The sequence below is a fragment of the Pseudoalteromonas sp. APAL1 genome (genome assembly GCF_021532475.1).
Lineage (GTDB): Bacteria > Pseudomonadota > Gammaproteobacteria > Enterobacterales > Alteromonadaceae > Pseudoalteromonas > Pseudoalteromonas lipolytica_C.
Window position 1 is genome coordinate 173,015 of the sequence record NZ_JAKGAW010000001.1, and the last position, 57,671, is coordinate 230,685.

The window sequence follows — 57,671 nt, forward strand, 5'->3', positions numbered from 1 at the left end:
ATCCACTAAGGCGCGCATTTGCTATCATGAACCGGATAATTAGACAATCAAATAAACGCCTTATGCGACCAATAAAACCCGCTTCTATAAACGAATTAATGCAACGTGTTGATGCTATTGCCGGCCTTACCCTAGGGCAATTAGCTGAGCAATACCAATTTAAAACACCTGACGATTTACTGCGTGAAAAAGGCTGGACAGGGCAACTTATCGAATATGTGCTTGGCGCAACAGCAGGCTCAAAACCAACACCTGATTTTGAAGAGTTAGGAATTGAATTAAAAACACTGCCTATTTCGTTTAAAGGTAAGCCACTCGAAACAACATTTGTGTCAGTTACACCGCTACTAAATGTTACAGGGATGACTTGGCAGCAAAGTACTGTGCGTAAAAAGTTGAATCATGTTTTATGGTTACCTATTTTAGGCGAGCGCGAGATACTGCCTTTTCACCGCACTATAGGCAGTGGCTTTTTGTGGCAGCCAAGTGCAGAGCAAGATGCCCTTTTACAAAGGGACTGGGAAGAACAAATGGAGCTAATAGCCCTTGGTCGCGTTGATGAAATTTCGGGGCACTTAGGCGATGTTATGCAAATAAGGCCAAAAGCAGCCAATAGCAAAGCACTTACTGATGCAATTGGCCCCAATGGCCAAATAATACAAACCCTACCTCGCGGCTTTTATTTAAAAACCAGCTTTACTGGCGAGATCTTAAAACAGCAATTTCAGCTATAAAAAAACCTCCCGCAGGAGGTTTTTAAAGTCTCAATGAGCTAAGCCAAATTACTGACCTTTAACTTCTTTAAGACCATTGTAAGGTGCTTTTTCACCTAGTACTTCTTCAATGCGAAGTAATTGGTTGTACTTAGCAATACGGTCAGAACGGCTTAATGAACCCGTTTTGATTTGACCTGCCGCAGTACCTACTGCTAAATCAGCAATTGTTGCATCTTCTGTTTCACCTGAACGGTGTGAGATAACAGCTGTGAAGCCAGCATCTTTAGCCATCTTGATAGCAGCAAGCGTTTCAGTTAATGAACCGATTTGGTTGAACTTGATAAGGATTGAGTTAGCAATACCGTTATCAATACCACGCTTTAAGATCTTCGTGTTAGTTACGAAAAGGTCATCACCAACTAATTGTACTTTGTCGCCAATTAGTTTTGTTTGGTGAGCAAAACCATCCCAATCAGACTCGTCTAAGCCATCTTCAATTGAAACAATTGGGTATTGCTCTGTCAGATCTTTAAGGAAGTGGTTAAACTCTTCAGAAGTGAATTTTTTACCTTCGCCTTTAAGGTCATAGATATTAGCTTCTTTGTCGTAGAACTCAGATGCCGCACAGTCTAATGCTAGCGTGATGTCTTTACCAAGCTCGTAACCTGCATTTGCAACAGCGACTTTAATTGCTGCAAGTGCCGCTTCGTTTGACTCAAGGTTAGGAGCAAAACCACCTTCGTCACCAACTGATGTAGAGTGACCTTCAGCTTTAAGTACTTTTGCTAAGCTGTGGAATACTTCAGCGCCCATACGTAATGCTTCACGGAAGTTTTTAGCGCCAACTGGCTGGATCATGAATTCTTGAATATCAACAGAGTTATCAGCGTGCTCACCACCATTGATGATGTTCATCATAGGTAATGGCATAGAGTAAACACCTGGTGTGCCGTTAAGGTCTGCAATGTGCTCATAAAGCTCAACGCCTTTTGAGTTTGCAGCCGCTTTAGCTGTTGCTAAAGACACAGCTAAGATAGCGTTAGCACCTAGTTTTTCTTTGTTTTCAGTACCATCTAAGTCAAGCATTACTTGGTCAACCGCTTTTTGATCAACTGCGTTTTGACCTTTAAGCGCTTCAGCGATTTCGTTGTTGATATAGCCTACTGCTTTTAAAACACCTTTACCTAGGTAACGTGCTTTATCACCATCACGTAATTCAAGCGCTTCGCGAGTACCTGTTGATGCACCAGATGGTGCTGCAGCACGGCCCCATGAACCATCAGCTAAATGTACATCAGCTTCAACAGTTGGGTTACCACGCGAGTCCATGATTTCGCGACCAATCACTTTTACGATTTCTGACATCTTGATTCCTCTTTTCCCGAAAATGGTGAGTTAGTGCCAATTTTATTAATTATCCTTAATGCCATTGGCTTATTAAAACAAATAAGCCGTGCATAAAGCACGGCCTATTAAAATTACGATGACGCTTTTTGGTGAGTGTGTGCAGCTGCGACAAACCCTTCAAATAGCGGGTGACCATCACGTGGTGTTGACGTGAATTCCGGGTGGAATTGCGCGGCAATAAACCAAGGGTGATCTTTATTCTCGATAATTTCGACTAATTTCTTATCTTCAGATAAACCAGTGAAACTTAAGCCTGCTTTTTCAAGCTGCTCTACGTAGTGATTATTCACTTCGTAACGGTGACGGTGACGCTCTACAATCTCGTCGCTACCGTACACTTCGCTTACTTTAGAGCCTGGTGTTAAATGACACTTCTGTGCGCCTAAACGCATAGTACCACCTAAGTCAGATTGCTCATCACGCACTTCAACGTTACCGTCAGCATCTTGCCACTCAGTGATTAGACCAACCACAGGATGTGCTGATTTAGCGTTAAACTCGGTTGAGTTTGCATCTTCAAGGCCTGCAACGTTACGCGCATATTCAATAAGCGCTACTTGCATACCTAAACAAATGCCTAAGTAAGGAACTTTGTTTTCACGTGCATATTTAGCCGCTAAGATCTTACCTTCAACACCACGACCGCCGAAGCCACCTGGTACTAAGATAGCGTCAAGGTGAGAAAGTAACTCAGTACCTTTGCTTTCTAAGTCTTGTGAATCAACGTATTCGATGTTCACGGTTAAACGGTTTTTCAGACCTGCATGCTTTAATGCTTCGTTTACTGATTTATACGCATCTGGTAGTTCGATGTATTTACCAACCATACCAATTGTCACTTCACCTGTTGGGTTAGACTCTTGATATAACACTTGTTCCCACTCAGATAAATCTGCTTCTGGGCACTCAAGATAGAAACGACGACATACGAAGTTATCTAATTCTTGTGACTTAAGTAACGCAGGGATCTTATAGATGCTTTCTACGTCTGGTAATGAAATAACAGCTTTCTCTTCAACGTTAGTGAAAAGTGCGATTTTCGCGCGCTCGTTATTTGGTAGTTTGCGATCAGAACGACAGATTAAGATATCTGGTTGGATACCAATCGAACGTAATTCTTTTACAGAATGTTGTGTTGGCTTAGTTTTAACTTCACCTGCAGGGCCTAAGAATGGCACAAGCGTTAGGTGGATAAACAACGCGCGCTCACGGCCAATTTCAGTGCCAAGCTGACGAATTGCTTCTAAGAATGGTTGTGACTCGATGTCACCAACTGTACCGCCAATTTCAACGATTGCTACATCGCGACCTTCAGCACCGTCGTATACACGTTGCTTAATGTCGTTTGTGATGTGTGGAATAACCTGAATTGTTGCACCAAGGTACTCACCACGACGCTCACGTCGTAATACATCTTCATAAACACGACCTTGTGTGAAGTTGTTGCGGCTAGTCATCTTGGTACGGATGAAACGCTCATAGTGACCTAAGTCAAGGTCAGTTTCTGCACCGTCTTCAGTTACAAATACTTCACCGTGCTGAATTGGGCTCATAGTGCCTGGGTCAACGTTAATGTAAGGATCCAGCTTTAAAATAGTCACATTAAGACCACGTGCTTCTAAAATAGCGGCTAATGACGCTGCTGCAATACCCTTACCCAACGAAGAAACAACCCCGCCAGTTACGAAGATAAATTTTGTACTCATGCGAACCCTAGAATATCAGGAATTAAAAGGAATAATATAGAATCAAGACGGGGCGATATTGTAGCAAAGGCACTGCTATCAATCCAGATAAAATTAGCAAATAAGTGCACAAAAAACGAGCTTAACCATACTGTACCCAACCTGTTCTACAACACACTCATTTTAACTGCTTTTTAATGGCTTCCCATGCGTTGTCCATTTCTTCAAGACTAGCCGTTTCTAAACTTTGGCCACGCTCCTGTAAATAAGCGGCTACTTTTTCAAAGCGTGACGCGAACTTAGCATTGGCACTTCGTAATAATTGCTCTGGATCGCGCTTGATATGACGCGCTACATTCACTGTTGCAAACAGTAAATCACCAATTTCTTCGGCGCTGTGCTCAGAATGTGGATCATGAGCTAGCGCTTCTTTTACTTCGTCTACTTCTTCCGCAACTTTATCAAGTGCCCCATGATAGCTTGGCCAATCAAACCCTAGGCTTGCCACACGCTGTTGAATCTTCTTCGCTTTTGACAGTCCCGGCATCGCATCAGGTATATCTTGCCAAAGGCTCATTTGTGGTGAGGCTGATTTTTCTGCTCGCTCTTGTGCTTTTATAGCCTGCCACTGCGCAGAAAGTTCAGCATCCGATAGATCACTTTGCTCTGCAAATACATGGGGATGACGACGCACTAATTTATCATTAAGCGTATTAGCCACATCGGCAAAATCAAATAACCCTTGTTCTTTAGCAAGCTGAGCATAAAAAATAACTTGAAACAGTAAATCGCCAAGCTCACTTTTAAGCTCAGTAAGCTCACCTTTTTCAATGCAGTCTGCTACTTCGTAAGCTTCTTCAAGGGTGTGCGGCACAATCGATTTAAAATCTTGTTTTAAATCCCACGGGCACCCAGATTCTGGGTCCCGTAGTTTGGCCATAATCGCTAACGACTGCTCAATGGCATGTTTATCACTCATTACGAATGACCACGCTTTGCTTCATGGACACCTTCAATTTGGTGTAACTTCGACAATAAGCGGTTGGTGCTTGATAAGTCATGAACTTCAACCTGCATTGAAAACAGTGCAAGTTGCTTATCTTCAACCGTGTTAACGTTCATGTTCAGCACATTTACTTTTTCGTTTGCAAGTACTGAGCTGATATCTCGAATTAGCCCAGAACGATCGGTGGCTTCAACTTTAATAGTTAATGAGTACGAGCCATTTACATCGTCTGACCAGCTTACTGATATCACTCGCTCTGGGTGTTTATCACGTAGTTTTTCGAACGAATCACAATCTTCACGGTGAACCGCAATCCCTCGGCCTTGGGTGATATAACCAATAATTTCATCGCCTGGCACAGGTCGGCAGCATTTTGCTACGTGGCTCATTAAACTACCTACCCCATCAACAACGATACCGTTTTTATCGCCGGTTACACTTTTCGGCTTTTTAAACTTAATTTGTGGCTCGTCATCATCACGGTCACTAATAAAGTTTAATAACTGATTTAAACGAACATCCCCAGCACCAACAGCCACCATTAAATCTTCAAGGCCACGCAAATTAAAGCGCTCAATTGCTGGCGCCAGATCTTTAGTTGTTAGGTCTAACTTTTGTAGCTCAGTCTCTAAAATTTCTTTACCCGCGCTTAAATTTTTATCTCGGTCTAGTTGCTTAAACCAATGATGTATTTTAGAGCGTGCACGCGACGACTTGATATAACCTAGTGATGGGTTTAACCAATCACGACTTGGGTTGGCCTGCTTTTGAGTTAAAATTTCAACCTGATCCCCGGTACTTAACTGGTAAGTGAAAGGCACAATCTTGCCAAACACTTTTGCACCAATACAGCGGTGACCTACATTTGAGTGAATGTAATAGGCAAAATCAAGCGGTGTCGCACCCAGTGGTAAATCATAAATATCTCCTTTGGGTGTGAACACATAAACGCGGTCTTCTACTACTTGGTTTTTAAGCTCTTCGGCTAAGTCACTGCCATCAACAACTTCTTCTTGCCATTGCAGTAGTTTGCGTAACCAGCTAATTTTTTGTTCATAGCCCGAACCTCGACCTGGTAGCGCTCCCTCTTTATACATCCAGTGCGCAGCTACACCTAACTCTGCATCTTGATGCATTTCGCTAGTACGAATTTGAATTTCGACGGTTTTACCTTCAGGGCCAAAAACCACGGTATGAATTGACTGATAGCCGTTTTGCTTCGGTGTTGCGATGTAATCATCAAATTCTTTATTCAAATGACGCCAGTTGGTATGCACAATACCTAATGCGGCATAACAATCTTGCAAGCGTTCCACCACAATGCGCATAGCACGAATATCAAAAAGCTGATCAAACTCGTAGTTTTTCTGCGCCATTTTTTTATAAATGCTGTAGATATGCTTAGGACGGCCATAGACTTCACCTTCAATGCCTGCTTCAGCTAGTTTTGACTTTACTAAAGCAACCATATTTTCCATGTAAGCTTCACGAGCAAGGCGCTTATCATCAAGCTGTTTTGCAATGTTTTTATAGGTATCTGGGTGCAAATAACGGAACGATAAGTCTTCAAGCTCCCACTTAAGTTGACCAATCCCTAAACGATTAGCCAGCGGAGCAAAAATATCACGTGTTTCTTTGGCGGCAATAACGCGCTCTTCTTCACTTGCGTCTTTAACATCACGCAAGTGACATACTTGTTCTGCGAGTTTAATCACCACGGCGCGCACATCTTCAACCATGGCTAATAGCATACGGCGGATATTATCGATTTGTACTGTACCTTTACCTTGATGGGCTAAGGTACTAATAGTGGCCATTTGGCTGACGCCGGTTAGTAATAACGCAACGTGATTACCTAACTTTTCGGTGACTGTCTCAATTGAGATTTTTTCGGCTAAAAAGTAAGGGGTCAAAAATGCGGTTGCCAGCGAATCAGCGTCTAAGTTCAGCTCGGCTAAAATTTCCACCATTTCGATTGCGGTATTTTCACGTTTTGCATCGTCACAATGCTGGCACAAATCATGAGCCTGCTTTAATAGGATTTGTTTATCTTCTGTTAGCGCTAACAGCTCGATACGGCTGGCAAAATCACTCGGCTTTGTAAGCTGATGTGACTGTCTAGTGGCTACCATAGTGCGCTTTACCTCCTGTGAAATAACGCCATCGTTTCAATATGCCCGGTATGCGGGAACATATTCATTAGCCCTATTTTCTTAATGCTAAAGCCTGCTTGTAAAATAATCGCACTGTCACGGGCTAAAGTAACAGGATCACAAGAGACGTATAAAATCGTTTTAAACTGGGTTAGTGGTAACTGCTCTAAAATGGCCATCGCCCCAGTGCGTGACGGGTCAAGGACTAACACATCAAAATCATCACTAAACCAAGCTGCTGATTTCATTGGCTGTGTTAAATCAAAACAGTAAAAATCGGTATTCGACAAAGAGTTAGTTTGCGCATTTTGTTTGGCTAATGCAACCGCAGAATCAACACCTTCAACACCAATAACATATTTAGCATACTTTGCCATTAATAATGAAAAGTTACCAATACCACAAAACAAATCCAATACCTGCTCATGACCTTGTAAATCAAGCCACTGTTTTGCTTGATGCAGCATAGCTTGGTTCACTTGCGGGTTAACTTGAATAAAGTTCTCAAGGCCAAACTCAAAACGTAAATCATAAGCTGGTATCTGGTAGTACGGCATTGGATGGTCACTGTGATCAATTTCACCACTTTGTGATTGCCACACAACACGCCAGCTATATTCATCACACGCCGCTACAACAATGGCTTTTAACTCTGCATTAATAGCTTTGGTATGCCTAATAACCACAAAAGCCGCGTTATCAGCTTCGCATAATTGTAAGTGGCTAATACTATCTAGACCTGAATGACTGTTGATAAGAACATCAAAGACCGAAAAAACATCTCTAAAAGTGCCAGTAAGTACATCACAGTTCTCAATGCTAACCAGTTGCTTAGAGCCTTGAGCTCGATATCCTACGCGCATTTTTTTGGCGGCTTTGTCGTGCATTACGGCAATACGCGCAGAGCGACGATAATGATGCTCATCACTCAGTAAAGGCGCTTGCCAGTTTAAATTATCAGCTTTGGCAAATTTACTAAACAACTGACTTACCGCTGCTTGCTTTTCTACGAGCTGTTGTTTTGCATCGAGGTGTTGTAACTGACAACCACCGCATACCTGATAATGTTGGCAAAAAGGAGTAACCCTATGCTCTGAGGCTGATAGCACTTTTTTACAATCAGCACTGGCAAAACGTGCCTTATCTTCTATCAACAGTGCTTTTACTTCTTCGCCCGGCAAAGCACCATTAACAAAACAAACTTTACTCCCTTGTTTAGCAACGCCTCGACCTTGATGATCCATAGCGGTGACAGACAGGGTTAGCATTTTTTGTGAAACGGATTTCTTTTTGGCTTTGAAAATCTGTGCCATTGGGCAACACCTTAATTATTGATAAAGCGGAAGTAAGTATATACTCTTAAACAACGATAATAATGATAACAACATTCTTTATGACTAAATTTGGCTTACGTGACTCAGTCTTAACTCTCACTTTAATACCGACTGTGATCATAGGCTTGTTGCTGGGCGGTTATTTTACAATAAATCGTTACATTGAGCTCGATGAAATTTTATATCAACAAGGTGTGACAATAATTGAGCCGCTGGCTATAGCGGTTGAACAACCCTTGCTCAAGCGTGATAAACCGCTATTAACACGCCTAGTTAGTCATACCCATAACAAGCACTCCCCTGCTATTCAATCAATTGCTATTTTTGATGAGAACAATGAGCTTGTCATTTTTAGTAAATATCAAAGTGAGTTCAAAGAGTTTATAACCGATAACTCAGCGTCACTAGACGGTATTATTGTCAAAAATTCAGAGCACTACTTAACGTTTAAAACTGCCATTGTTAATCATAGTCGCCAAGATTCGATTTGGAACCACCATAGTTACCAAGCTTCATTGGGGACTGTGGTTATCATGCTCAACAAACAACAGGCTATCATTGGTCAGCAACGCGCACTGCTTATAAGTGGCATTGTCATTATTTTAGCGTTAGTACTGGCGACTATTTTGGCATTTAGACTTACCCGTATGTTTGTTCAACCACTTAATAAGTTAGTACTTGCTACCGACAGATTAATAGAAGGTAAAGTAGATACCGGTCTTGATAAAAAAATGTTTGGAGAGTTTGAGTTACTCAGAGAAGGCCTTAATACGATTTCGCAAACCATGGTCATGCAACGTGACGAAATGCAAAAACACATTGACCAAGCAACCTCTGATTACCGCGAAACACTCGAACAGTACGAAACCCAAAATATCCAGTTAAGTATCGCCAAAAAAGACGCGCAAGATGCTAACCGAGTAAAATCAGACTTTTTAGCTAAAATGAGTCATGAATTACGTACGCCTTTAAATGGTGTAATTGGTTTTACACGCCAGCTTTATAAAACCCCGCTAAATAAGCATCAAAAAGATTATCTTGATACCATTGAGCTGTCGGCCAACAGTTTATTGACCATTATTAGTGATATTTTGGACTTTTCTAAATTAGAAGCCGGTGCCATGGAGCTAGAATCAATGCAATTCCAGCTGCGTGACAATATCAATGAAGTTTTAACTTTATTGGCACCGAGCGCTCATGAAAAGCAACTTGAGCTATCAATTTTTATTCATCCACAAGTGCCTGATAACCTGACCGGTGACCCGACTCGCTTTAAACAAATCTTAATTAACCTGTTGAGTAACGCGATTAAATTCACTGAAAAAGGGTCGATTAAAGTGGATGTTGGCTACCGCTTGCTCGATGAAGAGCGCGCCTCAATTTTGGTCTCAGTGACTGATACAGGTGTAGGTATTCCTATGGATAAACAAGATGCGTTATTCACACCATTTGGCCAAGCAGACTCAAGTATTACCCGAAAATTTGGTGGTACTGGGCTTGGTTTAATCATCACTAAACATATTGTTGAAGCGATGAACGGTCGCATAACGCTTAACTCAGCTCCTGGCAATGGCACCTGCTTTACATTCAATGCGGTATTTAGAACGCCAAGTAATATAATTACCAGCGACTTACCTACTCAATCCTTAATTAATAAACGCGTGCTTTATTTAGAGCCGCATGAACACTCTCATCAAGCAACATTGTCGTTATTGAATGAATGGCAAATGCGGGTGACTGCGTGCACAGATGAAGAAAGTTTCTTAAACGAGATCAATAAAGATTTCAGCTATGACATCTGTATTATTGGTCATACTGCCACAATAGATGATATGCAGCAGCTGAAAAGCTACGTGAAAGCAGTTCGCCCTGCGACTGATTATTTATATATTATGCTCAATACTGTGTCACATAATATGCGTGAGGCATTTATTGGTAGTGGTGCTGATGCATGCCTTAGCAAGCCGCTTAACCACCGTAAACTGTGTGAAATATTGGCTGCACCTTATCGCCTTGATCACCCAGTACATAATATTGAACAGGGTGACGAAAAGCTTTTACCACTTAAAGTGTTGGTCGTTGATGACAATGACGCTAACTTAAAGCTTATTTGTACCCTTCTGGAAGAACAAATTGAGTTAATTGATACCGCCCATAATGGTTCTCAAGCCTATAGCTTAAGCAAAAGCCATAAATACGATTTAATATTTATGGATATTCAAATGCCAATCATGGATGGTATTACCGCTTGTAAGCTTATTCGCGAATCATCACTCAATGAAGATACCCCTATCATTGCAGTTACAGCGCACGCACTGGCGGGTGAAAAAGAGCAACTTCTTAAAGATGGCTTTAAAGGTTACTTAACCAAGCCTATCGATGAAGATATGCTAAAACAAATCATCAGCGATCATAGCCCGCAATCACCTATTAATCGTGAGCGAAGTAAAGCAGCTGCCGTTCATTCGGAGCCACCATTTGAAAGCGCTCGTCTTGATTGGCAATTAGCACTACAACGCGCAGGCGGTAAAGAAGAACTAGCACTTGAAATGCTTAACATGCTATTACTGAGCGTGCCGGAGACCTTGCGCCTGCTCAATGAAGCTATAGAAAAAGAAGATTGCGAACATGTACTTAGCATAGTACACAAGTTCCATGGCGCATGTTGTTATACCGGCGTACCAAAACTAAAATCACTTGCCGAAACTCTCGAAACAGCATTAAAAGGCGATTGCGATTTAAATTACATTGAGCCTGAACTGTTTGAGTTAATTGATGAGCTTAATAATTTGTTAAGCGATGCAGGTATGGAAGAGCAATAAAAGTTAGAAAGAATCTCAAGGAAGATAAATGTTTTTTATTTCATTTTTTGTTTTTGTATCGCTATCGTTCGTATGGTGCATAGTTTGTCATAAAAGGCTTGGTGTGATGGCAAACGATTACGTAAAGAACAATTACGCTGAACAGTGGCAAACATACGAAAGCCAAGCCCAATTAATGAAGGTAAAACCTAACTCGATGGTTATTCATTCAATTAAGAAAGGTAACTTGTCGGCAATAGATGATGGTGTTTTAAAAAGCTTTAAGAAAAAACATCAATATTTAGTGGCCCTACTCTGTCTTTCGCCTTGGCTTTCTTCATTACTTGCACAATTTATTGTTTATCTGAGTAAATAAAAACGCGGTGGATATCACATCCACCGCGCTCAGTATTCAAACTTGCCAGCGCCTATAAAAGGGCGGCAGTTTAAAGCTTATACCAATTCGCTTAATTAAGTAGTCTATTTTGAGGCAATAAAACCTCGTAGATAGCGACAGGTTTAATCCCTCAAAATGATTAATATTATTGCGGATTAGTATTAAAGCCTTGCTTCAATCATTAGGCGTTTCATATCGCTTACTGCTTTTTCTAAACCATCGATCGCTGCACGGGCAATAATTGCATGACCAATGTTTAACTCATAAATTTCTGGCATTGCCGCAATTGGTTTTACATTGTGATAATGAAGACCATGGCCGGCATTAACGATTAAACCTAGGCTATCAGCATATTGTACGCCGCTACGAATACGTTCAAGCTCCGTGTGTAGCTCTTCGTCATTCTCAGCATCGGCATAAGCACCTGTGTGAATTTCAACGTAAGGAGCATTACACGCTTTTGCAGCATCAAGTTGCGCGTTGTCGGCATCAATAAATAACGAAACCTTAATTCCTGCTGCTGTCAGCTTTTCTGTTGCAGCTTTTACTTTTTCAAAGTTACCTACAACATCAAGGCCACCTTCTGTGGTGAGTTCTTCACGTTTTTCAGGCACTAAACACACATAAGCAGGTTTCACTTCAAGGGCGATGTTGATCATTTCATCGGTGACTGCAATCTCAAGATTCATTCGTGTTTGAATTGTTTTTGCCATCACATATACGTCACGATCTTGAATATGACGACGGTCTTCACGCAAATGAATGGTGATACCATCTGCACCAGCATGCTCTGCAACAGCAGCGGCATGCGCAGGATCTGGGTAACTCGTGCCACGCGCTTGGCGTAAAGTGGCAATGTGATCAACGTTTACACCAAGAAGAATATCTTTCATTTTTTTACCTGTTTAAAACAACGATTCAAGGCTGAGTATCAGCCTACTTAATAAATAACTCACGGCTTTTTAATGGCTTTTTACCAAGTAAAGGCTTGAGTAGGTATCGACTTAATTGCTTAGCCATATATAACACATCAGGGGCGCTAAAGTCATGAGCCGCAATGGCATTTAATTGCTTTCCTGAAAAGCCACTATGGGGGTCGTCATGCAACAAAAAACCGTATTCAGCAAAATACTGATAATTTGCTGCATCGTTTATTTCATCCCCTTGCGCATCAACGCTAAAATCAACACCGTATCCTAGCATCTCTAGCAGTTGAAACTCATAGGAGCGCAGCACCGCTTGCAGGCTTTTAGTGGTCGACAACTCGTGTAAATGCTGTTTATAAAGATGATAAACACTTTCCATCGGCTCGTTGATTGGTACGATACGATTGGTTAATTCGTTCAAATAAAAACCACAATATAACTGGGTGCCAGTTAACATACTTTGCCCGCCATGGGGCTCAAAACGAGTGATGTATTTTAAATCAGACTTACCGCTGTATTGTACAAGCAGAGATTGGAAAGGTTGCAGTTGAGCTTTATGTTTAGTGGCCTGGCGACCACTAATACGAGCCAACATTCTCAGTTGACCAACGCCTTCTACCAGCATATCAAGCATAACTTGCGAGTCACTAAAAGGACGTCGATGCAGCAAGTATGCTGTGTAGAATTCGCTATCCATGGCGTGTAAGCTTTACTTAGTCTTCACCATAGCCAAGGCTACGTAGCGCACGTTCATCGTCAGCCCAACCAGATTTGACTTTTACCCAAAGTTCTAAAAATACTTTGTTATCAAGCATTTCTTCAAGGTCTTTACGCGCTTCACGACCGATAACTTTTAGCTTTTCGCCCTTGTTACCGATCACCATACGTTTTTGTGTTTCGCGCTCAACCAAGATAAGGCCATTGATTTGCCAAACACCATTATCGAGCCATTTAAACTGTTCTATTTCTACCGTGACAGAATAAGGTAACTCATCACCCATAAAACGCATCAGCTTTTCACGGATAACTTCTGCCGACATGAATCGCATAGAGCGATCTGTCACGTAGTCCTCAGGAAAATAAAATTCGCAAAGAGGAAGACGCTTAGTTACTTCAGCTTTGATTAGTTCAATATTTTTACCCTGCTTAGCAGAAACAGGAATAATACCAACAAAATCAAACTTTTCGCCCAAGAACTGCATGTGTGGCAGCACAAGATCGCGATCTTTTACTTGGTCGATTTTATTCATTACCAATAACACCGGACGACCACTTTGGCGTACTTTGTTAAGTACCATCTCATCGTCTTCGTTCCAGTGTGTTCCTTCAACCACAAAAATGATCAGTTCTACATCACCAATTGAACTTGATGCTGCTCTGTTCATTAAACGGTTAATGGCACGCTTTTCTTCTACGTGTAAACCCGGAGTGTCAACGTACACAGCTTGGTATTTACCTTCGGTATGAATACCCATAATACGGTGACGTGTAGTTTGCGGTTTACGCGAAGTAATCGACACCTTTTGCTCAACAATGTAGTTAAGTAAGGTCGATTTGCCCACATTTGGACGGCCTACAATGGCAATCATCCCGCAGTGTGTATCTAGCTCTGCAGGTGATTTAGAGATTAAATCATCAAGATTCATTTTTAAGTATCTTTAAGGCTTTTTCAGCGGCTTTTTGCTCTGCTTTACGACGCGAGCTACCCACTGAGATAATGCTATCCATCCCTTCAACAATACATTCAACCGTGAATGTTTGATTGTGCGCTTGGCCCTTTGTATCAATAACAGTGTAGCCTGGTAACGATAGTTTGCGCGCTTGTAAGTATTCTTGAAGTAATGTTTTCGGGTCTTTTTGGTTCAAACCTGGCGAAATTGCATCAAGGCGAGACTCATACCAGCTTAAAATAAGCTCTCCACATTGTTCAATGTTTGAGTCTAAGAACACCGCGCCAATAATCGCTTCAACAGCATCAGCAAGGGTTGATTCGCGGCGAAAACCGCCACTTTTCAATTCACCTGGGCCTAAGCGTAAGTAATCGCCCAAGCCAAATTCTAGGCCAAATTCAGCCAAGGTTTGTCCACGCACTAAGGTAGAGCGCATACGGCTTAAATCACCTTCACGTGCTTTTGGAAATTTATTATAAAGCGCATTAGCAATCACAAAACTCAAAATTGAATCGCCCAAAAACTCTAAGCGTTCATTATGTTGACCTTTATGACTGCGATGCGTCATTGCCTGCTCAAGCAACGCTTGATCAGTAAATGTATAACCTATTTTATTGTATAACTCTGTTACGTTTTTTTTCATCGTTACTGAATATTACCTAGGCGTTCAAAACGAACACCAGTTGGAACCCAGCTTGGTAAAAAGTCATCTGGGCCATTTTCAAATTCAAAACTCATCCATATAAAGACGGCTTTACCAACCAAGTTTTCTTTTGGTACAAAGCCCCAAAAGCGACTGTCTTGGCTATTATCACGGTTATCACCCATCATAAAATAATGATCGGCAGGAACCACCCACTCATCTGAGCGAGTACCCGGCTGCTGATAATAACGGCCTTTCATTTCAGGCGCTTGCGGGTTAATCAAGATATTATGATTGACTGTGCTTAGACCTTCTTCTAAACGCACCAAATTCATTGAACCTTGTTTGAACTCATCGCTATTGAGGATTTCCATATCAATTTTATTGTATTCATTACACAGCAACTCACCCTGTTGCGTAGCACCTTCTTCACATTTTGGCTGAATATAAAGGTGCTTGTTGCGATAAACAATCTTATCGCCAGGTAGACCTATTGCTCGTTTAATGTAATCAACACGCTCATCAAGTGGGTATTTAAATACAACAATATCACCACGCTCAGGCTCGTTTACATCAACTAGCTGACTGCGCCAAACTGGGTCTTTAATGCCATATGAGTACTTTTGAACAAGAATAAAGTCACCCACAAGTAAAGTTGGCATCATCGAACCAGATGGAATTTGAAACGGTTCAAAAATAAATGAGCGGAAGATGGTGATTGCCGCAATCATCGGAAAAATTGATTTAGCCGTTTCAGTAATACTTGGCTCAGGCGCAATTAATGCAGCGGTTTCTTCATCTAAATCACCACCTGCGGCATTTTGAGCAAGGGCAATTCGCTGTTGACGCTTAGGCGCAAACATAAAGTGGTCAATTAACCAAATTAAACCTGAGCCAAGTGTTAACAACACTAAGAAAATTGAAAAATAACCCGCCATGCATTAATTCCTATATCTACTTCTTATTATTTACCAACTTTAAGGATAGCTAAGAATGCATCTTGAGGAACTTCAACGTTACCTAATTGCTTCATTCGCTTTTTACCTTCTTTTTGCTTCTGTAGTAGCTTTTTCTTACGGCTCACGTCACCACCGTAACATTTTGCGATTACGTTTTTGCGTAATTGCTTAACTGTTGTACGTGCAATCACATGCTGACCAATCGCTGCTTGAATCGCAATATCAAACTGCTGACGTGGGATCAGATCTTTTAGCGCTTCCGCTAACTGGCGACCACGTGACTGCGCAATATCACGGTGCACAATAATAGCAAGTGCATCAACACGCTCACCATTAATTAGTACATCAACACGCACCATGTCTGAAGCTTGGAAATGCTTAAAGTTATAATCAAGTGATGCAAAACCACGACTTGTTGATTTTAACTTATCAAAGAAGTCCATTACTACTTCAGCCATCGGTAATTCGTACGTCACCGCAACTTGCTTACCATGGTAGCTCATTTTAGTTTGCATACCACGCTTTTCAACACAAAGTGTAATTACGTTACCCAAAAACTCTTGCGGAACTAAGATGTTAGCTTCAACAATTGGCTCACGGATTTCAATAATATTGTTTACCGGTGGTAGGTCAGACGGGTTATCTATTTGTTTAGTTCCGTCTTTTGTTTCTACTTCGTAGATTACTGTTGGCGCAGTAGTAATAAGATCAATGTCGTACTCTCGCTCAAGACGTTCTTGAATGATTTCCATGTGTAGCATACCTAAGAAACCACAACGGAAACCAAAACCAAGTGCTGTTGAGTTTTCTGGTTCGAAGAATAGCGACGCATCGTTCAAGCTTAGTTTATCAAGCGCATCACGGAATGATTCATAATCATCTGATGAGATTGGGAACATACCAGCATAAACCTGCGGTTTAATGCGTTGGAAGCCAGGTAAACGCTCAGGGGCAGAATTACGTTGAAGCGTAATAGTATCACCAACTGGTGCACCGTGGATTTCTTTAATACCCGCAATAACAAAACCTACTTCACCGGTTTTTAAGATACCCGTGTTGGTTTGTTTTGGAGTGAAAATACCCACTTTATCTGCGATATGAACTTGCTCATTCGACATGATCTTAATTTTATCGCCAGAGCGTAATTCACCGTGTTTGATACGTACTAATGATACAACGCCTTGATATGGGTCAAACCATGAGTCAATGATAAGCGCTTGTAGTGGCTTATCTTTGTCACCTACCGGTGGCGGAATATCTTTAACAATAACTTCTAATACTTCTTCAATACCAATACCTGTTTTAGCACTACATTGCACTGCATCTAGAGCATCGATACCGATAATATCTTCAATTTCTTCAGCTACACGAAGAGGGTCGGCTTGCGGTAAGTCGATTTTATTTAGAACTGGGATAACTTCTAAGTCCATTTCGATTGCTGTGTAGCAGTTTGCCAATGTTTGTGCTTCAACACCTTGGCCCGCATCTACAACCAATAATGCACCTTCACAGGCTGCAAGTGAACGCGATACTTCGTATGTAAAGTCAACGTGTCCTGGGGTATCGATGAAGTTTAACTGGTATGTTTCGCCGTCTTTAGCTTTATAATTTAGTGTTACACTTTGCGCTTTGATGGTAATACCACGCTCACGCTCAATGTCCATTGAGTCTAACACCTGCTGCTGCATTTCACGGTCTGTTAAACCACCACAAACTTGGATAAGACGGTCTGAGAGAGTCGATTTACCATGGTCAATATGGGCGATGATCGAAAAATTACGGATATGCTTCATAAACTGGATTCTAAACTTCTATATAAATGGACTAAGTGTATAAAGCGACAATTTTACATTTAATTGGCTTTAATCACCATCTATTTGAGTGAAAGGAATAGTAATTGGGTGAATTTTTATTACTTTTATATCGTGCTTGAGGCTCTTAACCCTTGATTTTGCTATTGCATAGCCCGTTAAGCCACCAATCACGGCTGCTAAAATTTGCCAGCCCTCAGGTAATGAAAAAGCGGCAAAAGCGATTAAAGCAAATCCCAAACTAAGTAAAAGTGGCAACATATACACAGCCATCGCATGTTTAACTAGATGACTATCATCAAGTGCTAAGGTCACTTTTTGACCGACTTTTAACTCGGAATCAAAGGTATAGGGGAAAGTTTTTTTGGCTGTTCCAAACAGTTTAGCGAATACTTGCGAGCCACATCGACCATTACAGCCGGCACAGGCCTGTTTTTGCTCTGCTTCTAAGTTCGCTGTCGTGCCTTTAACCGACACGACAGTGAGTGTTTGTTCAATCATAATTTAAAGAGGTCGCGCTACCGACTCAGCTATAGCTTTGGCTGTCATAGCAGGAATATTACCAACAACCGATACATCAAAGCCACCGCCATTGTGAACATAAACCGTCGTTGCACCCGATGATAGTGCACCACTGGCTCGTTTGCCTGGTAAAGGTCTTTGAATAAACACAGATACTTCCACAAAACCATCAGAGTATAAGTAATAGTCTGTTAGTTCATTATTTAAGTCTAATTTGTGGCGATCTGACTTTAACAATTTGAATCCATCTGGCAACCAGCCAATATTCCAATTATTGCCAGCACCTTCAGATGCATTTTCAATCTCAGTGGTTGGCATAGCAGCAGGAAAACTACGGTTTTGCATTTCAAGTAGCATTGGCGCTGGCTGCTCGGTCACACTTATGTGAGTTAACTGTAATTGCTCCAACATTTCGCCTTTATGATCAACATAAGCAGACTTAAGTAGAAGCGATGATTCGGTATCAATCCAAATCCAGTAGTTAAATTTATGCTCATCTTTTGATTCAATACGCACTAACTGCGCTGAGCGACCTGCAATACGTCCTTTACCACCTAGCACAAAATCATAATGTGCACTTACGCGTTCAATATCTTTAAAAAGTACTTCAGGAATAGGCCCGGCAATAGTGTCGGTTTTGATAGTATAAGGCTGTGAGTGAGGCTCAAAATAAGTAACTTGTCCGTTAACTCTTGCCATCTCAAGCCCTGCACCATTAAGCAAGCTCAAATGTTCAAGCTCAATATCACCTTGTTTAGCATGCAACCAACGATAAGGTTCCATGGTTTGGCCTTTAACGACGACAAAAGATGCATCAAAGTTGCGGGTATGAACGGCATCAGCCATATTAAGTAATAATGCTTTGGCGGGGTTTTCATCACTGGCAAAAGCCGGAGCCATTAATGCCAGTGACAAAATAAAAGTAAACACTTTCATTTAATTAGTTTTTTTCCTCTTCTGCGTTTTCTGCAGTTTGTGAACTTTCCAGAGAATAGGCAACACGTGCTTGACGCTGATGCTCAAGAACTAATGCCCCTATACGCTGCTGTTGTAATTCACGTAAACCTTGCTCTGCGTTTTCAAGTGCAGGCTGTTCTGATGAATAGCTAACAGGTGACGCAACCCCCGTTAAAGGTGTTGTTTGTAAAAGTGGAATGTCACTTTCTGGTGATTCGGTGTTCTGCGGCAATGTTTGTACGCCCACAATCGCAAACATAGCAACACTTGCAGCAATTGCCACTTGGGCAAATGGACGACGCCAATTAAATGCTACAACGTTATCTGTGCCTGTTGCCGCCACGATTTCTTCGCTTTTTGGTGCTGTTGTTTTATTCGCGAAATCAGCGTAAACAGGTTCTTGCTCAAGTGATTCTGCCACTGCGTCTGCAATGTCGAAATTAAAAGCGTTATTATTTGCCTCAGCACGCATTACGTCACCGATCATCGCGTAACGACCAAATGTTGCTACATCGTCGTTAGTGATCGCTTGATCAGTTAACTGCTGCTCGCCGTCAAGTAACGCGGACAACTGCTCATTATCCAACTTGTTAACGTCTGCTTTTGTCATACTAAGACTCACCTATTAATGGATTCAATTTATTATCAATCGCCTCACGGGCACGAAATATACGCGAGCGTACCGTTCCCACAGGGCAATCCATAACCACGGCTATTTCTTCATAGCTCATCCCTTCAATTTCACGAAGGGTTATCGCGGTCTTCAGATCTTCAGGCAAACTATCAATCGTATTAAAAATTACAGCACGTACTTCGTCACTTAATAACAGGTTTTCAGGTGATGCGTTAGAACGCATAGCATCTGCACTGTCATAAAATTCGGCTTCTTCAGCATCAACATCGTTTGCGGGGGGCTTTCGGCCCTGCGCAACCAAGTAATTTTTAGCACAATTTACGGCGATACGGTATAACCAAGTATAAAAGGCGCTATCACCTCTAAAGTTAGGTAGAGCTCGATACGCTTTAATAAACGCCTCTTGCGCGACATCAGCGACATCACCTTGGTTCGACACATAACGTGAAATCAAACCCGCAATTTTGTTCTGATATTTTCTAACTAATAGGTTGAAGGCGTTTTTATCTCCTTGCTGGACCCTTTTAACTAACGCTAAATCCAAATCCTGCTCGCTCATTCGAGCCGGTACTCCTCTGTTTGATTCTTGCTTGCTATTCATATACTCGCCATTGTTTACACAAACTCTGACTGCAGCATGAATATAAAAGTTCAGTTTAAAATGATTTTTTTATAAAATAGCATGCAAATAAATTGAGTCATACCGATCTTATTACACAATAAGTTCAAATACTGCTGTTAAATCAACGGGTACATAAGTTCACTGTGAATTAAATAAATTTAAACAAACAGCCTAAAGTAGACTGTTTATGTGACCTAAAACCTAATAAGATTGGTATAACATATTAAAATGACTAATAGTGTTACTGCAAATATGGTACATATACGTATACCACATAAAAAAATATTTGCTCAAACTTTTGGCACTACTAGCCGAGCATTGTAACCGCAAAGACCACAGACATGAACCAAAATAAACATCACATTACTGATGTCGCTATCATTGGCAGCGGCGCCGCTGGCCTTTCTCTTGCTTTATCTCTTGCTAACCATTGCAAGGTCACTGTACTAAGTAAAGGTGCATTGACTGAAGGGTCAACCTTATATGCACAAGGTGGCATTGCCGCGGTATTTGATAAAAAGAATGACAGCATTGAATCTCATGTTGAAGATACACTCGATGCGGGTGGTGGTTTATGTGACCGAGATGCGGTGCATTACACTGCAAGCAATGCTAAGACGTGTTTAAAATGGCTAATCGAACAAGGTGTGCCTTTTGATATGGAGTTTGACTCAAAAGGTAAAGAGCGCTTTCATTTAACTCGTGAGGGTGGCCACAGTCATCGCCGTATTTTACACGCTGCAGATGCCACTGGTCGCGCAGTGCAAACAACTTTAATTAGCCAAGTACAAGCCCATCAAAACATTACCTTGCTAGAAAACTATAATGCGATTGATTTAATCAGTGATAAGAGCCTAGGTAAAAAGGGCAAACATATTCATGGTTTATATGTATGGAACTGTGAAGAGAAAAAAGTCGAAACAATTTCAGCCAAATTCGTTGCACTTGCCACTGGTGGAGCCAGCAAAGTTTATCTATATACTTCTAATCCTGATGTATCAAGTGGCGATGGTATTGCCATGGCATGGCGTGCGGGGTGTCGGGTTGCCAATATGGAATTTAACCAATTCCACCCAACTAGTTTATATCACCCAGAGCTACAAAACTTTTTGATTACCGAAGCAATGCGTGGTGAAGGTGCATATTTAAAACGCCCCGATGGCACCCGTTTTATGAAAGATTTTGATGAGCGTGAAGAGCTTGCTCCTCGCGATATCGTGGCTCGTGCTATCGATTTTGAAATGAAGCGCCTTGGTGCGAACTGTGTCTATCTTGATATTAGCCACAAAGACAAAGACTTTATCATTGAGCACTTCCCTACCATCTATGCAAAATGTTTAAGTGTAGGCTTAGATATTACTAAAGAAGCCATTCCAGTGGTTCCGGCTGCACACTATACCTGTGGTGGGGTGATGACTGACTTTAATGGCCGCACAGATTTAGACAACCTTTATGCTGTTGGCGAAGTTGCTTACACAGGCTTACATGGTGCTAATCGCATGGCGAGTAACTCGTTACTTGAGTGTATTGTGTTTGCCCATGCCGCAGCGAAAGACATCTTAAGTAAAATCGATGAAAGCCCAGCCCTTGAAGCCCTCCCACTATGGGATGAAAGCCGCGTCACTAATTCAGATGAAGAAATCGTCATCACTCATAACTGGCATGAACTAAGATTATTTATGTGGGATTACGTGGGGATTGTACGCTCAACTAAACGCTTAGAGCGTGCCCTTCACCGTGTGGAGTTACTACAACAAGAAATTCACGACTACTACGCTAACTTCAGAGTGTCTAATAACTTATTAGAGCTTAGAAATCTCGTGCAAGTAGCTGAGCTGATAATTCGCAGTGCCCTTGAGCGTAAAGAAAGCCGTGGTTTACACTACACTATTGATTACCCAGAGCAAAACGACAATCCAACACCAACAATACTGACCCCTAAGTCGGTTGCTGCACTGCAATAACAGCACGTTTCAAACGCGAAAAATACACGTCTTCTACACTGGCTGCTGAAATAATCAGCCAGTGTGACTGATAAAACCCCTCAAGCCTGAGCACTACGTAGTTTGCAAAGATATAACTTTTCGGACTTATCTCGCCTTGCAATTGAATGTTGTCACTCACAAATCTTAACTGTGAGTATTCTAAAATAACTGTGCCGTTTTCAGGATGTGCTTGTTTTGCTTTTTTAAAACTAATAATTCCTGCAATTAGGCTAGATGAAATAGCAAATATTTGTGTTATCAAGGAGTGGGCGGTAAGAAAGAACGCTATAGCAAGAAAACAAAAAAAGACCACAAATGGTTTGTGGTCTAGTTTATTATTTTTAACGACAAACCTATACACGAACTCGGTCTAAAATTAACGAGACCATAGTGTTTAGTTCTGGATCTTTACACTCTTCATGCCCCATGAACCATGCGAACAAATCAGGATCATCGCTCTCAAGTAAGCGTTGAAATACAGCTTGCTGCTCTTTGCTAAGTGAGTCAAACGCTTCTTCAACGAATGGCATGAATAAAACATCAAGTTCCAACATACCGCGACGGCATGCCCAACGAATACGTTCTTTACTGTGAATTTCAGTCATTTTAAACCTCGTACTTATTTGTCTGCAGTTTAACAAATTGCCATCGAATAAACAGCTATTTAAATTGCCACCCTAACTAAGTTATCATTACCTCTCATTCATATCGTAAAGAAGGTTTTTATGTCGACTGTTTACGCATGTCCTTTATCTTATTCGCTTATCAGCCTAACTGGCAAAGATAAGCTGTCTTACCTTCACGGACAAATTACACAAGATATCAATAAGCTCAACAAAGATAACTTTTTATGGGCTGGACACTGTAATGCCAAAGGCAAACTTTGGGGTGTGTTTAGACTTTTTGAGCATCAAGATAGCTACTACCTTGTGGGCACAAAACCTGAAGTTGAGCAGTCACTGGTAGAGTTAAAAAAATATGCGGTATTTTCCCAAGTAGACATTCAGCAAAGTGAAAAACCGCTTATTGGCCTAATTGGTGATGACCTTAATAATACACTTAAATCACTCAACATTGAGTTTGATGAGGAACACAGTGCCGTTGACTTTGCTGGCGGTAAAGCATTAAAACTTGCTGATAACCGTGTTCTACTGATGGTCAATAACGACTTTTGTTTACCAGACGAAGTCACGGCCCTTGATGATGATGCACGTTGGCAACAAGCTGCAATTGCAGCTGGTGAGCCATCTTTAAATAGCGATGCCATTGGCGAGTACGTACCACAAATGGTGAACCTACAAGCACTAGGCGGTATCAGCTTTAGAAAAGGTTGTTATACCGGCCAAGAAACAGTCGCTCGCATGAAATATCTGGGCAAAAATAAACGCGCTATGTATATCGTTGCAGGCACAGCCGAAGGTCAACTTGATGAGCTTGAGCTCGAAACCAAGATGGGCGAGAATTGGCGTCGTGCAGGCAAGCTAATTAGCCAAAGTTATAATCAAGATACGCAAACATTAATGGGCCTTGTTGTGCTGCCAAACGACAATATGGCAGGCCAAGTGTTGCGTGCTAAACACCTCCCTCAGGTTGAGCTATCAATTCAAGCTCTGCCTTACTCTCTCGAAGATGAATAAATAGGAAAGACTATGATCGTAGCAGCAAACAAAGTGGTAAAAATGCATTATTCAGTATTGGATAATAACAAAAACACTATCGACAACTCTTTCGATGGTGAACCACTGGTGTTTATCGTGGGCACTGGCTACCTAATTCCAGGCCTAGAGGATGCGCTACTAGGTAAAGAAGCCGGTGACACATTTAGCGTAACTGTAGAACCAGAGCAAGGCTATGGTGAACGTCATGATGACTTGATGCAAGCTGTGCCTAAGTCGATGTTCGAAGGAATGGAAATCGAAGTTGGTATGCAGTTTCGTGCGACAACTGATGCCGGTGATCAATCTGTAATGATCATCGAAATCCAAGATGAAGATGTGATTGTAGATGGTAACCACCCTCTTTCAGGCATCACTCTACATTTTGATGTTGAAGTACTTGAAGTACGCGATGCAACAGAAGAAGAGTTGGCACATGGTCATGTGCACGGTGAAGGCGGTTGTGGTCACAGCCACTAGGCCATTACTAAAAAAAGCGCCGAGGGCGCTTTTTTTATATCTGCTGTGTGCTTATTCAGCTGCTTTCTGTGCATCCAGTGCTGGCTCTGGTTCAGCAACATGCTCTCTAAGCGCAGCAAGTAAACCTGCTTGGTCATTGGTCCCTAAGCGATACTTTGTACCGTCTTTCATAGCAAGCTCTACGGCACTGAATCCAGAGACACTGTAAACCCACCCATCATGTGTAATACGCAGGCCTATGCCATGTCGAAATGAGTTGCTTACTGCCCGAACAGATTCAATCTCATCAAAGGTAACTGTTTTACCAAATACACCCGGACCGAATGCCCAGCTTACGTTTTTATCACTCACCTTAATGGTTAAACCATGAAACAAAAAGGCCACCAGCACTAAGATAGCACTAAACACCATGAGTGGAATATCTGCACCAATTAAATTCCATGCTAAGGCAATAAAGCCGCCAATCCAGCCTAAAATAACAAAAATAAAAATAGCGTACTGCTTATGTTGATACATACTGAGATATTCTCTTAAAAGCTATAAACAAAGGTCGCACTCAGCTCAGAATCGTACTTGAGCTTTTCTTCTTCCGGTTTTGAGTTATAGCGATACATATAAGTAAATTTGAGTGATACATCACCCATAATTTTGCTGATCAATGAGGTTTCTGATTTTAAACGCGAGTTTAATCCCGACAACGATTGTTCATAACTGACGTCTTGATTAAAGCGAGTGCGAGCAGAGACCGTACGCTCCCACTGCAATGCCATTCGAAGTAAGTAACCTGTTTTTGTTTCATCTTCTTCTGTGGCTGTCTCTTGATCTGCCACTGAGCGATACAAACCGGGTCCTACGTCAATATCCACCTTATTTTTACTACCTTGATAAATACGATTTCCGTATCCTGTCGCAACGGTACTTTTAAACTCTAGACCACTAAATTTATCTCGTTCGTAATCACTATAAATAAAGAATGATTCGTTTTTGACATTCAGCTTGTAGTTGCCTTGCCCAGATACAAAGATACGATCCGCAGACACTTCTTCAGTTCCTGTTTCATCGTTACGATCGCGCTTATACAGGGTGTCGAGCTTAAATTGATTACGCCACTTTTCAAAGTCTTGATAAAGGTTACCTTTAAGTTTGAAGCTGGTTGAATCTGTATTACCACGACTTACCATAAAGCCAAACTCAATATCACCATAAAGCAACTCGCCTTTATGAATTTTATGGATCTCTTCTTCTGATAATTGCCCGTATTCATGAAAGTCTTCAAACGGATCAACAGCAAAAGCCTGCCAACTACTAACGAGCATGGCGGCGAAGATAATTCGTTTTAGGGTATTAAAACAATTAAAAGTAGAGTCAAACATCAGCTGGCGCGTTATTCGCTATCTTTCCAAAGTATGTGGCAAAACGGAGCATCTTTATCTCGGCTAATTAAAATCTTGGCGAATAAAATATCTTGGTTTTCAAATTCAAGTCCAACTAAGACTTGTACAAACAGCTCAGGTTCAATTTCTAGTGCAACAAATTCTTGCCACTGCTCATCAGGCTCACCTTCTTCAATGAAACCCAACTCTTCTCTGTGTTCATTAAAGTCAGCAATATCCTGCTCGTTCAAATTATCAGGTGCTAACTCTAAAAAGATATCATATGCCTGATGTGTTACTTCTTCTTCACTATATAAACGTGGACCTGCCATTGTTCAAACCCTCTGCGCATTCGGATTGCGTTAATCGGAATATGATAACAAACCTATTTTCTTTTTTGCCAAAAAAAAGCCAGGTTACCCTGACTTTTTTGTTATTTTTTATCAATTATTAATCGTGAGCTGACTCACCCTTGATTTTTTCGCGCATAGATTGCACTAAAGTATAAAATAGCGGCACTAATAAAGTACCAAAAATTGTGGCGGCAAGCATACCAAACAACACTGTGATACCAAGTGAAATTCGGCTTCCTGCCCCTGCCCCACTGGCAAATACCAGCGGTAGTACACCAAGCACAAACGATAATGCCGTCATCAGTACTGCTCTAAAACGTAACTTGGCTGCATTTAATGCCGCTTCAAATATAGTTTTTCCTGCAGCCCGCTCTTCCATAGCAAATTCAACAATCAAGATGGCAGTTTTGGTTGAAAGACCAATTAGCAGCACTAACCCCACCTGTGCATAAATGTTGTTTTCCATACCAATTACGTACAGCGCAAGCATGGCACCAAATAGCGCCAACGGTACCGCAGCAATAACCGAGAAAGGAATTGTCCAACTTTCGTATTGCGCTACTAAGAATAAGTAAACAAATACCACTGCTAAGCCGAACAAAATCGGAGCCATGTTACCGGCTTCAATTTCTTGTTTCGATTGGCCTGCCCATTCGTATACATAGCCCGTTGGCAATTGTTCAGCCAACTCTTGCATTACTTTAATAGCATCACCACTTGCATAACCCGCCGCTGGTTGTCCGCTAATGCTTGCACTACGATATAAGTTAAAGTGCGTTAAACTTGTAGGGCCAAGAATTGGCTCAAGTTTAGCGAGTGTTGTGAGCGGCACCATGGCACCTTCATCATTTCGTACATAGTAATACTGCAAGTCTGTTGGGTTCTGTCTAAATTGGCTTTCTGCCTGCATGATCACTCGGTAAGTACGGCTAAATTGATTAAAGTCATTAATATATAATGAGCCTAATTGCGCTTGTAGCGTCAAGAAAATATCACTCAATGCGACCCCTTGTGCTTTCGCCTTATTACGGTCTACCTCTAATAAGTACTGTGGCACATTAGCCCTAAAGGTACTGTATACATTAGAAAGTTCTGGTCGCTGGTTTGCTTCATAAACAAGGCCATTTAACACTTGAGCAAGCTCTGCTGGCTCACGCCCTTCACTGTCTTGTAATCTAAACTCAAAGCCTGCACTAGTGCCAAGCCCGGGTATTGAAGGAGGGTTAAATGCCATGATTTGCGCATCTGGCATTGCCCAGAACTGTCCCATCAAGCGGGTTAAAACCGAACGTAAGCCAAGCTCAGGACTCGTTCTCTCTTCCCAATCTTTCAGTACCACGATACCCAAAGCGTTGTTTGAGCCTGCACCACCAAGTAATGAAAAACCAGACACCGCAATAAAATCGGTTGCAGCTGGTTCATTTTTCACAATATCGCCCAACTTGTGCATCACATCTTGGGTACGGCCACTTGCTGCAGCATCTGGAAGTTGCACATCTACAAACAAGAAGCCTTGATCCTCTGCTGGTACAAAGCCCGTAGGAACGGTTTTCACCAACCACCCAGCAGCTGCAAAAATAACCACGGCAAACAGTGCCATTCTTGCTGTACGTTTTAGGATAAAGTTAATAACTTTACTGTAACCATTGGTTGAGCGCGTAATGATGTTTTCAAATGGTGCTAACCATTTAATTGGCTTCATGGCTTTTTCATTAAGCAGTAATGCACATAATGCAGGACTCAAGGTTAATGCATTAACGGAGGAAATAAGCACTGCAAACGAAATCGTGACAGAAAATTGCTTATAAAGCTCCCCCGTTATCCCTGGCATAAAACCAACAGGCACAAACACCGCAAGCAGCACTAAGGTCGTTGCCACTATCGGCCCTGATACTTGCTCCATCGCCTTTGTGACCGCTTCTTTTATTGGTAGCTTTTCTTCTTTTAGTATCCGTTCAACGTTTTCTATAACAATGATGGCATCATCAACAACAATACCTATTGCGAGTACCAAGCCAAATAAAGTGATCAGGTTAATGGAATAACCCATCATCATCATAAAAGCAAAAGTGCCCACTAAAGATACTGGAATAGCGACCGTTGGAATAAGCGTTGCGCGCCAGTTTTGTAAGAATAAAAAAACCACTAAAATAACCAAGCCAACGGCTTGAACCAGAGTAACCACCACTTCTTCGATTGAACGGTTAATAAATTCTGTGGTGTCATAAGGAATAGAATACTTCACACCATCGGGCAATTGTTTTGCAAGCTCTTCCATTCGTGCTTTAACATCGTTAGCTACTTGCGTCGCATTCGCTTCAGTCAATTGGTAAATTACAATAAACGCGGTGTCTTGCTGGTTTAATTTTGCGGTGGTGCTATAACTTGCCGCCCCCAGTTCAATGCGCGCAATATCGTTCAAGCGCACAAAGTTACCGTCTTTATTTGAGCGAATTATGGTTTGACCAAACTCTTCTGGGGTTTTTAAGCGCCCTCTTGCTTGAATCGAGTATTCAAATTGCTGACTAGGAGCCGATGGCGCAGCACCGAGTTTACCTGCGGCTACAATAGTATTTTGTTCTTGCAATGCAGCCCGCACTTCAGCCACAGTTAAACCAAGCGAAGCCATACGATCTGGGCGTAACCACAAGCGCATTGAATAGGTTTGCTCCCCCATTACCTCAGCAGAAGCAACCCCGTTAATACGCCCTAACGGTTCAGTTAAGTAGTTAGTTGCGTAATTGCTCAAGAAGATTGCGTCAATATTTTCCTTATCAGAGTAAAGGTTAATACCGAGCAACATTGAACTAGACTTTTTCTTAACCGATACACCTTGGCGCTTCACTTCCTCAGGTAAACCTGACTCCGCCAGTGCAACTCGGTTTTGAACATTAACTTGAGCAATATCAGTATCTGTACCGACCTTAAAGTACACCGTAATATTCGCGGTGCCATTGTTCGATGAGGTGGATTCTATGTACATCATATCTTCAACCCCATTGACTTGCTCTTCAATGGGTCGCACAACAGACTCTTCAACGATCTGCGCACTTGCGCCTGGGTAGCTGGCAGATATCTGCACTTGTGGTGGTGTTATTTGCGGGTACATATTCACTGGCAATAATGACATTGAAATCAACCCCGCGATGGTAATAACAATCGATATTACCAAGGCAAACTTAGGACGAGATATAAATGTTTTACTGATCATATCTCACTCCTAAGAGTTAGCTTTGCTAGTGATGGTGCCCGTTGTCGGATCGACTTGCTTTTCTACCGGTTTAACCTCAGCGCCTTGACGCACTTTTTGTAAACCTTCAATAATGACTTTTTCACCAGCCTCTAAGCCTGACTCAACAACCCACATAGCATTAATGCGTCGACCTAATTGAACAATGCGCATAGCAACTTTGTTTTGATCATCAACAACAAGTACAAATTTCCCTTGTTGATTTTCCTGCACAGCGACTTGTGGGATCAGCGCTAATTCTTTTTTATTCGTGCTTTCAACAATTAAGGTAACAAATAAGCCTGGCATCACGATCCCCTCAGGATTATCGAACGCAGCTCTTAGCTCTACAGTGCCGGTGTTTTGATTAATTTTTGTATCTGCAAAATCAAGCACACCTTTATTTGGGAATGTTGAATTGTTAGGAAGTTTAAGAGTTAAATCGATGGGTACATCTTGCGGGTTGCTCTCACTAGTTTGATGCTCTTGACGATAACTAATGTAGTCCCCCTCTTCCACCTGAAAACTAACATAGATAGGGTCAACATCTGTCAATTCAGCAAGCTCATTTGATGATGGGCCAACAATATTCCCTACATCGTAATTTACTTTACCAATGCGCCCTGTAAATGGAGCATGTATTTCGGTGTAGCTTAAATTTAATTCTGCTTTTTCAAGTTCAGCTTCAGTTGCCTTTACAGCTGCTGTTGCTTGTTCGAAATTAGTGGTTAATTTATCTAGATCAGACTGAGAGATAAACCCTTCAGAGGCGACTTCTCGGCCGCGCTTTAAATCGCGTTCAGCTGAACTCGCTGCTGCAATTTTACTTTTTAGATCGGCTTTTACTTTTGCCACTGTCGAGCGGTATTCAGACGGGTCAATACGCAGCAGCAACTGGTCTTTCTCAACAGTAGAGCCTTCATCGAAGTGACGTTCTATTAACTCACCCTCTACACGAGCTCTAATTTTTACTTCTTGAAACGCTTCGGTTCGTGCTACAAATTCACGATAGTTGCCGATTTCTTTTGTAGAGACATTAAACACAGAAACAGCCGGAGGCGGCGTAGCTTGTTGTTTTGCTTTATCATCTGAACAGCCAACCAATGTGGTTGTTAATGCTACAGAAATTGCAGCAAAAGCCAAAGAACGAGATGATTGTTTAGTTATGCGAGCTGTTTTGCGCATCAGCATATATATACTCCTTGTAGCGCGACTTAAAGCTAAGTCTAGTCGTGTCATGGGATTTTGCGAAAGTATCTAACTAATCACAAAATCAAACTAGCTATGAACTAGCATCTTTGTTTTAAAAATATACACCAATTTGTAACTAAATATATGACAAGGTTACCCATTTTTGGAAAATATAATGATTCCTTGCGACACATCAGCAATTCTTTACTTAGTTGTAATTAGCTCGTAAGCTCTAACAAACAGGTCAGAGGAGTTACCATGATAAAACTAGAAATAAAACAACAGGTCGCATGGGTAAGCCTTGCTCGTCCCGAGAAACAAAATGCACTCAGTTTTGCCATGTTTGTCGAACTTGCAAACGTAATCAAAAAAATTAAACGCGATCGCAGTTTACGCGCTGTAGTTATCTCTGGCGAAGGCGACCATTTTTGCTCTGGTCTTGATGTTGCTGCGGTGATGAAAAAGCCGAGTAATATCATCAAGCTGTTATTCAAGTGGTTACCAGGAAACCAAAACTTAGCGCAAAAAGTGGTGTTAGGGTGGCAAGACTTAAGTATTCCGGTGATTGCAAAAGTGACCGGACATTGCTTTGGTGGCGGTATGCAAATCGCACTCGGTGCTGATTACCGCATCGTCGATAAAAACGCTAAATTAGCGATTATGGAAGCGCGTTGGGGCCTGTGTCCTGATATGGGGGCAAACGTAGTACTTGCAGGCTTAATGAAGCGCGACCAAGCACTTTGGTTAGCAAGTCATGCAGAGCCTATATCAGCTGAAGACGCTAAAGAATATGGCTTGGTTACGCAGCTGACTGATAATGTCGATAAACAAACCGATGCTGTCCTTGAAACCTTAATGGCCCGCTCGCCAGATACGCTTGCTGCAATTAAGCGAATTACCCAGCAAAGCTATCGCTCACAGCAGCGTAAAATCCTCGCTAAAGAAACCTGGAGTCAAATTCGCTTACTGATGAATCCTAATACCAAAAAGGCGATTGCGAAGGCAAAAGGTGCAGAGGATATCCAGTATAATAATGCCAAATCATGGTAAGCTAAAGTCGCATAGTACAACTGACAAGGGTATGATGTAGTTGTACTTTATTCGCAATTATTCACAATCATGAAATACCTTATCAGTAGTGCCATCATCCTTGCTTGTTTAGCCATTGCTAAATATTTAACGACTTTGTTTGCAAGCACATTCCCTGCACCATTACTTGGCATGGTTTTATTACTCATTCTTCTTTTAACAGGCTTAGTTAAAGAGCAAGATTTAAAACCCTCAGCTACCCCATTACTGAACTTTATGCCGCTGTTTTTTATTCCTGCAGGCGTCGGTATTATTGAGCATTTAGGAGTTATTAACGAACACTGGTTACTCCTTCTTACCGTGTTTATTATTGTTCCCCTGACGAGCATTATTCTCATTGGCTCACTATTCGCCTACTTTAAGGGGCGCGAAAATGACAGTTAGTTTATGGTGGTTGAGCATTCCTTTAACTGTTTGCCTTTTCTTGGTTTTACGTTTTTTAAACGCTAAAACGCAACATGCGATCAGCAAAGCTTTAACTAACCCAGTGTGCTGGGCAATCGTGTTAGTTTCTGCACTGTTAGTGGCACTAAAACTCCCATATGAGCCTTTTGCCAAGCACAGTAAAGTTTTAAGTTGGTTTTTAGAGCCTGCTATCGTAGCTTTAGCATTACCGCTTTATCAGCAATTTATACATGTCAAAAAAAACCTGTTATTGATTCTTATTAGTTGTAGCTTAGGTGTGATCAATGCAACAGTGGTTGCTTCATTTATTTGTTATTTATTCGATGCGCCTGCACAGCTAAGCGCCTCACTCGCTAGTCTATCGGTCACTACGCCAATAACGTTACTTGTTACAGATGCTCTTGGTGGTATTCCCTCTTTGGCAGCAGCTATGGTGATATTCATTGGTGTGCTGGGAGCCATATTTGGTAATTTGATTTTCTCGCTGATAAATATCCGCAATGCGCAAGCAAAAGGTGTCGCAATCGGCACAGCTTGTCATGCAATAGGCACTGCATCATTAATTGTAGAGCAACCTAAAGCGGGGGCATTTGCCTCAGTGGCAATGGCATTAAGTGCACTACTGAGCGCTATAATAGTGCCGCTACTCTATCCTGTTATGCAATATGTTCTGGTATAGTCAGCATTAGCAGTAACCTTGTTAGGAAAACATATGATTGAGTCTGAAATACAACAAGTCGAGAAATACTACAATCTGATCATGGAATATTTGGTCACCTACAGCATGCAAATTTTAGGTGCCATATTAATTCTCTTCATTGGTTTATGGATAGCGCAAAAAGTGTCGAATATGGTTGCAGGTCTAATGCAACGTCACAATATCGATATCACGCTGACTAACTTTGTCAGTAATGTCATCAAAGTATTACTGATCATCATGTTCTTGGTTATTGCCCTTGGCAAAATTGGCATTAGCGTAACCCCTTTTGTCGCAGCGATTGGTGCCGCATCATTAGGTGCAGGTTTGGCGCTACAAGGCATGCTGTCAAACTATGGTGCAGGCCTTGCTATCATTGCAACAAGGCCTTTTGTTGTGGGTGATACTATCGAAGTAAAAGGTGTCAGTGGGCAAGTTAAAACCATTGAGCTTGGTCACACAATTCTAATAAACGAAGAAAAAGTCGAAATCACCATTCCTAACAAACATATTGTTGGTGAGATTTTACATAACTCGTTTAGCTATTCATTAGTTAAAGGTGAAATAGACATCGCCTATGATGCCAATGCTGATCTCGCTATTGAGCTTATTGAAAAAGTGTTAGACGAGCATGAACTAGTTAGTGATGCTCCTCATGCACAAGTCGGTATTGAGCGCTTTGCCGACAGCGGTGTTACCTTGAGTTATCGTTATTGGGTGCCAACCACCAAAATTATTGAGACTAAATTAGCGGTGAACCGCAATGTATTTAAAGCAATTCAAGGTGCGGATATCGAAATACCATTCCCGCAACGAGTTGTTACCCTCAATCAAAATAATGAAGAAGGCGCTTAATAGCGCCTTTTTTGCAGCTCGTCGACAGACATTGTGTTTATTTAAAAGACTGTAGTACAATTTGAATGATAACAATTACTATCATCAATTAACGTCGAGCTATTTTTACCATGAGTAAACGTCTTTGGTTCCAACTGCATGGTTGGTTTTCGCTTCCTGTATGGGTGCTATTTTGCTTTATTTGTGTCACAGGCACTGTGTCTGTGATAAGCCATGAGCTCACTTGGCTCACCAATAGTGAGGCACGTGCAAACAATCCTAACGACTTACCGGCATTGGGGGTTGATGAAGTTATTAATAGCGTTGAAAAAGCCTATCCGACTGCCGATGTAATGAGTGTGCTTACTTATGAGCCTTACTTGGTTAATGCGGTTATTTTCACTGATACCGATAAACCATACGCGGTAGCTTACGTCAATCAATACACCGGCGAAGTACAAGCGGTTAATGACACTATCTCATTCATTGAATTTATGCGTACCCTACACGGCTGGCTATTCTTCCCTTGGCAAGAAGGTTACAGCGTAGGTTACTACCTCGTCAGCGCCATGGCTTTTGTCATTTTAGGCGCACTAGTAACAGGCTTAGTGATTTATAAAAACTTTTGGCGTGCCTTTAGTCAGCCAAAACTGCGTTTTAACCAAGGCAAAAAAACATTTCTAAAAGATTTACATACCCTAAGTGGCGTTTGGTCAATTTGGTTTATGGCAGTAATGGCACTCACAGGCCTGTGGTATTTGGTGCAAGCCATCATGTGGCATAACGAAATAGACATAGAAGAGCATGCGCCGCTGGTGGCTGTGTCAACTTTACCTGCGGATAAACAAACACCGCCTACCGATTTAAAAGCGGCATTGGCTATTACCAAAGAAAAATACCCAGATTTCAAACCTAGCTATGTGATGCTGCCAGAGCATAACCGTGGCATGTTTAACATAATGGGCAGTGGCGATACTATTTTCTACGATAACTACGCCTACTCAACGTCAATCAATCCTTGGACTGGCGAAATCGCAGCAAGCAAAAGCCCAGAAACCATGTCGGGATTACTCACCCTTTCACATATCGCCGATCCGCTGCATTACGGTAATATTGGCGGTCTGTGGACAAAGGTTATTTGGTTTATCTTTGGTTTAATTTTAAGTGGTATGTCGATCACTGGCTTTATGATGTACGCCGCAAAATTAGTAAATAACAAACCTGTAAAAGCGCGCCAAGCTGCGCCAGTAAATAACGTTCAGGAGGCAAACTAATGGCTCGTTTACAAGCAACTTGGTGGCAACGTAAAAAGTATGTTTTACATGCTGTGATATTGGCTTTACCTGTATGGTATATTTATCAGTCATTGAATCCTCAGTTTCCTGCACTTTGGCAAGAACAACAAGCGGGCGAATTTAAAATCGCTCCAATGCCGCTTAATGAAGACGCCCCGTATTCACACCACAATGAGTATGTTAAAGATTTCTTTATCGCCTTTAATCAAGGTGACTTAAGCAATGTTCGTCAGGCGTATTTAAATATTGGCCAAGCGCCTTTACCACTAACGGAGTTTGCTAAAGATGAAGAAGGCATAATGCATGGCACCAATCATGGTCAGCACGCCCATGCGATAGCTCCTAAAACCATATCAGCAGATGATAAACTGTGGATCACCATCCAAACTTGGCAAGGCCAACTGCATACCCTCAAATGGGATATTCCCAGCCAGTTTATTACTCAATAACATTCGAAAAGCCACTCACTGAGTGGCTTTTTTGTATCTCAGCTAAACACTCAAGTCCCTTCCAAAATGGTTAAAGGTAAAATTTTTGTTAATTATTTTTACCGATCACCTTTACAAAAGTAATAATATAATAAAGTATTATAAATAGTTTTCATTTGCACCAATGCTCTTAATTGAGTTATTAGCTGTAGATCAAAACTCATCCAAGGAGCAAAACACACAAGGAAAGCTCAATAACAATGATTTGGAGACACAATGATACTTTCAAAAAAAGCGCTAGCTGCGCTCAGCTTGGCAACAACCCTCATACTGCCCAGTGCTTATGCGATTGATAATGGCGTATACACCATTAAATCAAAGTACAGTGCTAAGTTTGTTGAAGTAGCCAGCGCGCAAACCAACGATGGTGCAAATGTTAGTCAGTGGGCTGACACGAATCACGACACCCAGCGCTGGTTAATCACCAACATAGGTGGCAGCAACTATTCGGTTATTAACTTAAATAGTGGTAAAGCCCTAGAGGTGTTTGACTTCTCGACTGCCGATGGCGGCAATGTGGTGCAATATGAGTACGCTAATCTTGCCAGCCAACACTGGCAAATTAATGATGAAGGTAGCGGCTATTACAGCTTCATTAACGATCACAGTGGTAAGGCACTCGACCTTTATGCTTTTGATGGCAACGATGGCGCGAATATTAGCCAGTGGAGCTACAACGGCAGCGATGCACAGCAGTAGCAGCTAACCAAGCTTGCTAATGTTGAATCAACCCCTTGGGATCCATCCACAACCAATGGCGCTGCAGATCACTGGCCACTTACTGGTAATTTAGTCACTCATGATCCAACCCTTGGCTATGAAAATGGCACTTGGTGGGTTTTTCAAACAGGCCCTGGTATTTACGGTAAATATTCAAGCAACGGTGTAGATTGGAATGATGCGCAACCAATTTTCTCAAATGGTTTAAGCTGGTGGAGTAACTATGTGCCAGATCATGATGGAATTGATGTCTGGGCGCCTGAATTAAAAAGCTACAATGGTCGTAGCTGGCTTTATTATTCGATTTCGACCTTTGGTTCACGTGTTAGCGCTATTGGCCTTACCTCAGCAAGTAGTGTGGCAGCCGGTGATTGGCGTGATGATGGTTTAGTCATTAACACGACCAATAGCAATAATTATAACGCCATTGACCCTGATCTGGTGGTAGCAAAAGATGGTGCACCTTGGCTTGCCTTTGGTTCATGGAATTCGGGTATTAAACTAACGCGTATTAACCCAATGACCATGAAACCATTTGGTCAAATCTACTCTTTAGCAAGTCGCTCTGGTGGCATCGAAGCACCTACCATAGTGTATCGCCAAGGCTATTACTATTTGTTTGTTTCAGTTGGCAAATGCTGTGATGGCACGAATAGTACTTACCGTATTGCGTATGGTCGCTCTAGTGACATCCGCGGCCCATACCTAGATAAAAATGGTACCGACATGTTAGCCAGCGGCGGGAGCATTCTTGATGCGGGTAATAGCCAATGGGTAGGTCCAGGTGGACAAGACATTTTAAATACCGATGTGATTGTTCGTCATGCCTATGATGCAGGTGATAATGGTACCCCTAAATTGCTCATCAGCACCCTGAATTGGGATGCGAATGGTTGGCCTAAATACTAGTTCTCCCCACTAAGCGCGTGCAAGCGCGCTTTTTACAATCTATCTAATATACTGCGAATAAAGTCAGAATTAAGAATCTGAGTCACAGCCCCACTACACCATAAATAAGCGCGTTGTAGCGGATATCCTTTAAAGATCCAACGCTTACGAACATGATTAAAGTCTTGTAAATAATTCGCCTTTGTTTGCGGTAACGAATCATTGGCTAGCTTCTGCCACGCCTTATAAACCCCACTCATATCGGCACCACGCATAAAACGCTGTAACCAGCGAGGAAAGCGTGCAAAGCGAATCGCTGACTGAAAATCAATAATGTAAGGCTTGCCATCTGTCGAACAAATCACATTTCCCAAATTACGTAAATCGAGGTGCACAACGCCGCGGCGGTGCATTTTTGCTACTAAGCGCTCAAACTCTTTAAAGAACTCACCCGATAAATGCTGCTGTTGCATGGCAAGCTGGCGAAGTGGCGTGCCTTCAATAAAATCATAAGCAATAGCAATTGATGACAAACGACAAAAGTTATCGACTACTCCATCTACGTCTTGCAAGCGTGCCAGCCCCTTATACTCTTGATTGATAAAAAGCGGCGCGATGGTTTTTCTTACCCACCATGGGCTGTGCTGAAAATCTTTAATAATTAAGTCAAATTGCGCGTCTTTATAACGATAAACAATGGCATTGGCAAAGCGGCCTGTGTGAACAACCGACAAACCTTCTGGGCTAAATTGATGAGCTGGAAATTGAGCGTGAAGCTGTGCAAGCAAAGATGATTCGAACATAACAACCCGGACTTGTTAAAATTAAATGCCTAGGCAACTATATTATCAAAATGCGCTAACAGCGACAACGTACCGCTTATAGAAATTTATGCTTTTAAATTATGAATTGCTCTAAACAACAAGCTAGCAAGTTGCTTTTGCTCGTCACCAGAGAAGCCTGTGAGTGCTTTACGATAGATATCATTTACAGTGGGTAAAATTTCCGGGTAAAGCTGTTGGCCTTTTTCTGTGAGGCATAAAAGAGTTGAACGGCGATCTTCAACTGACTGCTTTTTAGCAACTAAGCCCTTGTCTTCTAAACGAGAAAGTAATCGACTCATGGCACCGCGGTCATACATCATGTGCTCACAAAGCTCAGCCAAGGTATTTACTTTACCACGCGCAAGTAGCACAACCACAATGTACTGAGCCGAGGTTAGCTCTTTATCCTCTAAAGCATCGTCAAGATGAGTCACCAGATTTGAACGTAAGTAAGAGACTAAGCGACCTAAGTCTTGCACGGGATCTAAATCTTCAATACAGCACTGGCCAATTGATGCAGGTTCTTTCATATTTCCTCTAAAGCGATGAATAGCAATTCATAGACAGTTAATCAGCAAAATAATTCAATCCTATTAGATTGCTTCAACGGCTATGAATAGTGTAGCGTGAAGAAGCGTACTAACTGTCGGGGGCGTTATGCTAACTAAACAACATATTATCAAGTATTTATCTCTTACAATACTGCTACTTCTTTGTTGGCTAGAGCATTATAACCATTTCATTATGCGCTTTATCGACAGCGCCCTTGTGCAATCAACCCTAGTGTACGCATCATCTCGTACAGTTAATGCTGCTATATCGCTGTTGCAATCAGCCGAAGTGGGCATTGGTATTGCCAGTATTCAACCTGCACAATTACTCGACCCGGTGAATGACTTAGCAGAATACATGTCGGATGCCATGCGCCTCGCTATCGGCTCATTATTTTTACAACGCATTTTATACACTATTTCTTCGGGGGTTATTTTTAGCGGTGTATTTACTGTTTCGGTCGTCGCTTACTTTATTTGTGAATGGCGTAACTATTTACCTAACTTGCGCCATAAAATTATGGCGAGCCTTATTTTAATTCGTTTTTTAGTGCCAGCAGTGGTGCTTACAACAGGCCTTGTTAGCCAGATATTCTTAGATGAGCAAATAAACCAGCAAAGTGAACTGGTGAGCGAAAAAGTCGAGACGGTGAATAGCAGTGCAAATAATACCTCTGCCCTATCTGCCAAGCTAAAGGCCGAGGTCGATAGTGAAAAACAAACCATCTTCGACAAGCTCTCACTATTAAATGAGCAGCAGATTAAAAACCACCAGCAAGCGACAGAACTCAAAGTTAAGCTGGCAGAGGTTGATAGCCAAATAGAGGCGATTCAAGCAACTCGCAGCTTGTCTGAGCGACTGACCTTTACTGAGCTTGAACAAGCCAAGCCATTACTTGATAAAAAACAGCAATTAACAGCGCAGTTTAATGCAGTACTAAACCAGCAAAGACAGCTAAATCTTGACAAAGACGCCTTAAACGAACAACTAGAAAACCTAAATGCTTCACTCAACCAAGACCAATCGTCGCAAGTGAGTAAAATTATCGATACCGTCACCTCTGGCATTAGTAACATGGTGGCAGCCGTCGAAGACTTATTTATCGACTTTTTGAATATCTTGTCTCTACTGATTTTAAAGCTGTTATTAATGCCGCTAATATTTTTATACCTATTTAACAAAGCCTTTAAAGCCATTTGGCAGCGCCGCTTTATGGATGTGGTAATACAAACAAAGGAACTGGCTGTTAATCGCTGATATTTCAACTAAAGTTATAAACTAACTCGTTTTTAAAGGATATAAGTATGACTGAGCAACGCCATAACCACATTCCCCAAGAAGCTTTTGATTGGTACGATGAATACGCCCATGGCTTAATGGACCGTCGCACCTTTATGAAAAAGCTGGGTGGCTTAGCTGCCCTTGGCTACTCAATGGCAATGCTAAGTAGCGCTTTATTGCCAAACTATGCATTAGCTGAGCAAGTATCCTTTAATGACCCTGATATTAAGGCCAGCTATAAAACCTTTGATTCGTTAAAAGGTCACGGCGAAGGTAAAGGTTATTTAGTCGAACCTGCTAACTTAACGGATAAGCACCCATTAGTGTTAGTGATCCACGAAAACAGAGGCTTAAACCCTTATATTAAAGATGTTGCTCGCCGCCTTGCTAAAGCCGGTTTTATTGCCTTTGCGCCAGATGCATTACACCCTCTTGGTGGCTACCCCGGTAATGATGATGAAGGCCGCGCCATGCAGCGCTCTATGGATAAAGAAAAAATTCAACAAGACTTTATTGCCGCAGCTGAATACATAAAAAAACACCCAAATAGTAACGGCAAACTCGGTGCGGTAGGCTTTTGCTTTGGTGGTTATATGGTTAACTACCTTGCAGCAGTTGATAGCAAATTAATTAATGCGGGCGTGCCCTATTACGGCACTCCGGCCGTTAAAGAGCTCAGACAAAATATCAAAGCCCCGCTACTTGTACACTTAGCTGAATTTGATAACCGCGTTAATGCAACTTGGCCAGACTACGAAAGCGACTTAAAAGCGCATCAAGTGCCTTACACTATGCACATGTATGAAAAAGCAAATCACGGCTTTCATAACGACTCTACCTCTCGTTATGATGAAAAACAGGCAGAGCTTTCATGGCAGCGCACATTGGCGTTTTTCAATGAGCAATTGATTTAAACAGAGCAATTTCATACACTCTCGAAAAAATTTTAGGCTAGAAAAAAGATGGAATCGCAAGTCAGTTATCGCTTTGACTCACAGCAAACCGCCAATCGGTTTTTAAACAAGCTTAAGCACTGGTCAGTGGCTAAAGTTACTGCGAGTCTTTGCCAAGGGGGTTATGGCGTAAAAATACGCTACGAAGTCGATACCAGTGGCTTTGATTACACTCTTGCAGAGCTTGATGATTTAGCGATGCAACACGAAGGCGAAGAGATTTAACTTTCAGATTCTAGACATAAAAAAACGGCTAACCAAGGTTAGCCGTTTTTTTATTAAAGCAGTGCTTACAAATCAAAGCTACGCGAAATAGACGCGACAATTCGCTCGTCTGCATACTCAGAATCAATACTGGTATTCTCACCTGCAATTTCAATATCAAACCCTGCATAGCTCGTTTGATACGCTAGACGATAATGCTTATATGACTTATCGCTGCCATCCCAACTAAACTTATCGCCATCTAATGAATTAGATACATCAAAGCTGGCACGAATTGCATGGTTTGGCGCTACTTCAAATGTGTGCGCTAGCATGTAAATTAAATGGCCTGCACCAGTACCAAAATAGTCCCAAGTATACCAAAAATTAAGCTCTACTTGCCCAATGCTGCTGGCATAACCAAATTTCGAATACACCTCTGGGTAGTTGCCATCGCTTGAGTAATCTTCACCGTGGTAAGAGTAGTAAGCAATACCATAATCAACACTAAGGGCATCCGTTAACTCAGCATAGTTACCAAAATACGCATCCCATTCAATGTCAGTGCCATCGCCAAAATCTACATTTGAAGCCCACGTACCTACATACATACCTGAATCTGCAAAGGCATAATCTAAGCTGCCTTGAATCGCTGGGTCATTCATGGTTTGGCTGACACCATTGAAGGTGTAATCTGATGCCAATGTAACCGTAGTAGATAAGTCAGCCATGGCTGATGTCGATAGTAATGCCAATGGCAACGCTGCTGCTAATACTGTTTGTCTTGTTGTCATGTTGGTTTCCCTTAGCTAACTGTTTCTATTTTTGTGTAATCTAATTTATTGTCTTTTGGTGAACCTTCGATATTTTTCACTGTTTTTAACTTGCTGTAGCCAATAAAGGCAGCACAGCCGAAAAATAACGCAATAACTAGCGCGCCAACCCATTGGATCTGTAAAAAGTCGAACTTAAACAGCAGGGTTAATAACGAAAGCGCCACCACATTTAAGACAATATAATTAACCTTACCAAAACGTTTCACCGTTAAGTTTAGGTTATCTGTGTATAAACGGATCAAAGAATCAAGTGAGTTGATCACAAACACCACACCAACAAACACCATAGCGATGTTTTTCAAGCCTGCTGTTGCAATACCCGCTTCATGGTATTGATACAAAACACTAAACCAGATAGCGATTGGAATAGACGGGAAAATCAACATAGCCGCCAGCACTTGGTAAGTTTTTAAGCCACCCACAAAGCGCGAGGTAAATTGACCAATCATAATACTCCAAGCAAACCACCAAAACAGGTAGAAGGCATGGTAATCATTCAGTGGTAATACAAACTCATTGATGTTGCCAAAGTAACCACCGATCAACGTAAGGTTATCAACAAATGCTGATGTTTGTGCATCAGACCCAACAAAGGCACCGAACCACATAAATGTGATTAAAGCGATAAACAACCAAGTAGTCGAAATACTTAAAAAGCGTACATACTTAATGTCTGTGCTTGAATACACAGCAAAACAAATCGCTGCAAACACCATTAAGTAGAATGTCGGAATAATTGACTCGCCATCACCGAGCGACGGTAAATACCAAGGTAAATTCGACAGCAGTAAAAATGCAGTAAATGCGCATGTCCCAATAATAACAACGTTATTAATTAGTTTTACCAAAGCAATTTCAAAGAACTTTACTTTGGGTTCTATTACGCAGAAATAAAAGCACGTAAGGAAATAAAATCCCCAGATCAAGAAGCCCCAAAAACCAAATTCAATGGCTAGTGGATTGGCAAACGCATACTCTGGGCTTGCTTTTATGTCTGCATAACCTGCAAACTCTGTCAGTGGAAACATAATCAAGCCAACGTCTAGGCCTGATGTAAATAAAATTGCAATGAACGTAAACGTTCTAACCGGTGTGACGCCAACACACCTAACCGTACCCCATTTAAATAAAATAACCGCAATTGCTAACAGGGTAAAAATGATGCCAGCACTAAGCCAAAAGGTCATAGTTACCCCCCCAAAATAAGTAATAATACTTCATTGTTTCTCCAGTTTTATTCCTCGCATTAACGCACCACAAACAACTCGTGATGCGCGCCACTGCAAGCCCCACAGCCGAAACTGCGGGTGGCCTTATTAGATCTCCGAACTACGCTGCGTTGATTGCCATTTTTTTTCAATAGCAACATCTGCAGTTGATGCCGATAACACAGGCTTACCTAAAATGTGGTCCGCCGCTTTTTCTGCCACCATAATGGTTGGCGCATTTAAATTACCGTTTGGAACGGTTGGGAAGATAGATGAATCCACAACCCGTAAACCTTCGATACCGTGTACTTGAGTTTGCGAGTTAACCACGGCCATCTCGTCTTCACCCATCTTGCACGAACATGACGGATGGTAAGCACTCTCAACCGCTTGACGAACAAAAGCATCGATTTCTTCGTCGCTTTGAACATCTTTACCGGGTTGAATTTCACCATCGCGATATTCATCAAACGCACTTTGCTCAATAATCTCGCGAGTTAGACGTACGCAAGCTCTAAAGCCTTCAATGTCATCTTTATGCTGTAAGTAGTTAAATTGGATCTTAGGCGCAACCTGTGGATCCGCCGACTTAATCGTTACTGCACCACGGCTTTTTGGTTTGTTATGCCCAACATGAACTTGGAAACCATGACCATCAAAGGCACTTTTACCGTCATAACGAATGGCTGCTGGTAAAAAGTGATACTGAATATCTGGCCATTCAACACCCGGTTTTGAGCGAATAAATGCACATGATTCAAAATGGTTAGTCGCCCCTAAACCTGAGCGATTTAATAACCAACGAGCACCAATTAGCCCTTTTGAAACAAGGCCTAATTTGCCGTTTAAAGTAATTGGTTGCTTACACTTATATTGGAAGTAAAACTCCAAGTGGTCTTGTAAGTTTTGGCCAACACCTGGTAAGTGGTGTTTAACCTCAACACCCGCTTCGCTCAGGATGTCTTTATCACCAATACCTGATAATTGCAGAATGTGCGGTGAACCAATTGGGCCCGCACTTAAAATAACGTCTTTTGCTGCAAATGCTTGCTGCTTAGAGCCAGATACTGAATACTCAACGCCCACGGCTTTTTTGCCTTCTAGCAAAACTTTTTCAGCTAAAGCACCGGTGACTAGCGTTAAGTTTTTACGTGACTTAACTGGGTCTAAATACTCACGGCTAGCAGAGCTTCTTACGCCATCTTTAACTGTCATATGCATTGGCCCAAAACCTTCTTGCTGGGCTGCATTGTAGTCATCAGTTTGCGCATAACCTGCTTGCTGGCCCGCTTTGATAAAGGCTTTATAAAGCGGATTAGCCATTTCATTACCGTTATTAACCCCTAATGGGCCGTTATCGCCACGGTAACTGTTACCACCTAAGTAGAATGATTCAGCACGTTTAAAGTACGGTAAACATGCTTGGTAATCCCAACCATTAGCGCCGTGTTGCTGCCATTCATCAAAATCTTTGGCATGACCACGTACATAGACCATGCCGTTAATCGATGATGAGCCACCTAACACTTTACCGCGTGGGCAGTGCATTTGACGGTTATCTAAATACGGCTCTGGCTCGGTATGAAATTGCCATGCATATTTGTCAGTATTCATCGGGATCGATAGCGCAGTAGGCATCTTAATAAAAATGCTTTTATCGCTACCACCCGTTTCAAGTAATAACACCTTATTAGAAGGGTCTGCTGATAGTCGGTTTGCCAACACGCAGCCTGCTGAGCCAGCACCGACTATGATGTAATCATAGTTCTGTGTACTCATTAAAATGGACTCTCTATATTGCTCATACCCACATAAATCGATTTAGTTTGGGTATAGTGATCTAAAGTTTCGATACCGTTTTCACGGCCGATACCTGATTGCTTGTAACCACCTACTGGCATTTCTGCAGGTGAATTACCATAGCTGTTTATCCAACAAATACCGGCTTGTAATTGATGGATCACGCGGTGCGCGCGCTGAATATCTTTAGTGAACACGCCTGCGGCTAAGCCTAGGTGGGTATCGTTTGCACGCTGAATAACGTCATCTTCATCATCAAACACCAACACACTCATTACTGGGCCAAAGATCTCTTCTTTAACTATGGTCATGTTGTCTTTACAGTCGACAAAAACGGTCGGCTCCACAAAGTAACCGTTTGGTGCAGATGCAGGTGACAGTGCCTTACCGCCGGTTAGCAAGGTTGCGCCTTCTTGAATACCTTTATCGATATAGCCAAGTACAAGCTCTTGATGCTTTTTAGAGATAAGCGCCCCTAAATTCACCTCAGGATCCATTGGGTCGCCAGCAATAATATTTTGCTCAGTGCGTGTTTTCAGCTCATCAATAAACTGCTGATAAACATTTTTGTGCACATAAATGCGCGTACAGTTAGTGCAGATTTCACCTTGCGTATAAAAATTACCTAACATTGCCGCACTAACAGCTTGTGATACATCGGCATCATCAAATACTAATAACGGCGACTTACCACCAAGCTCCATGGTCACATCTTTAAGTGAACCAGCAGCGCTTGCCATTACTTTTTTGCCTGTGCCTACTTCACCAGTGAACGACACTTTTTCAATATTTGGGTTTGCTGTTAACCATTGCCCTACTTCAGCAGCGCCTTGCACAACGTTAAATACGCCAGCAGGTACACCCGCTTCGATGAAAATCTCTGCAAGTTTAATTGCGCCAAGTGGTGTTTCTTCTGAAGGTTTGAAAATAACCGCATTACCCGCAGCCAGTGCCGGGCCTGATTTCCAACAAGCAATTTGCAGAGGGTAGTTCCATGCACCAATACCGGCACAAATACCTAAAGGCTCTTTACGTGTGTAGTAAAAGTCATTGCCAACCATTTGTTGCTGACCCACTTGTGCAGGCGCAAGACCAGCAAAATACTCAATTACATCGGCGCCAGTTTCAACATCAACACACTCAGCTTCTTGCCATGGCTTACCCGTATCAAGTACTTCAACTTTTGCCAGTTCATCATTACGTTCGCGTAAGATTGCCACGGCTTTTAATAAAATGCGGCTACGCTCAATTGGCGTCATTGCAGACCACGCTGCAAAGCCTTGTTTTGCGCTTTCGATTGCCGCGTTTTGAATAAACTCATCGGCGATTTCAACGTGATAAATTACTTCATCTGTTGCAGGGTTCTTTACTGCAAAAGTATCGCCAGTTTGATTTTTCAAAAAGTGGCCATTTATAAAATTTTCGTAAACAGGTGTGGTCATTTTAGGCTCCATACTGTTTTATCAGTGAACGAATGTAGTCTTTTACTAATTGCTCACAATGTTCGAATTGATCATGGTCTGACTTACTTAATACGGCTCTTAGCCATAAACCATCGATCATGGCTGCACTTAACTCAGCAGCTAAGTTGGCATCGCTATCGCTCATTAACTGTTTGAATGAGCTTAATAAATTACTAAATAAACGTTTACTATTTACGTTTTGTAAGCGATGCAACTGGGCGTCGTGCATTGAATGCGCCCAAAAGCTCAACCAAGTTTTGGTGTTATTGCTTTGCTGCTGAATGCGCGAAAAGTTTGCTTCAACGATAAACATTAATCGTTGCTCTGGGCTAGTATGCGGCGTTACTTGATTCATCAGAGCTTGCTTTAAACTCGTCAATAAATAACGCACAGTGGCTTCAATTAAGCCCTGCTTGCCACCAAAATAATGACTGATAATGCCAGACGATAAGCCTGCCTTTTTACTAATGCTATTTATGGTGGTGCCTTGCAAACCAAGCTCTGCAACCGACTCTATTGTGGCGTCAATTAACTGCTGACGACGAACAGGTTCCATTCCAACTTTCGGCATAATTTTTTATTGATTGAACGTTCAATTAAAATAAAGGTTAAGGTAATCAGCATGGCAATTCAAGGTTGACAAATTGTAAACAGCCGCAAAGCTACACTCGTAAATTAAGCTAACCCACTGTTCTTACGTTTATTATCCGAAATATAAAAAAGTTTTAAATTTATTCAAAATGAAGCCTAAAAAGTATTAATTTAGGCTGAAATGCGGAAAAAATAGAAAATTTATTGCGGGGGTATTTTTAATAAAAAAGCGCTTATAAAAGCGCTCATGTTAAGCAAAAAGTTAAGCAAAGTTCATTCGTGGTATTTACGAATAACCGCTATTTTGCCATCTTCTATTTCGAGCACATCCATAATGGTTTGCGTGTATTCAATTTCTTGCTGGTTTTGCGGGTGTATACCTTTAGCATGATGGGTATAACGTAAGGCAATGGCAGAATCATTAAAAATAAAGGTATCGAGTAAATTTGCTTGGTATTCAGTGTGCGCACCAAGGTAAAAAGTCATGCCTTTACGCATCATGGCTTTACCATCTGGTTCTCTTGAATCATCGGTTTGATAAGGTAAGTGTTGATTTGCTACATCGTCAGTTAATAAAGCTAAAAAAGCTTCTAACTCTTTTTTAGTCGCATTAGGTGCTTGTGTTGCAACCATGGTATTAAAGTACTGCTGTGCTAATGCTGTGAGCTCTGGGTTAGCTTGCTTTGCTTGGCTGCTAAATGTGCTTAGCAAGCAAATAGCTAGAAAATAAAGGGGCTTCATCGTTATTCCTTGTGGTTTTAGTTAATGACTAATAATCAAACTACAAACCTAAAATAACGACAAAGCACCGAACTATCAACAATTTAGTTTTAAGCTGTTTGTGGCTTTATGATCTCGCGTTTATCTAAATAACCGCTGTAACGAGTTGCAATTAACGCAGCTAAACTGATGATAGCGCCAATCCAAGCAGTGTCTTGCAGTGAATAGTTTTCCACGACAATGCCACCTAACACTGAGCCCAGCGCAATACCGATATTAAACGCAGCAATGTTTAACCCAGAGGCCACATCGACTGCATTGGGTGTAAACTTTTCGGCAAGTTTAACCACATAAACTTGCAGCCCAGGCACATTACCAAACGCAAATGCCCCCCATACAAGTATGGTCAGTACCGCAGTGACTTTAGATTGCATGGTAAAGGTCAGCACCAACAGCACAATACTCAAAGCACTAAAGATAATAGTCAGCGCACTAATGGGGCCCTTTTTATCGGCTAACTTACCGCCGTAGATGTTACCAACAGCAACCGATACCCCATATACCAGCATGATTAAGCTAATAGTGGCTGATGCAAATCCAGTTTGCTGCTCTAAAATGGGCGCTAAATAGGTAAAAGCAGTAAATGTGCCGCCATAACCAAGTATGGTCATCAAATACACCAGTAAAAGCCTAGGTTGCACCATTACTTTTAATTGCTCACTCAAAGTAGCCGGTTTACTTTGCTTTAAGTTGCTCGGAATTAAAAATGCGCTACCAATGAGTGCAATTAAGCCCAGTAAAGACACCACTAAAAAGGTCGCTCGCCAACCAAAGTGCTGACCAATCCAAGTCCCTAATGGCACACCGGTTACCAATGCAACCGTTAAACCAGTAAACATAATCGCAATAGCACTGGCTTCTTTATCTTTACTGACAAGCCCTGTTGCGATGGTTGAACCAATTGAGAAAAACACCCCATGGGCAAGACCAGTTAGAATCCTTGCTGTGATCAAACTGCCATAACTAGGTGCTTGCCAAGCCAGTAAATTACCGATTACAAATAGGCTCATTAAGCTAAGTAATACATGTTTTCGATTCCATCGCCCTGTTAGCGCAGTTAATACTGGCGCCCCCACCGCAACACCCAAAGCATACAAGCTTACAAGTAGCCCGGCACTCGGTAACGAAACAGCTAAATCATCAGCAATAGTTGGCACTAAGCCGACAATCACAAACTCAGTGGTGCCTATGGCAAACGCACTGAGAGTCAACGCTAGTAATGCTATTGGCATCACAAATCCTCTATTTAATTTTGAAAGTGCGGCTATTGTGGCTAAAATTAAATTTGCAAAAAATAGCAGTAGTGACAAAATACTTTTGTCAAAAATGAAAAGGTAAAGCCATGAGCGTGATCTCCAACACCCAAGATTTAGAAGCATTTATTAGCGTGGTTGATACCGGTGGTTTTTCAAGTGCAGCCAATGCCTTGGATGAACAAGTAGCAAAAATATCACGGGCGGTAACTCGGCTCGAAAAATCCTTAAATGTTACCTTATTCAATCGCACCACAAGGCGCATTGAGCTGACCGAAGAAGGTCAGTTATTTTTAGGCTATGCTAGAGAAGCACTGAGTCAGCTTGCACAAGGCGAAGAAGCCTTAAAGCTTCTACACTGCGCCCCATCAGGAAAATTAAGAGTCGATGCTGCAAGTCCTTTTGTGTTTCACCAATTAGCACCACACTTAAAAGCCTTTAACCAAGCTTATCCTGACATAAAACTTGAGATCACCAGCCACGACAACATTATCGATTTACTTGAGCATAAAACCGATATTGCTATTCGTATTGGCGAACTCGCTGACTCAAACTTGCATGCGCGCACTTTGGGAGTTAGCAAACTTCAGCTCGTTGCCAGCCCTGATTATTTAAAAGCGGCGCCACCATTAAATGAGCTAACCGACTTAGCCTCGCACCAGCTTATTGGTTTTACCGATGCGCCGCATTTAAACCACTGGCCGCTAACCACGCCTTTAGACCTTAAATTTTCAATCAGTGCATCAAGTGGTGAAACTGTGCGTCAGCTTTGTATTCAAGGTCATGGCATTACCTTGTTGTCGGAATTTATGATCCACGAAGATTTAAAAGCAGGCCGTTTAGTAAAAGTGCTCGAAGGCGAAGTACTGAGCCCTAATCGCCGCGAAAAAGTGCATGCGGTGTATTATCAAAACAGCGGAGTGTCATCCCGGGTATTGGCGTTTTTAGACTTTATTGCACCAAGATTAACACTGTAGTTTTTGCGTTTTTAACAAAAGTGTTTTGTGATTAGTGGCATTAATTTCATAAATAATTTTCGTTATGCTGAAAGCATATTCGCTTTCAAGGAGCCGTAATGAACAAATTATTCGAAACCGTACAACTTGCCGGTCATACATTAAAAAACCGCATTGTTATGCCACCAATGACTCGCTCTCGCTCATCACAACCGGGTGATATCGCCAATGAGTTAATGGCCGACTACTATGCACAGCGTGCCAGCGCCGGCTTAATTATTAGCGAAGGTACACAAATATCAGCCCTAGGAAAGGGTTATGCTTGGACACCGGGTATTTATACTGCCGAGCAAATTGCTGGCTGGAAAAAAGTAACCGACAAAGTTCATCAAGCTGGTGGCATTATGTTTGCCCAGCTTTGGCATGTTGGCCGCGTATCTCACCCAAGTAACACAAGTGGCGAGCAACCAATTGCGCCATCAGCGATTGCAGCTAAAGACGTTAAAGTTTTTATTGATGAAGATGACAAACCCGATTTTGTTGCCACAGCACAGCCAAGAGCAATGAGCCATGACGACATCAAACAGGTTATAAACGAATACCGTCAAGCTGCCCGTAATGCTGTAGATGCAGGGTTTGATGGTATTGAACTTCACGCTGCCAATGGTTACTTAATTAATCAATTTATTGATTCAGAGTCAAACCAACGCACTGATGAATATGGCGGCAGTTTAGAAAACCGCTTACGCTTTTTGCAACAAGTGACACAAGCGGTTTGTGATGAAATTGGCGCTGAGCGTGTTGGCGTGCGCCTTGCTCCACTCACAACCCTCAATGGGACTGTTGATGATAACCCGTTTGAAACCTATATTGGCGCAGCAAAAGTACTCAATGAACTCAACGTTGCTTACCTGCACATTGCCGAAGCTGATTGGGATGATGCACCTTTAATGGAGCAAAGTTTTAAACAAGCACTGCGTGAAAACTATGCCGGATTAATGATTTATGCAGGCAAATACACTGGCGAGAAAGCAGAGCAAGCATTGGCCGCAGGCTGGGCTGATTTAATTGGTTTTGGTCGCCCGTTTGTTGCAAACCCAGATCTGCCAGCTCGTATTGAACAAGGCATTGAACTTGCGAAGCATGATCCAGATACCTTATTTGGAGGCGGTGCTAAAGGCTACACTGACTACCCTTTAGCAACGCAGTAACGCGCTAAAAAAGCTGGCTCGTCAACCAATAGCCCAGCACAATAAAGCTGATGTTGGCGAGCGCTCTTAACCACCAAGGAGCAGAACTAAACTGCAATTGGCTGTACTTGCTTACTAAAACCAACACGCCCATCACAGTAAACCAAGGAGTAAAAAAGAATATTGGCTTTAACTTCACTAAACTCACTGCTAAATCGTGCAGCGCACCGCTTACAGCAAAGGTCACAACAACCGCACACCAAACCGGCATAATGTCATTGCAAGGCTTCATTACATACCGAGATAAATAATAGCTCCACACCGGATTCCAATATCGCCAAAACAGATAAAACGAGCTAGCACCTAGAGAACGTGTCAGCATATTGCGCAACGAATCTTTATGCCCAAGGGGCACACCTGTGCGTTTTTTAACGTATTGAGCAAGGGTAATAGCTGCAGACACCGACTTTCTCTTTTTTACTAATGACTCAATTAGACTACTAAACAGCCAACAAAAGAGAAACCAAAACAAGGCTTGAAATTGTAACGGTTTATTTTATTCGTATTGGTTTTGCGCAGATAGATAGCTGGTAATCACCCATTACTTCTGCTATCAACATTAGAGGGACACCAATGAAAACCTCATTATCATTGATTGGCTACTGAGTGAAACATTGAAAGTGTACCCTAACGGAGTATACTATGATTTATAAAACAAAGGATTTTGTTTCGCGCACGAAAAAAGAAAGCCTGTCTGATGCTGATTTAATAAACGCTTGCAGAGAGATGTCAGCAGGCCTTTACGATGCAGACCTAGGTGGTAATGTCTATAAAAAGCGCGTAGCCATGGGCAGTAAAGGAAAAAGAGCTGGTTATAGAACTATTGTCGGGGCGGTAATTGGTGATAAATATTTCTTTCTCTATGCATTTGCTAAAAACGCTAGAGCTAACATAAACGCTAAAGAAAAATTAGCATTAAAAGAGTTAGCAAAAGAGTTTATTCGTTTTTCCCAAAGTGAACTTGAGCAACTAGTCGATGATGGCGAACTTTTAATTGTAGGTGATGATCATGAGTGACATATTAAAGTCAGTTCACAAAACAGCGAGTGGATTAAAAAAGTCTGGAGTTATAGACAAAACGACGATGCGTAAATTTGACGCATTGTGCCTTACAAATGTTCATGAATTTACCCCCGAACAAGTTCGTAATTTAAGACTGAAGTACAATCTCTCTCAACCGGTCTTTGCTCAATACTTAAATGTCAGTGACAAGTTAGTTAAAAAATGGGAGCAAGGTGATAGCTCACCAAGAGGAGCAGCATTGAAAATGCTCACTCTGGCAGAGCAAAAAGGGTTGGAAGCAATCGCTTAAGACCAACCCAAAGTACTGCAAACTTAATCACTTACTTCATTAAAATCACATCTTACTTTTTACTTTATTAGTCGCTTGGCTGGTGGCGGGGTTGTCTGGCCAAAAATGTTTTGGATAACGCCCTTTCATTTCTTTTTGCACATCGCGGTAACTCGTTTGCCAAAAGTTAGCTAAGTCTTGGGTTAGCTGCAGCGGTCGCCGCGCTGGCGATAATAGCTCCATTAATAATGGCAGTTTACCTTGGGCCAGCAAAGGCGTGCTGGTCATGCCATACACTTCTTGCATGCGCACACTGAGCTTCGCAGGACCATCGAGCTGATAGGTCACTTTTACATTTGAACCACTTGGCACAGTTAATCGCAAGGGCAGGTGTTCATTCAATAGGCTTTGCTGCTGCCAATCAAAACAGCTTTTGATCGCTTCGCTGTAATTGAACTTTTTTAATTGCTCAAGGTTTTTAATATCATCCAAATAAGGTGCAAGCCATTGGTTATCGGCAATTAATTCATCATGATTTAAAAGTGGGAATGATTCTGGTAACAGCTTACTTGCCAAGATCATTCGAATAAGTAACTGCTCATTGTCAGGCTGATCATTAAATAGCGAAAAGCCCTGTTTACTAAATAAGTTTAACCACGCTTTAGTACGCTCGTTTTTATCTAGTGGCTGTTTACTTGGCTGACTCGCTACAGTGATAGCACCGAGCTTAAGCTCATCTTGATGGATAAAACGCCCTGCTTTTTCATCGTATTCGCAGCGAGTTTGCTCAGTAAATAAATGCGAAAGCTCATCTTCAAGCTCACTTGGCATAAAGGCAACAGCAGCAAAAACACGGTTTCCCTTGTGGCCGCCCATATGCGCAATGGCAATATAATCATCGTTATGCCAAAACTCCTCGCTTAAGTCGGCGCCCGCACCGTTGGCAAGTAAATAACCATTCCCGCGCTTTTTGGCTAGGCGGTCAGGAAAAGCAAGCGCCACCAGCAGCGACAAGTACTCTGTTTTAAGCTCATTAACCGGCTTGAGTTGCAAGCGTGATAGCCAATAATTTAATTGCTGCTTAAATACTGGGTGAGGTTTGCTGTGCTGGCTATGCAATGCCAAATTAAGATCAGCTGGCATACTAATTCGGCTTTCAAGCAGTGCCGTTAAATACCCCGCTAATACATAAATACCAGGCATGCGCTGCTCTAGTTGCTTTGCCTTAATGAGCATATGCGAGAGGCGAATATCGGCTCCATAGCTCAGCATTTGGCTGCCAAGCGAAGTAAGCTTTTCATTTTCATCAATGGCTTCGAGCATTTTCAAAAGTGCCGTTGCCTGTTTAACCTGCTGGCTACTTGGTGGATCGAGCAAGCTAAGCTCGGCAAGTGATGCCCCCCACTGCTTTGCCTCTAATAACAATTGACTAATATCACTGGTCAGAATTTCTGGCGCATCATGGCTGTTGCGGCGCTCAAAGGTTTGCTTAGAGCCTAACCGATACACAACCCCCGGCTCAATGCGCCCAGCACGACCAGCGCGCTGTATGGCTGAAGAACGAGAGATACTTTGCGTAACAAGCTCTGTCACACCCGTTTTTAAATTAAAACTGGCAGCACGACGTTTACCGCTATCAACCACAATGCGTATTCCTTCAATGGTCAAACTGGTTTCAGCCACATTGGTGGTTAATACCACTTTACGTTTGCCATTTTTAGCAGGCGCAATAGCAGCTTGTTGCTCATTTTTATTTTGCTCACCATACAAGCTAAATATCTCAACATTATCACCTAAATCGTTTAGAGACTGCTGAACCCGTATGATTTCACGCTGCCCTGGTAAGAATACTAAAGCACTGCCCGTTTGCTCACTAAGCGCCTGTTTTATAACTGCAGGTATGTCATCGAGCCAGCGGCTTTCGTCTTTAAGTGGAATGTAAACTTCATCAATGGGGTAGCTTCGCCCTTGTGATGAGATGATAGGACAGCTAAAAAACTCACTGTAACGCTCGCCGTCTAAGGTTGCCGACATCAGTAAGATTTTTAAATCATCGCGAAGTGCTGCTTGTGTTTCAAGGGCAAATGCCAAAGCCGTATCAGCAGCAATTGAGCGCTCATGAAATTCATCAAATATAAGTAAATCAACATCACTAAGCTCTGGATCATTTTGCAACATACGCGTCAGCATGCCTTCGGTGACAATTTCAAGCTTAGTTGCAGAACTAACTTTTGATTCGCCACGAATACGTAAGCCGACACTGTCGCCAACTTTTTCATTTTGCTGACTTGCCAAGTACTGAGCAATATTGCGTGCGGCGAGTCGTCTTGGCTCTAACATAACAATGCGTTTAAAGTGCCCTTCGCGCATTAAGGTAAGAGGTAGCCATGTTGATTTACCCGCTCCCGGTGGCGCTTGCAATAAGGCCATAGGGTTACTCTGTAATGTTGTTAACAGGGATTGATAAATATCTTCAACTGGCAGCACGTTAGGTATCTCTTACTTTCTTTTCGCGCATTGTATCAAAAAATTACAGGCAGGGATGAGTAGCCTTAAATTGCATGAAATAATTACACGCTTCAACCTTTAAACAGGTACAAATTGCAATTAGATAACTCCACCACCTAACACAAAAAATTAAAAACCAATAATATCAATTAGTTATTTACACTGTTAGAGTGGCATAACGATTGCTCTTACTAACACGAATGTTTAACAAAGTAAGGAGATTATGATGAACAGCGATCGTTTAGAAGGTAATTGGAAAGAACTTAAAGGTAAAGCGCAACGTAAATGGGGCGAACTTACTGATGGTGATTTAGATGTGATTGAGGGTAGCCGTAAAGAGCTTATTGGTAAAATCCAGCAAAAATACGGTAAATCGAAAGAAGAAGCTGAGCGTGAAGTCAGCGACTTTGAAAAAAGCCATTAATTTGAGCAATAAATAAAGCCGCTAATTGCGGCTTTATTTATCAAGCAGGCTCGTGCTTTGCTAAATCAACTTCAGCAACCGTTTGATTTTTACCTTGCGATTTAGCACGGTAAAGTCGCTTATCAGCAATGTTTAAGCAGTGATCAACACTCTCATCTGGCACGCGTTGGTATAAGCCAATACTTAAGGTGACATGAAAACGATGCTGACCACTAGTGAATGGCTTTTCAGCGAGCTTTTTATGAATGTTGTCTGCAACTTGGTAGGCCCGTTGTTCATTCCCCGCAGGAATAACAATTAAAAACTCTTCGCCGCCCCAACGGGAAATGACATCTTCTTCTGTGCACACTTTATTAAATACATCAGCGAAAAATATTAGCACCTCATCGCCTACTTGATGACCATAGGTGTCGTTGATTTGTTTAAAGTTATCAACATCCATCAGCAAGAACACAGCCCCTTCGCCAAAGCGTTTATCTTGTAAGCACTCAGTTGCAAAACGACGATTTACAAGTTCAGTCATTGCATCATAGCGTGCAAGCTTTTGATTAATTTTAAGTTGCTTCATTAACTCTAAACTGTATTTGTTGCGGTAATATTCGTAGAAGCCACCCAAAATACATAAAATAGAGAAGCACAGCATGACCCGCGTTGGAAAGTAATGACTTGAATAACTGTAATAACCAAATTGATCGGTAAAATAGAAAAGCACTGAGATAATAATGGCAAGCAGGATAAGATCGAACGCTCCGCGCTTTAAGCCACGAATAAAAAATGTTACTGGGGATACAATAAATAGCCATAACGGCCCTGTGCCATTACTGCCACCCGAGACAGTTAAGAAGCACATCATTGCATAAAGTGCGTACAGCATGAGTACTGAAATAAATTGATCACGCCCCTTTATTAAAAAAGGCAAAGCAAAAATAACAACGCCAACAATTAATAAATAACTTAATGCGATGTAGCCATCTTGATAACTTGTGACCGACATCAACAAAGAGGTCACTGCACCAATAAATGCAAATACGCGTAAGAATCGCGCTTTATCTCTCTCGCTTGCATTCACAGTATCAATCACAATTTCACCTTAGATTCCTTGCTCAACCTCAATAACTTTAACACAAATATTTAAATTAGAAGGAATTTGCCAGTACTAAAGCAATTAAAAAGAAAAAAGTATGAAAAAAATGGACATAAAAAAACGAGCCATTTGAGGCTCGTTTTTAATTTAAACTAAAGGTTATTATTCTGGCTCATAGCCCAAATTAGGCGACAACCAACGCTCAGCTTCAGCAAGTGTCATGTTGGTACGCTTAGCGTAATCTTCAACCTGATCTTTTTGAATTTGCGCCACTGCGTAGTATTTCGCTTCAGGGTGAGAGAAATACCAACCAGAAACTGCAGCACCCGGCCACATTGCGTATGAGCTGGTTAGTTTCATGCCAATACGCTGTTCGGTATCAAGTAACTGCCAGATTTTCTTCTTCTCGGTATGCTCAGGACAAGCAGGATAACCTGGCGCTGGGCGAATACCTTGGTAGTTTTCACGAATAAGTTCATCATTCGATAGATTTTCATCTACCGCATAGCCCCAATATTCTTTACGCACTTGTTCATGCAAATATTCAGCAAACGCTTCTGCTAAACGGTCAGCAACGGCTTTAACCATGATCTTATTGTAATCATCTTGCTTAGCATCGAAGGCATCGGCAAGGTCATCCTCTTCAAGACCACCAGTTACCGCAAAAGCACCAAAGTAATCTGGGGTGCCTTTTGGCGCGATATAATCGGCTAAGCAGTAGTTAGCAAAGTCGTTTTTTTCAGTTTGCTGACGTAAATGACACGATGTAGTTAAAAGCGTTGTACGCGACTCATCAGTGTAAATCTCAATGTCATCCCCTACTCGGTTTGCTGGGAATAAACCAATTACACCAAGAGGTTGTAGCGCACCTGATTGCTCAAGTTCATCAAGCATTGCATTGGCATCAGCAAATAAGCTTTTTGCTTGTTCGCCGACTATTTCATCTTCAAGAATACGTGGGTACTTACCTGCAATTGACCACGTCATGAAATAAGGTGTCCAGTCGATGTACTGTCTTAACGTCGCAATCGAAACATCTTTAAACTCTGTGACACCTAGCTTTTTCGGCACAGGTGGTGTGTAGTTGTCCCAATCAAGTTTTACAGCGTTGTCGCGAGCACGCTGTAAAGTAACGGGTTTTGAGCGCGGCTTTTTACGTGCTTGTTGTTCACGTACTTTTTCATACTCAGTCTTGGTTTTCTCTAAAAATGCTGGCTTTAACTCTTTAGACAGTAAATTAGAAACCACACCCACAGCACGGCTGGCGTTATTTACGTAAACCACACCTTTATCATACTGAGGTTCAATTTTAACCGCGGTATGCGCTTTAGAGGTTGTTGCACCACCAATCAGTAGCGGTAATTCAAAACCACGACGGGTCATTTCTTTGGCAACATGCACCATTTCATCAAGGGATGGGGTAATAAGCCCTGATAAACCAATAATGTCGGCTTTTTCGTCAATGGCGGTTTGCAAAATTTTCTCTGC

56 protein-coding genes and 1 pseudogene (1 of these 57 cut by a window edge) are annotated in these 57,671 nt (G+C 41.9%); 22 read left to right on the plus strand and 35 right to left on the minus strand.

The features are described 5' to 3' along the window. Positions 1–62 precede the first annotated feature (62 nt). Positions 63–734, plus strand: a complete 672-nt coding sequence (gene mutH / locus L1264_RS00825) for a DNA mismatch repair endonuclease MutH (protein ID WP_058586533.1) — start codon at positions 63–65, stop codon at positions 732–734. Between the two features lie 48 nt (positions 735–782). Here mutH and eno read toward each other — a convergent pair whose 3' ends face one another. The 5 genes from eno to rlmD form a co-directional block, all read right to left on the minus strand. After that, a complete protein-coding gene (eno, locus tag L1264_RS00830) occupies positions 783–2,081 on the minus strand; it encodes a phosphopyruvate hydratase (protein ID WP_138557317.1) in 1,299 nt (432 codons plus the stop codon). Between the two features lie 113 nt (positions 2,082–2,194). Continuing rightward, positions 2,195–3,829, minus strand: a complete 1,635-nt coding sequence (locus tag L1264_RS00835; RefSeq protein WP_063529466.1) for a CTP synthase — start codon at positions 3,827–3,829, stop codon at positions 2,195–2,197. A gap of 157 nt (positions 3,830–3,986) precedes the next feature. Continuing rightward, positions 3,987–4,787, minus strand: coding sequence for a nucleoside triphosphate pyrophosphohydrolase (mazG, locus tag L1264_RS00840; RefSeq protein ID WP_199527237.1), 801 nt, complete (start codon positions 4,785–4,787; stop codon positions 3,987–3,989). Next, entirely contained in the window at positions 4,787–6,946 is a 2,160-nt protein-coding gene (relA, locus tag L1264_RS00845) for a GTP diphosphokinase (RefSeq protein WP_135923796.1), read from the minus strand. Before relA ends, mazG begins: the two co-directional genes overlap by 1 nt. Positions 6,947–6,954: 8 nt before the next feature. Beyond that, complete coding sequence (gene rlmD, locus L1264_RS00850) at positions 6,955–8,280, minus strand: 23S rRNA (uracil(1939)-C(5))-methyltransferase RlmD (RefSeq protein WP_199527238.1); 1,326 nt, start codon at positions 8,278–8,280, stop codon at positions 6,955–6,957. Positions 8,281–8,360: 80 nt separating this feature from the next. Between rlmD and barA the strand changes: the two genes are divergently transcribed. Both barA and L1264_RS00860 read left to right on the plus strand, forming a co-directional pair. Then, complete coding sequence (gene barA / locus L1264_RS00855; RefSeq protein WP_135926248.1) at positions 8,361–11,123, plus strand: two-component sensor histidine kinase BarA; 2,763 nt, start codon at positions 8,361–8,363, stop codon at positions 11,121–11,123. Positions 11,124–11,229: 106 nt separating this feature from the next. Beyond that, positions 11,230–11,478 carry a hypothetical protein gene (locus L1264_RS00860; protein ID WP_199527239.1) on the plus strand — a complete coding sequence of 83 codons (249 nt, stop codon included), beginning with the start codon at positions 11,230–11,232 and terminating at the stop codon, positions 11,476–11,478. Between the two features lie 182 nt (positions 11,479–11,660). On the opposite strand, the gene pdxJ is transcribed toward L1264_RS00860, so the two are convergent. The 10 genes from pdxJ to rpoE all read right to left on the minus strand — a co-directional run bounded on the left by pdxJ (position 11,661) and on the right by rpoE (position 20,180). Beyond that, positions 11,661–12,392: a pyridoxine 5'-phosphate synthase gene (pdxJ, locus tag L1264_RS00865; RefSeq protein ID WP_175079982.1), complete on the minus strand. Its 732-nt coding sequence runs from the start codon at positions 12,390–12,392 to the stop codon at positions 11,661–11,663. Positions 12,393–12,435: 43 nt separating this feature from the next. Beyond that, complete coding sequence (gene recO, locus L1264_RS00870) at positions 12,436–13,122, minus strand: DNA repair protein RecO (protein WP_135923793.1); 687 nt, start codon at positions 13,120–13,122, stop codon at positions 12,436–12,438. A gap of 16 nt (positions 13,123–13,138) precedes the next feature. Further along, a complete protein-coding gene (era, locus tag L1264_RS00875) occupies positions 13,139–14,071 on the minus strand; it encodes a GTPase Era (protein WP_135923792.1) in 933 nt (310 codons plus the stop codon). After that, complete coding sequence (gene rnc / locus L1264_RS00880; RefSeq protein ID WP_135923791.1) at positions 14,061–14,738, minus strand: ribonuclease III; 678 nt, start codon at positions 14,736–14,738, stop codon at positions 14,061–14,063. The genes era and rnc overlap by 11 nt, the downstream gene beginning before the upstream one ends. Positions 14,739–14,740: 2 nt before the next feature. Further along, positions 14,741–15,676, minus strand: coding sequence for a signal peptidase I (lepB, locus tag L1264_RS00885; RefSeq protein ID WP_135923790.1), 936 nt, complete (start codon positions 15,674–15,676; stop codon positions 14,741–14,743). 26 nt (positions 15,677–15,702) lie between these two features. Next, positions 15,703–17,490, minus strand: coding sequence for a translation elongation factor 4 (lepA, locus tag L1264_RS00890; RefSeq protein WP_135923789.1), 1,788 nt, complete (start codon positions 17,488–17,490; stop codon positions 15,703–15,705). 69 nt (positions 17,491–17,559) lie between these two features. Beyond that, positions 17,560–18,009, minus strand: coding sequence for a SoxR reducing system RseC family protein (locus L1264_RS00895; protein WP_135923788.1), 450 nt, complete (start codon positions 18,007–18,009; stop codon positions 17,560–17,562). A 3-nt stretch (positions 18,010–18,012) separates the two neighbouring features. Continuing rightward, entirely contained in the window at positions 18,013–18,966 is a 954-nt protein-coding gene (locus L1264_RS00900; protein WP_135923787.1) for a MucB/RseB C-terminal domain-containing protein, read from the minus strand. A gap of 4 nt (positions 18,967–18,970) precedes the next feature. After that, a complete protein-coding gene (locus tag L1264_RS00905) occupies positions 18,971–19,597 on the minus strand; it encodes a sigma-E factor negative regulatory protein (protein ID WP_135923786.1) in 627 nt (208 codons plus the stop codon). A gap of 1 nt (position 19,598) precedes the next feature. Continuing rightward, entirely contained in the window at positions 19,599–20,180 is a 582-nt protein-coding gene (gene rpoE, locus L1264_RS00910) for an RNA polymerase sigma factor RpoE (RefSeq protein ID WP_036969086.1), read from the minus strand. Between the two features lie 404 nt (positions 20,181–20,584). Here rpoE and nadB point away from each other — a divergent pair, with 404 nt between their 5' ends. Continuing rightward, the gene (gene nadB, locus L1264_RS00915) at positions 20,585–22,207 is read left to right on the plus strand and encodes an L-aspartate oxidase (protein WP_199527240.1); all 1,623 of its coding nucleotides are present in this window, start codon (positions 20,585–20,587) and stop codon (positions 22,205–22,207) included. Here nadB and L1264_RS00920 read toward each other — a convergent pair. Together L1264_RS00920 and L1264_RS00925 are read right to left on the minus strand one after the other, a co-directional pair. Further along, positions 22,182–22,490 carry a hypothetical protein gene (locus L1264_RS00920; RefSeq protein ID WP_135923784.1) on the minus strand — a complete coding sequence of 103 codons (309 nt, stop codon included), beginning with the start codon at positions 22,488–22,490 and terminating at the stop codon, positions 22,182–22,184. The two genes, nadB and L1264_RS00920, sit on opposite strands and share 26 nt — an antisense overlap. Positions 22,491–22,581: 91 nt before the next feature. Continuing rightward, entirely contained in the window at positions 22,582–22,833 is a 252-nt protein-coding gene (locus L1264_RS00925) for an FAD assembly factor SdhE (RefSeq protein ID WP_135923783.1), read from the minus strand. A gap of 120 nt (positions 22,834–22,953) precedes the next feature. Between L1264_RS00925 and ygfZ the strand changes: the two genes are divergently transcribed. Continuing rightward, a complete protein-coding gene (gene ygfZ / locus L1264_RS00930) occupies positions 22,954–23,865 on the plus strand; it encodes a tRNA-modifying protein YgfZ (RefSeq protein WP_199527241.1) in 912 nt (303 codons plus the stop codon). A 12-nt stretch (positions 23,866–23,877) separates the two neighbouring features. Then, positions 23,878–24,363, plus strand: a complete 486-nt coding sequence (locus tag L1264_RS00935) for an FKBP-type peptidyl-prolyl cis-trans isomerase (RefSeq protein WP_135923781.1) — start codon at positions 23,878–23,880, stop codon at positions 24,361–24,363. 51 nt (positions 24,364–24,414) lie between these two features. Here the strand turns inward: L1264_RS00935 and L1264_RS00940 are convergent, their stop codons facing one another. The 5 genes from L1264_RS00940 to L1264_RS00960 form a co-directional block, all read right to left on the minus strand. After that, the gene (locus L1264_RS00940) at positions 24,415–24,879 is read right to left on the minus strand and encodes a hypothetical protein (protein ID WP_199527242.1); all 465 of its coding nucleotides are present in this window, start codon (positions 24,877–24,879) and stop codon (positions 24,415–24,417) included. A 14-nt stretch (positions 24,880–24,893) separates the two neighbouring features. Beyond that, positions 24,894–25,679, minus strand: coding sequence for a DUF481 domain-containing protein (locus tag L1264_RS00945; RefSeq protein WP_135926247.1), 786 nt, complete (start codon positions 25,677–25,679; stop codon positions 24,894–24,896). Positions 25,680–25,747: 68 nt separating this feature from the next. Continuing rightward, entirely contained in the window at positions 25,748–26,068 is a 321-nt protein-coding gene (locus L1264_RS00950; protein ID WP_135923779.1) for an HI1450 family dsDNA-mimic protein, read from the minus strand. A gap of 118 nt (positions 26,069–26,186) precedes the next feature. Next, entirely contained in the window at positions 26,187–29,300 is a 3,114-nt protein-coding gene (locus L1264_RS00955; RefSeq protein WP_199527243.1) for an efflux RND transporter permease subunit, read from the minus strand. A gap of 9 nt (positions 29,301–29,309) precedes the next feature. Beyond that, a complete protein-coding gene (locus tag L1264_RS00960) occupies positions 29,310–30,509 on the minus strand; it encodes an efflux RND transporter periplasmic adaptor subunit (RefSeq protein WP_235403570.1) in 1,200 nt (399 codons plus the stop codon). A 258-nt stretch (positions 30,510–30,767) separates the two neighbouring features. Here L1264_RS00960 and L1264_RS00965 point away from each other — a divergent pair, with 258 nt between their 5' ends. The 8 genes and pseudogenes from L1264_RS00965 to L1264_RS01000 form a co-directional block, all read left to right on the plus strand. Further along, the gene (locus L1264_RS00965; RefSeq protein WP_199527244.1) at positions 30,768–31,559 is read left to right on the plus strand and encodes a crotonase/enoyl-CoA hydratase family protein; all 792 of its coding nucleotides are present in this window, start codon (positions 30,768–30,770) and stop codon (positions 31,557–31,559) included. A gap of 69 nt (positions 31,560–31,628) precedes the next feature. Beyond that, positions 31,629–31,982 (plus strand): CidA/LrgA family protein, encoded by a 354-nt coding sequence (locus tag L1264_RS00970; protein WP_199527245.1) that lies wholly within the window; start codon positions 31,629–31,631, stop codon positions 31,980–31,982. Next, entirely contained in the window at positions 31,972–32,682 is a 711-nt protein-coding gene (locus L1264_RS00975) for an LrgB family protein (RefSeq protein ID WP_135923775.1), read from the plus strand. Before L1264_RS00970 ends, L1264_RS00975 begins: the two co-directional genes overlap by 11 nt. 33 nt (positions 32,683–32,715) lie before the next feature. Then, complete coding sequence (locus L1264_RS00980; protein WP_199527246.1) at positions 32,716–33,555, plus strand: mechanosensitive ion channel family protein; 840 nt, start codon at positions 32,716–32,718, stop codon at positions 33,553–33,555. 101 nt (positions 33,556–33,656) lie between these two features. Next, positions 33,657–34,808, plus strand: coding sequence for a PepSY-associated TM helix domain-containing protein (locus L1264_RS00985; RefSeq protein WP_199527268.1), 1,152 nt, complete (start codon positions 33,657–33,659; stop codon positions 34,806–34,808). Next, on the plus strand, positions 34,808–35,278 hold the full coding sequence (locus L1264_RS00990; protein ID WP_062566741.1) for a hypothetical protein: 471 nt from the start codon (positions 34,808–34,810) through the stop codon (positions 35,276–35,278). Before L1264_RS00985 ends, L1264_RS00990 begins: the two co-directional genes overlap by 1 nt. Positions 35,279–35,533: 255 nt before the next feature. Beyond that, positions 35,534–36,016: an RICIN domain-containing protein gene (locus L1264_RS00995; RefSeq protein WP_235403571.1), complete on the plus strand. Its 483-nt coding sequence runs from the start codon at positions 35,534–35,536 to the stop codon at positions 36,014–36,016. A 108-nt stretch (positions 36,017–36,124) separates the two neighbouring features. Further along, positions 36,125–36,946: pseudogene (locus L1264_RS01000) on the plus strand (glycoside hydrolase family 43 protein); the annotation flags it as partial. Between the two features lie 32 nt (positions 36,947–36,978). Here L1264_RS01000 and L1264_RS01005 read toward each other — a convergent pair. Together L1264_RS01005 and L1264_RS01010 are read right to left on the minus strand one after the other, a co-directional pair. Further along, on the minus strand, positions 36,979–37,728 hold the full coding sequence (locus L1264_RS01005) for an RIO1 family regulatory kinase/ATPase domain-containing protein (RefSeq protein WP_199527247.1): 750 nt from the start codon (positions 37,726–37,728) through the stop codon (positions 36,979–36,981). An 86-nt stretch (positions 37,729–37,814) separates the two neighbouring features. Next, complete coding sequence (locus L1264_RS01010) at positions 37,815–38,279, minus strand: MarR family winged helix-turn-helix transcriptional regulator (RefSeq protein WP_199527248.1); 465 nt, start codon at positions 38,277–38,279, stop codon at positions 37,815–37,817. Positions 38,280–38,406: 127 nt separating this feature from the next. Here L1264_RS01010 and L1264_RS01015 point away from each other — a divergent pair, with 127 nt between their 5' ends. From L1264_RS01015 to L1264_RS01025, 3 genes are read left to right on the plus strand one after another with little or no spacing between them, the layout of a single operon-like run. Further along, positions 38,407–39,558, plus strand: coding sequence for a hypothetical protein (locus L1264_RS01015; RefSeq protein ID WP_199527249.1), 1,152 nt, complete (start codon positions 38,407–38,409; stop codon positions 39,556–39,558). Between the two features lie 47 nt (positions 39,559–39,605). Next, positions 39,606–40,496: a dienelactone hydrolase family protein gene (locus tag L1264_RS01020; RefSeq protein WP_199527250.1), complete on the plus strand. Its 891-nt coding sequence runs from the start codon at positions 39,606–39,608 to the stop codon at positions 40,494–40,496. A gap of 48 nt (positions 40,497–40,544) precedes the next feature. Beyond that, positions 40,545–40,760 (plus strand): hypothetical protein, encoded by a 216-nt coding sequence (locus tag L1264_RS01025; RefSeq protein WP_054562273.1) that lies wholly within the window; start codon positions 40,545–40,547, stop codon positions 40,758–40,760. A gap of 65 nt (positions 40,761–40,825) precedes the next feature. Here the strand turns inward: L1264_RS01025 and L1264_RS01030 are convergent, their stop codons facing one another. From L1264_RS01030 to L1264_RS01060, 7 genes are all read right to left on the minus strand, one after another. After that, entirely contained in the window at positions 40,826–41,533 is a 708-nt protein-coding gene (locus tag L1264_RS01030) for a TorF family putative porin (protein WP_135923766.1), read from the minus strand. 11 nt (positions 41,534–41,544) lie between these two features. Continuing rightward, positions 41,545–42,762 (minus strand): BCCT family transporter, encoded by a 1,218-nt coding sequence (locus L1264_RS01035; protein WP_135923765.1) that lies wholly within the window; start codon positions 42,760–42,762, stop codon positions 41,545–41,547. A gap of 129 nt (positions 42,763–42,891) precedes the next feature. Further along, complete coding sequence (betA, locus tag L1264_RS01040; RefSeq protein ID WP_199527251.1) at positions 42,892–44,562, minus strand: choline dehydrogenase; 1,671 nt, start codon at positions 44,560–44,562, stop codon at positions 42,892–42,894. Beyond that, positions 44,562–46,025 (minus strand): betaine-aldehyde dehydrogenase, encoded by a 1,464-nt coding sequence (gene betB, locus L1264_RS01045; protein ID WP_199527252.1) that lies wholly within the window; start codon positions 46,023–46,025, stop codon positions 44,562–44,564. Before betB ends, betA begins: the two co-directional genes overlap by 1 nt. Position 46,026: 1 nt before the next feature. Further along, positions 46,027–46,617, minus strand: a complete 591-nt coding sequence (betI, locus tag L1264_RS01050; protein WP_199527253.1) for a transcriptional regulator BetI — start codon at positions 46,615–46,617, stop codon at positions 46,027–46,029. 293 nt (positions 46,618–46,910) lie between these two features. Beyond that, positions 46,911–47,378, minus strand: a complete 468-nt coding sequence (locus L1264_RS01055) for a nuclear transport factor 2 family protein (protein WP_105181405.1) — start codon at positions 47,376–47,378, stop codon at positions 46,911–46,913. Positions 47,379–47,467: 89 nt separating this feature from the next. Next, complete coding sequence (locus L1264_RS01060; protein WP_199527254.1) at positions 47,468–48,649, minus strand: MFS transporter; 1,182 nt, start codon at positions 48,647–48,649, stop codon at positions 47,468–47,470. 110 nt (positions 48,650–48,759) lie between these two features. On the opposite strand from L1264_RS01060, the gene L1264_RS01065 reads away from it, so the two are divergent. Together L1264_RS01065 and L1264_RS01070 are read left to right on the plus strand one after the other, a co-directional pair. After that, a complete protein-coding gene (locus tag L1264_RS01065) occupies positions 48,760–49,647 on the plus strand; it encodes a LysR substrate-binding domain-containing protein (RefSeq protein WP_199527255.1) in 888 nt (295 codons plus the stop codon). A gap of 98 nt (positions 49,648–49,745) precedes the next feature. Continuing rightward, positions 49,746–50,837, plus strand: a complete 1,092-nt coding sequence (locus L1264_RS01070) for an alkene reductase (RefSeq protein WP_199527256.1) — start codon at positions 49,746–49,748, stop codon at positions 50,835–50,837. Between the two features lie 4 nt (positions 50,838–50,841). On the opposite strand, the gene L1264_RS01075 is transcribed toward L1264_RS01070, so the two are convergent. Further along, positions 50,842–51,279: an acyltransferase gene (locus tag L1264_RS01075; protein WP_199527257.1), complete on the minus strand. Its 438-nt coding sequence runs from the start codon at positions 51,277–51,279 to the stop codon at positions 50,842–50,844. Between the two features lie 239 nt (positions 51,280–51,518). Here L1264_RS01075 and L1264_RS01080 point away from each other — a divergent pair, with 239 nt between their 5' ends. Together L1264_RS01080 and L1264_RS01085 are read left to right on the plus strand one after the other, a co-directional pair. Continuing rightward, positions 51,519–51,893 (plus strand): type II toxin-antitoxin system RelE/ParE family toxin, encoded by a 375-nt coding sequence (locus L1264_RS01080; RefSeq protein WP_199527258.1) that lies wholly within the window; start codon positions 51,519–51,521, stop codon positions 51,891–51,893. After that, a complete protein-coding gene (locus tag L1264_RS01085) occupies positions 51,886–52,188 on the plus strand; it encodes a helix-turn-helix domain-containing protein (RefSeq protein WP_135923757.1) in 303 nt (100 codons plus the stop codon). The genes L1264_RS01080 and L1264_RS01085 overlap by 8 nt, the downstream gene beginning before the upstream one ends. 45 nt (positions 52,189–52,233) lie before the next feature. Here the strand turns inward: L1264_RS01085 and hrpB are convergent, their stop codons facing one another. Further along, positions 52,234–54,654 (minus strand): ATP-dependent helicase HrpB, encoded by a 2,421-nt coding sequence (gene hrpB, locus L1264_RS01090; RefSeq protein ID WP_235403573.1) that lies wholly within the window; start codon positions 54,652–54,654, stop codon positions 52,234–52,236. 247 nt (positions 54,655–54,901) lie between these two features. Between hrpB and L1264_RS01095 the strand changes: the two genes are divergently transcribed. After that, positions 54,902–55,099: a CsbD family protein gene (locus tag L1264_RS01095; protein ID WP_138557322.1), complete on the plus strand. Its 198-nt coding sequence runs from the start codon at positions 54,902–54,904 to the stop codon at positions 55,097–55,099. A 40-nt stretch (positions 55,100–55,139) separates the two neighbouring features. Here the strand turns inward: L1264_RS01095 and L1264_RS21485 are convergent, their stop codons facing one another. Beyond that, complete coding sequence (locus L1264_RS21485) at positions 55,140–56,180, minus strand: GGDEF domain-containing protein (RefSeq protein ID WP_138557292.1); 1,041 nt, start codon at positions 56,178–56,180, stop codon at positions 55,140–55,142. A gap of 165 nt (positions 56,181–56,345) precedes the next feature. Beyond that, positions 56,346–57,671 carry the 3' portion of a methionine synthase gene (gene metH / locus L1264_RS01105; protein WP_138557291.1) on the minus strand. It continues 1,305 nt past the right edge of the window, so only the last 1,326 of its 2,631 coding nucleotides appear in the window; its start codon lies beyond the right edge, outside the window; the stop codon is at positions 56,346–56,348.

Excerpts from the sequence above, each read along its gene's own strand:
- mutH (WP_058586533.1), top strand. The coding sequence starts at position 63 with ATGCGACCAATAAAACCCGCTTCTATAAACGAATTAATGCAACGTGTT.
- eno (WP_138557317.1), bottom strand. The coding sequence starts at position 2,081 with ATGTCAGAAATCGTAAAAGTGATTGGTCGCGAAATCATGGACTCGCGT.
- L1264_RS00835 (WP_063529466.1), bottom strand. The coding sequence starts at position 3,829 with ATGAGTACAAAATTTATCTTCGTAACTGGCGGGGTTGTTTCTTCGTTG.
- mazG (WP_199527237.1), bottom strand. The coding sequence starts at position 4,787 with ATGAGTGATAAACATGCCATTGAGCAGTCGTTAGCGATTATGGCCAAA.
- relA (WP_135923796.1), bottom strand. The coding sequence starts at position 6,946 with ATGGTAGCCACTAGACAGTCACATCAGCTTACAAAGCCGAGTGATTTT.
- rlmD (WP_199527238.1), bottom strand. The coding sequence starts at position 8,280 with ATGGCACAGATTTTCAAAGCCAAAAAGAAATCCGTTTCACAAAAAATG.
- barA (WP_135926248.1), top strand. The coding sequence starts at position 8,361 with ATGACTAAATTTGGCTTACGTGACTCAGTCTTAACTCTCACTTTAATA.
- L1264_RS00860 (WP_199527239.1), top strand. The coding sequence starts at position 11,230 with ATGGCAAACGATTACGTAAAGAACAATTACGCTGAACAGTGGCAAACA.
- pdxJ (WP_175079982.1), bottom strand. The coding sequence starts at position 12,392 with ATGAAAGATATTCTTCTTGGTGTAAACGTTGATCACATTGCCACTTTA.
- recO (WP_135923793.1), bottom strand. The coding sequence starts at position 13,122 with ATGGATAGCGAATTCTACACAGCATACTTGCTGCATCGACGTCCTTTT.
- era (WP_135923792.1), bottom strand. The coding sequence starts at position 14,071 with ATGAATCTTGATGATTTAATCTCTAAATCACCTGCAGAGCTAGATACA.
- rnc (WP_135923791.1), bottom strand. The coding sequence starts at position 14,738 with ATGAAAAAAAACGTAACAGAGTTATACAATAAAATAGGTTATACATTT.
- lepB (WP_135923790.1), bottom strand. The coding sequence starts at position 15,676 with ATGGCGGGTTATTTTTCAATTTTCTTAGTGTTGTTAACACTTGGCTCA.
- lepA (WP_135923789.1), bottom strand. The coding sequence starts at position 17,490 with ATGAAGCATATCCGTAATTTTTCGATCATCGCCCATATTGACCATGGT.
- L1264_RS00895 (WP_135923788.1), bottom strand. The coding sequence starts at position 18,009 with ATGATTGAACAAACACTCACTGTCGTGTCGGTTAAAGGCACGACAGCG.
- L1264_RS00900 (WP_135923787.1), bottom strand. The coding sequence starts at position 18,966 with ATGAAAGTGTTTACTTTTATTTTGTCACTGGCATTAATGGCTCCGGCT.
- L1264_RS00905 (WP_135923786.1), bottom strand. The coding sequence starts at position 19,597 with ATGACAAAAGCAGACGTTAACAAGTTGGATAATGAGCAGTTGTCCGCG.
- rpoE (WP_036969086.1), bottom strand. The coding sequence starts at position 20,180 with ATGAGCGAGCAGGATTTGGATTTAGCGTTAGTTAAAAGGGTCCAGCAA.
- nadB (WP_199527240.1), top strand. The coding sequence starts at position 20,585 with ATGAACCAAAATAAACATCACATTACTGATGTCGCTATCATTGGCAGC.
- L1264_RS00925 (WP_135923783.1), bottom strand. The coding sequence starts at position 22,833 with ATGACTGAAATTCACAGTAAAGAACGTATTCGTTGGGCATGCCGTCGC.
- ygfZ (WP_199527241.1), top strand. The coding sequence starts at position 22,954 with ATGTCGACTGTTTACGCATGTCCTTTATCTTATTCGCTTATCAGCCTA.
- L1264_RS00935 (WP_135923781.1), top strand. The coding sequence starts at position 23,878 with ATGATCGTAGCAGCAAACAAAGTGGTAAAAATGCATTATTCAGTATTG.
- L1264_RS00940 (WP_199527242.1), bottom strand. The coding sequence starts at position 24,879 with ATGTATCAACATAAGCAGTACGCTATTTTTATTTTTGTTATTTTAGGC.
- L1264_RS00945 (WP_135926247.1), bottom strand. The coding sequence starts at position 25,679 with ATGCTCGTTAGTAGTTGGCAGGCTTTTGCTGTTGATCCGTTTGAAGAC.
- L1264_RS00950 (WP_135923779.1), bottom strand. The coding sequence starts at position 26,068 with ATGGCAGGTCCACGTTTATATAGTGAAGAAGAAGTAACACATCAGGCA.
- L1264_RS00955 (WP_199527243.1), bottom strand. The coding sequence starts at position 29,300 with ATGATCAGTAAAACATTTATATCTCGTCCTAAGTTTGCCTTGGTAATA.
- L1264_RS00960 (WP_235403570.1), bottom strand. The coding sequence starts at position 30,509 with ATGCTGATGCGCAAAACAGCTCGCATAACTAAACAATCATCTCGTTCT.
- L1264_RS00965 (WP_199527244.1), top strand. The coding sequence starts at position 30,768 with ATGATAAAACTAGAAATAAAACAACAGGTCGCATGGGTAAGCCTTGCT.
- L1264_RS00970 (WP_199527245.1), top strand. The coding sequence starts at position 31,629 with ATGAAATACCTTATCAGTAGTGCCATCATCCTTGCTTGTTTAGCCATT.
- L1264_RS00975 (WP_135923775.1), top strand. The coding sequence starts at position 31,972 with ATGACAGTTAGTTTATGGTGGTTGAGCATTCCTTTAACTGTTTGCCTT.
- L1264_RS00980 (WP_199527246.1), top strand. The coding sequence starts at position 32,716 with ATGATTGAGTCTGAAATACAACAAGTCGAGAAATACTACAATCTGATC.
- L1264_RS00990 (WP_062566741.1), top strand. The coding sequence starts at position 34,808 with ATGGCTCGTTTACAAGCAACTTGGTGGCAACGTAAAAAGTATGTTTTA.
- L1264_RS00995 (WP_235403571.1), top strand. The coding sequence starts at position 35,534 with ATGATACTTTCAAAAAAAGCGCTAGCTGCGCTCAGCTTGGCAACAACC.
- L1264_RS01005 (WP_199527247.1), bottom strand. The coding sequence starts at position 37,728 with ATGTTCGAATCATCTTTGCTTGCACAGCTTCACGCTCAATTTCCAGCT.
- L1264_RS01010 (WP_199527248.1), bottom strand. The coding sequence starts at position 38,279 with ATGAAAGAACCTGCATCAATTGGCCAGTGCTGTATTGAAGATTTAGAT.
- L1264_RS01015 (WP_199527249.1), top strand. The coding sequence starts at position 38,407 with ATGCTAACTAAACAACATATTATCAAGTATTTATCTCTTACAATACTG.
- L1264_RS01020 (WP_199527250.1), top strand. The coding sequence starts at position 39,606 with ATGACTGAGCAACGCCATAACCACATTCCCCAAGAAGCTTTTGATTGG.
- L1264_RS01025 (WP_054562273.1), top strand. The coding sequence starts at position 40,545 with ATGGAATCGCAAGTCAGTTATCGCTTTGACTCACAGCAAACCGCCAAT.
- L1264_RS01030 (WP_135923766.1), bottom strand. The coding sequence starts at position 41,533 with ATGACAACAAGACAAACAGTATTAGCAGCAGCGTTGCCATTGGCATTA.
- L1264_RS01035 (WP_135923765.1), bottom strand. The coding sequence starts at position 42,762 with ATGACCTTTTGGCTTAGTGCTGGCATCATTTTTACCCTGTTAGCAATT.
- betA (WP_199527251.1), bottom strand. The coding sequence starts at position 44,562 with ATGAGTACACAGAACTATGATTACATCATAGTCGGTGCTGGCTCAGCA.
- betB (WP_199527252.1), bottom strand. The coding sequence starts at position 46,025 with ATGACCACACCTGTTTACGAAAATTTTATAAATGGCCACTTTTTGAAA.
- betI (WP_199527253.1), bottom strand. The coding sequence starts at position 46,617 with ATGCCGAAAGTTGGAATGGAACCTGTTCGTCGTCAGCAGTTAATTGAC.
- L1264_RS01055 (WP_105181405.1), bottom strand. The coding sequence starts at position 47,378 with ATGAAGCCCCTTTATTTTCTAGCTATTTGCTTGCTAAGCACATTTAGC.
- L1264_RS01060 (WP_199527254.1), bottom strand. The coding sequence starts at position 48,649 with ATGCCAATAGCATTACTAGCGTTGACTCTCAGTGCGTTTGCCATAGGC.
- L1264_RS01065 (WP_199527255.1), top strand. The coding sequence starts at position 48,760 with ATGAGCGTGATCTCCAACACCCAAGATTTAGAAGCATTTATTAGCGTG.
- L1264_RS01070 (WP_199527256.1), top strand. The coding sequence starts at position 49,746 with ATGAACAAATTATTCGAAACCGTACAACTTGCCGGTCATACATTAAAA.
- L1264_RS01080 (WP_199527258.1), top strand. The coding sequence starts at position 51,519 with ATGATTTATAAAACAAAGGATTTTGTTTCGCGCACGAAAAAAGAAAGC.
- L1264_RS01085 (WP_135923757.1), top strand. The coding sequence starts at position 51,886 with ATGAGTGACATATTAAAGTCAGTTCACAAAACAGCGAGTGGATTAAAA.
- L1264_RS01095 (WP_138557322.1), top strand. The coding sequence starts at position 54,902 with ATGAACAGCGATCGTTTAGAAGGTAATTGGAAAGAACTTAAAGGTAAA.